Raw genomic sequence first — 54,783 nt, 5'->3', positions numbered from 1 at the left:
CTCGCGCTGGCCAGCCACGGCCATGCCGCGCCGCAGGCGGCGCTCGCCGCCTTCGCGGGTTTCCTCCCCGCCCCCTCCGACCGTCCGCCCGCCGCACGCTGCTGACACCCGAGGTGCGTCCATCGCACGCTCGCCGAAGTCCGTTCCAGGGTTGATCTTCCGGGTCGGCCCTTCCCGCGCCGACCGCGGCGCACCCCACGAACACTGAGGTTGTCATGCAATACGTCCGCATCCTGGCGGCGGCCTGCCTGTTGCTCGGGCCGGCCCTGGCGTTGGCGCAGTCCGGCGGCGCGCCCGCCGCAACGCCTGCCGGTCCGTCCGCCGGTCAATCCGCCAACAAGCCGGTCGATAGGTCCGCCAGTCCCGCCGCCACGCCCGGCGATCCGCTCGATCCCGGCGCCGCGGTGCCGCCGCTGCCGTCATCGGACGTGCTGGCCGGCTACCTGCCGTTCCAGGCGCAGCCGGTCGCGCCGTGGCGCCAGACCAATGCGCAGGTCACGCCCGGCGCGGCCGGGAACGCGGCGCCCGACACCGGCGCCATGCCGATGCCGGCCGCGCCGGGCAATGCCGGCGCGGCTGCCCCGGCGCCCGGCGGGCACACCCACCATCACTGAGGAAGCCGCATGTCTTTTCCATTTCCCGGGCGCCCGGCAGCATCCAGGGCGGGGCTGGCCGCGGCCGCCTGCGCGCTGCTGCTGGCCGGCTGCGCCAGCTTCACCGATGACGGCGGCTTCGGCACCGCCGCCGAGGCCGCGCGCCAGCGGCTCGGCCAGGACGCGCTCTGGGTGCGCTCCGACCAGGACCGCGCCGAGGCCTACCGCCGCACCCAGGCGCTGCTGGCCGAGCCGCTCGATGCCGACAGCGCGGTGAAGATCGCGCTGCTCAACAACGCCGGCCTGCAGGCCGCCTTCGCCGAGCTCGGCATCTCGGAAGCCGAATACGTGCAGGCCACGCGCCTGCCCAACCCCGGCTTCTCCTTCAGCCGCACGCGCCAGGGCGACGACCTCAAGATCGACCGCGCCATCGCCGTGGGCCTGGTCAACCTGCTGACGCTGCCGCTGGTGGCGCGCATCGAGCAGGACCGCTTCGCGCAGGCCCGGCTGGCGGTGGCCGATACGCTGCTGCGGCAGGCGTTCGCCACCCGCCGCGCTTTCGTCAACGCGGTCGCGGCGGAACAGGCGGCGCGCTACGCCGAGCAGGTCAGGCACGCCGCCGAGACCGGCGCGCTGTTCGCGCGCGACCTCGCGCGCGCCGGCAACGTCAGCGCGCTGGACCACGCGCGCGAGCAGGCCTTCTATGCCGATGCCGCCGCGCAGCTGGCACGCGCGCGCCAGCAGGCGCTGGCCGCGCGCGAGCAGCTCACGCGCCGCCTCGGCCTGTGGGGCACCGGCGCGCAATACCGCCTGCCCGAACGCCTGCCGGACCTGCCCAAGGCCCGCCCCGCGCTCACCGACCTGGAGGGTTATGCCATCGGCAACCGGCTCGATCTGCAGGCCGGACGCGTGCAGCTGGAAAGCCTGGCGCGCTCGCTCGGCCTCACGCGCGCCACGCGCTTCGTCAGCGTGATCGACGTGGCCTACCTGCGCAACTCGGAGACGGCCAAGCCCACCGAGAGCGGCTACGGCATCAATATCGAGATCCCGCTGTTCGACTGGGGCGGCGCGCGCGTGGCGCGGGCCGAGGCGGTCTACATGCAGGCCGCCGCGCGCCTGGCGGAAAGCGCGGTCGACGCGCGCTCGGAAGTGCGCGAGAACTATGCCGGCTACCAGGCGCGCTACGACATCGCGCGGCACTACCGCGACGAGGTGGTGCCGCTGCGCAAGCGCATCACCGACGAAGACCTGCTGCGCTACAACGGCATGCTGGTCAGCGTGTTCGAACTGCTGGCCGACGCGCGCGAGCAGGTCAACGCGGTCAACGGCTATCTCGACGCGCTGCGCGAATACTGGCTGGCCGAGACCGACCTGCAGGCCACGCTGGGCGGACGCCTGCCCGGCGCCGATGCGCCCCCGCCCTCCCCGCCGCCCGCCGGGTCCGCCCCGGCCGCCGCCCAGCCCAAAGGAAACTGAACATGGTCACCCGAAGACAATTCCTGCATGGCTCCGGCGCCGCCATGCTCGGCGCGGCGCTGGTGTCGCGCGCCGGCGCCGCCGCGCTGCCCGAAGCCGCGCTGCAATCGAGTCCCGCCACGCAGGCGCCGCTCCAGCCCGCCTCCGGCCGGCCCTACAACCCCGTGGTCACGCTCAACGGCTGGAGCCTGCCGTGGCGCATGCGGCAAGGCTGGAAGGAATTCCACTTGGTGGCCGAGCCGGTCGAGCGCGAGTTCGCGCCCGGCATGAAGGCGCACCTGTGGGGCTACAACGGCCAGAGCCCGGGCCCCACCATCGAATGCGTGGAAGGCGACAAGGTCCGCATCTTCGTCACCAACAAGCTGCCCGAGCACACCACCGTGCACTGGCACGGCGTCATCCTGCCGGCCGGCATGGACGGCGTGGGCGGCCTGTCGCAGCCGCATATCCCGCCGGGCAAAACCTTCGTCTACGAGTTCGAGATGAAGCACGCCGGCACCTTCATGTACCACCCGCATTCCGACGAGATGGTGCAGATGGCGATGGGCATGATGGGTTTCATCGTGGTGCATCCGAAAGACCCGGCGCAGATGCAGGTCGACCGCGACTTCGTCTTCCTGATCGCCGCCTACGACATCGATCCGGGCTCCTACACGCCGCGCGTGGCCGAGATGACCAACTTCAACATGTGGACCTGGAACAGCCGCGTGTTCCCCGGCATCGACAGCCTGCCCGCGCGGCTCGGCGACCGCGTGCGCATCCGCTTCGGCAACCTGACCATGACCAACCACCCGATCCACCTGCACGGCCACCGCTTCGAGGTGGCCGGCACCGACGGCGGCTGGGTGCCGCCGTCGGCGCGCTGGCCCGAAGTCACCGCCGACGTGGCCGTGGGCCAGATGCGCGCCATCGAGTTCGTGGCCGACAACCCGGGCGACTGGGCCTTCCACTGCCACAAGTCGCACCACACCATGAACGCGATGGGCCACCAGGTTCCCACCATGATCGGCGTCCGGCAAAAAGAGCTCACCAAACGCATGAGCGCGCTGGTGCCGGACTACATGTCGATGGGCGAGGCCGGCATGGCGGACATGGGCAGCATGGAGATGCCGCTGCCCGACAACACCCTGCCGATGATGAGCGGGCAAGGCCCGTTCGGGCCGATCGAGATGGGCGGCATGTTCAGCGTGCTCAAGGTGCGCGCCGGCCTGGGCCGCAACGATTACCGCGACCCAGGCTGGTACCGCCATCCCAAGGGCACGGTTGCCTTCGAATACACCGAGTCCGCCGGCAAGCCGGCGCGACGCCCCTGACCAGGAGACCCGACATGAACCGACCGAAATCCCGCGCGGCCCGCGCACTGCTGGCGCTGGCCGGCGCGCTCGCGCTGTCTTCTACGCTGTCTTCCGCGCTGGCCGCCGGCAACCATGCCGGCCACCATGACGATGCCGGCACCGCCGGCCAGCCCGGCGACGCCGCCCGGGTCACGCGCACCATCGCCATCGACATGGGCGACGACATGCGTTTCTCGCCGCCGCACGTCGAGGTCCGCGCCGGCGAAACGATCCGTTTCGTGGTGCGCAATGCCGGCCGGCTGCGCCATGAGATGGTGATCGCCGACGAGGCCGACCTCAAGGCCCATTACGCCGCCATGCTGAAGATGCCGGAGATGGAGCACGCCGATCCCGGCGCCGTCACGCTCGATGCCGGCCAGAGCGGCGAGCTGGTCTGGCGCTTCCCGCGGGGCGGCCGCGTGCCGTTCGCGTGCCTGCAGCCCGGCCACTACGACGCCGGCATGCGCGGCGAAGTGCGCGTGCGCTGAATCGGGCCGCGCCTGCTGAATATCAACACACAAGGAAAACACGACATGAAGACCAGTCGATACCTGATCGCCCTGCTGGCGCTGCTCGGCGCCGCCGCCGCGCTGCCCGCCGTCGCAGCCGGCAACACCGGCGCTGACGCCACCGCCGCCGCGCAGGCGCAAACCCCGCTGACCGAAGGCGAAATCCGCAAGGTGGATGCCGCGGCGGGCAAGCTGACCATCAGGCATGGCCCCATCGTCAACCTGGACATGCCGGCCATGACCATGATCTTCCGCGTGCGGGACCCCGCCATGATCGGGCGGGTCAAGGAAGGCGACCGCGTGAGATTCACCGTGGAGCGCGTCGACGGCGCGCTGACGGTCACGGCGCTGGAGGTGGCGCCGGCGCAATAGGCGCGCCTTGCCGCGCGCGAACCGGCGGCTGTCCGGCGATTGTCCGCCGATTATCTGGCGGCGCGTGGCTGCCGGCGGCTATTCGACCCGGAAGAACTCCACCGACTGGCCGGCGTTTACCGCGCGCTGCAGCCATTCCGGGCGCTCGCCGGTGCCATCCCAGCTCTGCCCGAGGGCGTTGCGGTAGAGGGGCTTGGCCGGCTTCGGCGCTGCCGGGAGCGTGGCCGCTTCCGCCGCGCCGGACGCCGGCGCACTCGGCGCATCGGGCTCGTCGCCCTCGTCCGGCTGCGCTTCGGCAAAACAGCCGGCTTCAACCAAATCGTCGAACGTGAGGCCGTGGCGATCCATCTGCTCACGGACCCACGCCGCCGCGGCTATTCTGGCTTCATCAGACTCTGACATGGACTTTCGTAATTGACCTTGCCGGCAAGGATGGGCCGGCAAAGCGAAGGAAGGGGGGTAATCCGGCGGGTCGTGCCGCCTGTCGCCCGAGATTTTACAGGGTCTTGCGCCAATGCTGGCAGAGACAATTCCTACGGATTATTTCACGACAGGTTCCGCGCCCGCATGGCCGGGCCGAAGCCGCGCCGGCGGCTGCACCACAATGGCGCCAGTTGCCCTTGATCCCCCTGATGCGGGCAGGGAATTTCTGCCCGAGACATCAGGCCGGCAAAATCCCGGCGGCGCCTCAGGGCACCCACCAGTAGCGCGTGATATGGAAGAACACCGGCGCGGCGAACACCACCGAGTCGAGCCGGTCGAGCATGCCGCCGTGGCCCTGGATCATGTGGCCCCAGTCCTTGATGCCGCGGTCGCGCTTGATGGCCGACATCACCAGCCCGCCGAGAAAACCCATCAGCGCGATCACCAGCGCGATCAGGCCAGCCTTCCACGGCGAGCCGTAGGGCGTGATCCACCACAGCGAGGCGCCCAGCGCGGTGGCGCTGGCCACGCCACCGACAAACCCTTCCACGGTCTTGGACGGCGACAGCAGCGGCGCGATCTTGCGCCGGCCGCACAGCTTGCCCCACACGTACTGGAGCACGTCGCTGCCCTGCACCACGATCACCAGGAAGGCGATCAGCAGCAGGTTGCGGTCCTCGAAGCCGGGAATCGGCAGCGTCAGCAGCGCGGGCACGTGCGAGACGCAGAACACGCACACCATCACCGCCCACTGCACGCCCGCGCAGCGCTCCAGGAAGCGCGTGGTTTCCTCGGAGAGCGCCGACAGGATCGGCAGGATCAGGAAGGCGTAGACCGGGATCAGGATCGAGAACAGCCCGTACCAGCCGATGTAGACCAGCACGTATTGCAGCGGCAGGAACACGAAGAACGCCGCCACGATGGCGCGGTGGTCGCCGCGCCGCGTGGTGGTGATGGTGACGAACTCGCGCAGCGCGAAGAACGACAGCAGGTAGAACAGCACGATGATGGCGGTGCGCCCCAGCACGAAGGCCACGCCCAGCACGCCGATCATCCACCACCACGCCGACACGCGCGCGCCGAGGTTGTCGATCACCGCGTGCGGGCGGCCGCCGGCGACGCGCCAGCGCAGCAGCGCCGTCACCGCGGAGGCCAGCACCAGCACGCCGAACACCGCCGCGAACAGCAGCCAGGTCTCGCGCAGCACAGCCGGATACGAATGCATCATGGTCCTTACTCCAGCGCCGGCGCCAGCGCCAGCAGGCCCGCGCGGCAACGCGCCAGGAAATCGTCCTTGGCTTCTTCCGCGCCGAGGGTCAGCGGCTTGCCGAACGTCACCGTGCACAGCAGCGGCACCGGCACCACCTCGCCCTTGGGCATCACGCGGTTGAGGTTGTCGATCCACACCGGCACGAACTCCACGTTGCCGCACACGCGCGCCAGGTGATAGATGCCGCTCTTGAACGGCAGCAGCCGCGCGTCGGTGGTGTTGCGCGTGCCCTCGGGAAACAGGATCAGCGAATCGCCCCGCAGCACCGCCGCCTTCATCAGCGCCACCGGGTCGGTGGCGCCGCCCTCGTGGCCGCCGCCGCTGCGGTCGATCAGCAGGGCGTTGAACACGTCCCCCCCGATGAAGCGGCGCACGGCCGACCGGTTCCAGTAGTCCGCGCCCGCCACCGGCCGCGTCAGCCGGCGCAGGTCCGGCGGCAGGCAGCCCCAGATCAGCACGAAGTCGCCGTGGCTGCTGTGGTTGGCAAAATAGACGCGCTGCACGGCCGCCGGCAGGCAGCCGTTCCAGCGGGCCTGCATGCCCGTGAGCAGGCGCGCGAACAGGATGATGGCGCGCGCCACCAGCTTGGAAAACCACATGGCTCGTTATCTCAGCAGAAGCAACAGCAGGGCCGCCAGCAATTGCAGCGCGGCGAGCGCCGCGGCCCACGGAAGGAAGCGCAGCGCGCCGCGGGCGCGCTGCGCGAGACTGCGGCCGGGCTCGCCCGGCGCGGCGCGCCGCAGCCAGCCCAGCTGCCGCAGCGCATGGTCCAGCGCCGCCAGCGGCGCGCCGGGCGCGGGGTCCGCCGCCAGCGCCGCGAACAAGGGCCGGTCGATGGTGACGCGCACCAGCAGCCACAGTTGCAGCGCGCCGGCCAGCGCGGCGACGATGCCCAGCGCCAGGTAGACCGTGCCCGCCGGCGACAGCGTGCCGGCCAGCAGCACGTTGATCAGCGCCAGCACCAGCCCGGCCCAGGTCAGCCGGGCCGCAGCGTCGAGGCCGCCCACCGCGGCCAGCGCGACCCAGCGCGCGGCCTCGGCGTCGCGCCGGCTGTCGTCGTCCTCGTCATCCAATGCGTCCGGCATCGCTTGCCTCTCCCGAAAACTGCGCGGCCTGCCTGCGGCCGATGAATGCCGCCAGCGCCGCCACGCTGTCCGCTCCCAGCACCACCTGCGGGCGGCGCTCGCGCAGCAGCGCCAGCGGCTCGCCCGTGGCGCGCGCGGCCAGCCACGCGGCGGCCACCAGCGCGCTGCGCGAATAACCGAGCGCGCAGCAGACCAGCACCTTGCGGCCCTGGCCGTGCCATGCCTCCAGTATGGCCACCGCTTCGTCCAGTTGCGCGGGCGGCGGCACGGTCAGGTCCAGCACCGGCACGCAGCGGTAGGCCACGGCGGCGGGCGCCAGCCGCGGCAGCTCCGCGGTCAGGTCGAGCACGGCGTCGGCGCCGAGCCGGCGCAGTTCCGCCGCGCCCGGAAAACGGCCCACCCACACGCCCGGCGCGATCTCGCTGGCCTGCGGCCGGCGGCGCGTCCACCAGCGCGAATTGGCGAAGGCGCCGAACTGGTACGGCGCCAGCACCCAGCGCGCGGCCATCGGCATGCTGCCGTCCGCCTGCTTCTGGAACAGCGCCGGCAGGCCCTGCCGGTAGATCGCCGCGACGCAGCCGAGCGCCAGCGCCAGCCAGCCCAGCAGCAGCGCCGCCGGCACCGAGCCCGGGACCGAGCCCGGCAGCGCCAGCCAGGCCAGCGCGGCGGCCGCCAGCGCGCCGGCGGCGTAGCGCAGCGCAAGCCGGCGCGTGCGCGCCGCAGGTTCGGCCGCGGCGCGGCGCGCGCCGAATGGAAACAGGAAGACACACAGCCAGCCCACCAGCCAGCCGGTCGGCACGTCGATGGCGTGATGCTGGTAGGTGGTCAGCACCGAGACGCCGATCAGCGCGAACCAGCCATGCAGCAGCCAGCGCCAGGCGCCGCGCGCGTGCATGGCATAGGCCACCCACAGGATCACCAGCAGGCTGATGTGCAGCGACGGCGCCTGGTTGAACGGCTTGTCGAAGCCGCCCAGCAGCGTGAACAGCTGCCCCGGCAGGCCGTCGGCGGCCGGGCGCTCGAAGGCGAAGCGCAGCGGGAACGCGATGAAGCACGCCACCGAGATCAACTGCGCCGCCAGCAGCCGCTTCGCGTGCGTGAGGAGCGCCGCGCGCGTGCGCCACAGGAAGAAGGACAGCCCGTAGAGCAGGTCGATGGACCAGTACGGCACGATGCTCCACGGCACGAACGGAATATGGCGCTCCCACGCGAAATGGAAGTACGGCACCGCCGCGCGCTGGCTCGCCAGCCAGTTGGCCAGCCCGTAGGACGAGAAGAACAGCGCGCCCATGCCGGCGAGCAGTACCAGCGCCAGCGCCCAGGGACGGCCCTCGGCGGCATCGGCCGGAGCGACGGCGCCAGCCGATGCCGCACTCGCTCCGCGCGCGCGGCCGCCTTCGGCTGCCTGCCGCATCACGCGACCCGGCGCGCCAGGCTGACCGTGAAGATGCCCCACGGATCGATGCGCTGCGCGATCTTCTCGAAGCCGGCCTGGCGCACCAGTTCGTCCATTTCCGCCTGCGGGCGCCGCCGCATGACCCAGGCCAAGCCCGCGCGGTGGCTGGTCAGCGCGCGCGCGATGAACTCCAGTTGCGGATGCCAGGGCTGCCCGGTATAGACCAGGTAGCCGCCCGGCGCCACCGCGCGCGCCAGCCCGCCCAGCGAGCGCGCCACCAGCGCGTTGTCGCCGAACAGCTCGTACAGGCCGGAGACGATGGCCAGCGTGGGCGCGGGGTCCAGCGCGGCGAGGCCGTCGCCGTCGAAGGCGTCGCCCTTCTCGAAGCGGGCGATGTCCGCCAGCCCCTTGGCGCGGATCAGCGCACGGCCCTGCGCGACGTTGATGTCGCTGTAGTCGCGCAGCAGGATGCTCTGCACGTGCTGCGCGGCCGAGCCGTTGAACGTCCGGGCGGCGAGTGCCTCCAGCACGTAGCGGCCGTGGCCCGCGGCGATGTCGACGATGCGCACCGGCACGCCCGCGCCATGCAGCGCGCCGATGGCCTGGCCGAGCAGTTCCTCGACATGCACCTTGCGCTGGCGGATGCCGCGCCAGCCAATGGCGTCCAGGTAGCCGCGGTCGACCAGCGCGCCGATGCCGAAGCGGCCCCGCGCCTGGTTGCAGTACACATAGTCCAGCGTGGAGCCGGAATCGAAGCCGGTCCGGTGGCCGAGCCGCACGCCCTCGGACAGCAGGCCGCCGAACTTCAGGCCGGCCCGCGTCAGCGCCCAGTACAGACCGGCGGGGCTGGCCACCGCCAGCGGCCGGGCCAGGCGCTCGGACTCCTCCTTGAACGCGCCGCGGCGGTCCGCGTCGAGCAGCGAGACCGGCGCCGTCGGCGAGGCGAACTCGCGCGCGATGAAGCGCCGCGCCGCCGCCACCGCCTGCGCGCGGTCGCGCTCGCCGAGGGTGTCGTGGTAGAAGCCGTCCAGCACGATGCGTTCCTTCACGGCCGAGCCGAGCCGCTCGAAGAAGGCGTCCTGCGGCGCGCGGTGCACCACCCAGTCGGCGCCCGAGATCAGCAGCTGCGTGGGCACCGTGATGGCGGCGGCATCGGCCACGATGCGCTCGGCGGTCTCGTACAGGTCCAGCAGCACGTTGACGGCGATCGGGCGCGTGATCAGCGGGTCCTGCTCGAAGCTGGCGATGCGCGCGGGATCGTGCGTGAGGAATTTCGCCTTGACGTAGCTGTTGACGAAGAACTTGCCGCGCAGCTTGTGCAGCAGCGTCAAACCCGGGCGCGCCAGCGGCACGTAGAGCTTGACCTTGAACGCCGGCGAGGCCAGCACCAGCGCGCGGATCGGCGGCGCGTAGTCATGCACCCAGGTGGCCGCGAGCACCGCGCCCACGCTCTGCGCCACCACCGCGATGCGGCTGGCCGGGATGCCGTGCACGGCGGCGATGTGGTCGACGAAGGTCTGGATGTCGCGCACCGAGGTGGCCAGTCCCGGGCTGTAGCCGCGCTCGCCCGGTGAGCGGCCGTGGCCGCGCGCGTCCCACGCGAAGAAGGCGTGGCCGGGCAGGTCGAGCTCGTCGACCAGATGGGCGATGCGGCCCGAATGCTCGTGTCCGCGGTGGAACAGCACCACGGCGCCCTGCGCCGCGCCGCCGCTGGCCGGCCAGTGGCGGTAGAACAGCGACTGGCCATCATGCGTCTCGAACTGCGCCTCGACGGCGGTGCGCCCGGTTTGACTATCCAGACTGTCCACGTAGCTTTACTCCACGGGTTGCGAAGACGGTTCCGCGGGCGGCGGCGTGGCGGCGCGGCGGGCCTGCCCGGCCTCCTCCACGCCGTGGCGCACCCGGTTGACGATGGTCGCGACGGACAGCAGCGAAAGCAGCCCCCACAGCCAGTGGGCCGCCGGCGCCACGCCCAGGCCCAGCCCGATCCACAGGCCGAGCGCGCCGAGCACCAGCGCGCGGTCGCTCTTGCCGAGAGGGCCGTCGTAGCGGCGGCTGGCGCCGGCCAGCGGCCCGATCAGCCCCGCGCATTCGACCACCACCGCCAGCAGCGCGAAGCCGACCACCTCGCCGGCGCCGAAGGGCGCCACGGCAGCGAACGGCAGGATCAGCGCCAGATCGGAAACGATGTCGCCGAGTTCGTTGAGATAGGCGCCGAGCACGCTTTGCTGGCCATGCTCGCGCGCCAGCATGCCGTCGATGGCATTGAGGCCCATGCGCAGGAACAGCCACAGCGGCATCAGCAGGAACACCGCCGGCAGCCACGCCAGCGCCGCCGTCAGCGCGCCCACCACCAGCGAGCCGCCGGCGGCCGCGAGCGTGACCTGGTTGGCGGTCACGCCGCGCGCGGCAAGGCGCTTCACCAGCGGCCGCAGCAGCGCCTGGAATTTAGGTTTGATCTGATAAAGCGTCATGTTCGGGGCCTTTCCGGCGTCCGCCGGGGCCTTATGGTTTTTGGTCTGTCCGTCACGATCACGGTCATGGTCCGGCTGCCGCCATGCCGGCGCCCTGCCTCCCGGGGCGCCTTGCGGGGGTGCGCAAAGCCCGACAATCGGCCAAGCATAGCCGGATTGTGCGTTTCCGCCAATCATTAAGAACTTACGAGATTTTTGGCACATTTTCGACACAGTTGCGCGGAAGGCCGGTCGCCTTGCCGCGCCCTTGAGCGAAGATGCCGGCCAGTACGCGAATCCGGAATGCCGGAAGACGGGCGTTGCGCGAAGCTGCGGGAAAAACGCGATGCGTATCGCGGGCGGCCATTGATGCATGACAGCATTGTCATGCCGGAGTCATGTTGTCGTGGGCGCGCCGTTCCTAGACTCGCTTCCGTGGTCGATCGATGGCGATCGGCAAATCCCAAGGAGAACAACGATGCGTACTCTCAAGCTCAGGCAAGCCCTTCTGCTCACCGCCACCGCCGCCACGCTGGCCGGCGCCGCCGGCCTCGCCAGCGCCGCGCCGCGCAGCGTGGACCCTTACCTCGACGGCGCCGCCACCGCGCAGCGTGCCGACATGGTCTCGCAGAGCGCCAACCCGCACGGCCCGCGCGACCCGTACACCGACGGCGGCGGCAACATCAGCCCGCGCGACGTCTACGTCGACGCTTCCCGCAACGGCCCGCGCGATCCGTTCACCGACGGCGCCTGAAGCCGGCGCCCACGCGGGGCGAGCGGCCCGGCTCAGCGGATCGCGCCGTAGAGGCCGCGCGCCTCGGCGGCCGAGGCCAGCGGGCGACCCAGCGCCCGCGCCCCTTCCGCGGCCTGCCGGACCAGCGCCGCGTTGCCCGACGCGATGCTGCCGTCGCGCAATTTCAGGTTGTTCTCGAAACCCACGCGCACATGCCCGCCGAACGCCGCCGCGGTAGTCACGCAGGCATGCTCCTCCTGCCCGAAGGCGCAGATCGCCCACGGCAGCGAGCCATCGAACACCTGCAGGAACGGCAGCAGGTCGCGCGGCGACGAGACCTGCCCGGCCGCGTACCGGCCCAGCACGAACAGCACCGACCACGCGCCCGGCGGCACCAGCCCCCGGGCGCGCAGCGCTTGCCAGCGCGCCACGTCAGCGGCGTCGTACAGGATGATCTGCGTCATCACGCGCTCGCGCGCGAGCCACGCCAGGAAGGCGGCCAGCTCGGCCTCGGGGATGTCCGGCACGGCGATCTCGCGCAGGCCGATGGACACCGCCTCGGGCCGCAGTTCGCGCACCATCGCGATCTGCTCGGCGGCGCGGTAGATGCCGGCGGCCTCGCTCGTCACCTGCACCAGCAACCGGTCTCCCACCGCCTGCTTCACCGCGGCGAGCGCCTCGCGGTAAAGCTGAGCGTCGAGCGAGTGGCGGCCATCGGGCTGGCGCACGTGCATGTGCATCATGGCGGCGCCCGCATCCAGGCAGGCGCGCGCCTCGGCCGCCAGGGCCGCGGCGGTCAGCGGCACGGCCGGGTGGTCGGCGGCGGTCTTGTAGGCGCCGTTGGGCGCGACGGTGATGATCAGCGGCGAATCCGCCAGCAGGGCTTGTCCGGTCATGTGGCTTCGGTAGGGATGGTGTGGGGAGCGTGGGGAACGTGGCTGCGGCTCAGGGTTCGATCTTCGGCAGTTCGGGCGCGATCAGGTCCAGCCCCGCGCGCAGCAGCCGGTCATAGCGCTGCCGCTCGGCCGCGATCGACTGCGGCGTCCACGGGTAGAAACCTTCGCCGGCCTTCATGCCGTGGCGGCCGTCCGCGGCGCGCTCGCTCAGGCAGCGCGCCGGCTCGGCGGCGTTGCAGAACGTGGGGTACATGGTGGCGCCCGCGGCGGCGTGCACGTCGATGCCGGCATGGTCGCGCTGCAGGACCGGGCCCGCGGCCAGGAAGCGGAAGCCGAAACCGAAGCGCACCGCCGCGTCCACGTCCTCGGGCGAGGCAATGCCGCGGTCGATCAGGTCGAAGGCCTCGCGCGACAGCGCGTGCTGGAGCCGGTTGGCCAGGAAGCCGGGCAGGTCCTTCCTGACCTTGACCGGCACCATGCCGCAGCGGCGCATGAAGGCGATCAACGCGTCGGCGCCGGCTTCGTCGCTGTCGTCGCCCATCACCACTTCCACCAGCGGCACCAGGTGCGCCGGCATGAAGAAATGCAGGCCGAACATGCGCTCGCGCGTGGCCAGTCCCTCACCGATGGCGCTGATCGGAAAGCTGGAGCTGTTGCTGGCCAGCACGGCGTCCGGGCGCGCCCGCCGCACGAGGTCGGCGAACAGCGCGCGCTTGAGGTCGAGGCGCTCGGGAATGCACTCGATCACCAGGTCCACCGCGCGCCAGTCGATGGCCTCGGGCGACGCCGCCACGGCCAGCCCGGCCATGCCGGCCTCGGCATGCGGCCCGATCGCGGCCAGGTTGGCGCCGACCCGGGCCGACACCGCCGCGGCGCGCCCGGCGTCGGGCTCCACCACGGTGACGCGGCAATGCGCGCGCGCCAGCACCACGGCCACGTCGGCACCCATCGTGCCGCCGCCGGCCACCACGGCGTGGGCCTTGCCGGGCGCGGCGAGCGGGGAAGTTGCGGGGGTGTCCGGCATGGGAGGGAATCCTTGTCTGTCGTGGCTGGCGTTTTGTGGCTGGCGGTATCCGCTGGGGTTGTCCGCCAGCGTTCCGAATCGGACCGCCAAGTGTAGACAAGGCGCTTTGATTGATGAATCAGTATTTACGGATAAACTGATCTACAAACGAGATCAATCGCATGAAAATCAACCTGTCGATGCGCGACATCGAGACCACGCTGGTGCTCGGCCGCACCCTCAACTTCCGCCAGGCCGCGGCCCAGTTGTACCTGTCGCAGTCGGCGCTGTCCACGCAGATCCTGCGCATCGAGGAAGCGCTCGGCGTGCGCCTGTTCGACCGCACCACCCGCACGGTGCGGCTCACCGCCGCGGGCGAGGTCTTCCAGCAGCAGGCCGCCGTGCTGCAGGCCGCTTTCCGCGATGCCATCGACGCGGTCGGCGGCATCGCCAGCGCCGAGCGCGGCCAGGTTGCCGTGGCGGCCCTGCCCTCGCTCGCGGCGCGCCTGCTGCCGCGCGTGCTGATGGCCTTCCGGCGCGGCCACCCGGCGGTGGCGCTCAAGGTCTGCGACACGCTGTCCGGCCCCGCCTTCGACCTGGTGCGCGCGGGCGAGGTGGACTTCGCGCTGACCGCCGCCGACCCGCAGCAGGCCGACCTGCACTACGAGCCGATGATGTCGGACCGCTTCGTGCTGCTGATCCCGGCCGGCCACGCGCTGGCGCAAGGCGCCGGGCCGCTGCGCTGGGCCGACACGCTCGACGCCGAGCATGTCTCGATGACCCATCCCAGCAGCGTGCGCCAGTACGCCGAGTGGGCCTTCCTGCAGAACCGCATCCGCTTCCAGCCCGGCTTCGAGGCCGAGCACCTGGCCACCATCGCGGCGATGGTCGAGTGCGGCTTCGGCGTGGCCGCGCTGCCGGAGATCGCCGCGGGCACGGTGCGCCAGCCCGGCATCGTCGAGCGGCTGCTGACCGAGCCCGTCACCGAGCGCTCGATCGGCCTGGTGACGCCGCGCAACCGCAGCCTGTCGCCGGCCGCGGCCGCGCTGGTGGCCGTGCTGCGCGAGCACCTGGCGCAGGCCGGCGGCGGCGTGCGCGAGGCGAACTGACGCGCGCCGGGGCCGCGCGGCGCTTGAATGTGCGCGGCAATTCGCGGTATGGTCTGAACCGGCAGCCGCCCGAGGAACCCGCAGTGACATCTCCAGCCACAATCCCCGCCGTACCCCTTGCCCGTGCCGCCGGCGCGGCCATGTCCGCCTCCATTGGCGCCGCGACACCCGCGCCGCGGGCGCGCTCGGCCGCCGCCGCGGTACGGAGGCGCGCTTGAACATCGTCGTCGACGTGCTGATCCTGGCCGGCGCGCTGCTGGCCATCGTGGCCGTGGTGCAGGTCGCCGCGGCCAGGCTGACGCTGCCGGAGTCCACGCTGCTCTCGGCCATCGGCATCGCCATCGGCGCGGGCTACGTGGCCATCGACGCCGCCGCGCCGCAGTTCGCCCAGCATTTCCTCCATCCGCTGATCGACCCGGCGCTGCCGCCCGAGGCCTACCTGTGGATCTTCCTGCCGCCGCTGCTGTTCCACGCCGCGCTGACGGCCGACGTGCGCAACATGCTGCCGGACGCCGCGCCCGTGCTGCTGCTGGCCATCGTCGCGGTGATCGTGGCCACCGGCGTGATCGGGCTGGTCACTTCGCTGGCCAGCGGCACCAGCCTGGTGGTGTGCCTGCTGCTCGGCGCGGTGGTCGCCACCACCGACCCGGCCGCGGTGATCGCCATCTTCCGCGACGTGGGCGCGCCGGCCCGGCTGATCCGGCTGGTCGAGGGCGAGAGCCTGCTCAACGACGCGGCCGCCATCGCCATCGCCGGCGTGCTGGTGGCCATGCTGACCGGCCACGGCACCGAGGCCACGCTCGCCGCCGGCCTGCGCCAGCTCGGCTGGTCCTTCGCCGGCGGCGTGCTGTGCGGCGCCGTGGCCGGGCGGCTGGTGGCCGACCTGCTGCCGCGCCTGGCCGGGCTGGCGATGGCCGAGGGCGCGCTCACGCTGGCGCTGCCCTACCCGCTCTACCTGCTGGCCGAGCAGATGCTGGGCGTGTCCGGCGTGGTGGCGGTGGTGTGCGCCGGCCTGATGGTCAGCGCGCTCGGGCCGACCCGCCTGAGCCCGCGCAACTGGGGCCACCTGCGCATGATCTGGGAGCAGTTCGCCGGCATCGCCGGGGCCATCGTCTTCCTGCTGGCGGCGGTGCGGGTGCCGTCGCTGCTGGCCGGCGTGACGCCGCACCACGGCCTGATGCTGGCCGTGCTGGTGCTGGCGGCGCTGGCCGCGCGCCTGCTGACGCTGTTCGGCCTGCTGCCGCTGCTGTCCTGGCTCAATCTCAGCACGCCCATCAACGGCGCCTACAAGCTGGCCATCGCCTGGGGCGGGCTGCGCGGCGCCGTCACGCTGGTGCTGGCGCTGGACATCGCCGAGAACGCGTCGCTGCCCTACGCATCGCGCCATTTCATCGCCATCCTGGCCACCGGCTTCGTGCTGGTCAGCCTGCTGCTCAACGGCACCACGCTGCGCTGGCTGATCCACCAGCTCGGCCTCGACCGGCTCTCGCCGCAGGACCTGGCGCTGCAGCGCCAGGCCATCCAGCTCTCCACCGAGGAGGTGGAGACCACGCTCAACCATATCGCCGAGACCTTCGTGCTGCCGCCCGCGGCGGCGCGCGAGGTGGCGCTGCACTACCGGCGCGAGATCGAGCTCGGCTCGGTGGAGTTCGACTTCGACACCGCGCTGTCCGAGCGCGACCGCCTCAGCATCGGCCTGGTCACGCTGGCCACGCGCGAGCGCGAGCTGATCCCCGAATACGGCGACGGCGTGATCTCGGTCGCCAACCTCGACGCGATGGTGCGCAACACCACGCGCATGATCGACGCCGCGCGCGAGCAGGGCCGCCTCGGCTACAACCGCGCCGCCCGCCATATCCTCGACTACCAGCTGGGCTACCGCATCGCGTTGTTCCTGCACCGCCGCCTGTCGGTCGACCGCCCGCTGGCGCGCGCGCTGGCCGACCGCTTCGAGCTGCTGGTATGCCGCCAGACCGTGCTCGAGCGCCTGCGCCAGTACAACCGCTCGTTGCTCACGCCGGTGTTCGGCGTGCGCCTGGCGACGGTGCTGGACGGCGTGCTGGCCGAACGGAACAAGGCGGTGCTGGCCGGCCTGGACGAGATGCGCACGCAGTTCGGCGGCTACACGCTGGCGCTGGAAAAACGCCTGCTGATGCTGTTCGCGCTGCGCAAGGGCGAGCGCTCGCTGGAAGCCATGCGCGAGGAGAACGTGATTTCCAAGGAGGCCTACAACCAGATCGCGCAGGTCATCCGGCGCGCCTGGCAGGCCAACCTGGCGCGCCCGCCGCTGCGCAGCGCGTGGGACGCCGCGCCCGCGGCGGCGCCGGCGGGCACCAGCGCGCCGCAGGCGCCGTCGCCGCGGCCCCAGCCGCAGCCCGTGCCGGAAACGCGCGAGCCTTACTAGCGCTGGCGCCGGCAACCTCCGCGGCACCGCCAGCCGTCCCGCCGGCGCCACCCCGTGTGACGGCCGCTGCGCGCGCGCCGGCGCGTTTCACGTCTTGACTCCGGGTCGAATCCGCCTATGCTGACTAGCAACGATGCTGCGGCGCAGCAGGCCACCATGCCGCCCCGGGAATCCTTCCGGGCGCCGCTTGTCGCATTCCCGGAGACATTCATGGCGCAACCCTCTCGCTCCGCTGCCGTCGAGGCGGAACTGTCGTACCGCGGCCCGCTGCTGGGCCTCTCGGACATGTGGGCGCAGGCGGCGGAGAAGATCGGCGCGCTGAACGCGCAGACGGCGGCGGCGCTGTTCGCCGAAGGCGCGGAGTACGCGGCCGAAACCGCGGCGCGGCCATTCTCGTTCGGTATGTTCCGGCCGGAGATGACCGACGTGATCGGGCAGCGCATTGCCGCCTATGTCACCAGCCTCAACGAGATCCTCCATGCGGCCCACCAGCAATGGGCGCAAGGCGTGCAGCAGCAGTTCGCCTTCATGACCGGCGGCGACCCCTTCCAGTTCTGCGTGATGGGCCGCGACTTCCTGCCCGAAGGCACCTCGCTGCCGGCCGTGGGCGAGGCGATGACGCAATGGGTCACCGCCTGCCTGCCCGGCGCCGCGCCGCTGCTGCCGGCCCCTGCCGGCGACGGCGCGGCGCCGGCCTGAGCGGCGCTGCCGAGAGGACGAGGCCGGTGTCGCTGCGCGGCGGGTGCCACCTGACTTGTACCGCCGGCGGTCGCGCGAAGCATGCTTCGTTCCCGATGGCGCTCAATGGCAGGCGGTCCCCGGCACCGGCTTGCCCGAGTTGGTCGCGCCCTGGCAGGCGCCGCCCACGGCGGTGTCGGCGGGCAGGCTGCCGTATGGCCGGAGCTTGCCGGCCACGGTGCAGCAGAACAGCGGATCGTCGGCGGCCGGCGGCGCGCTCCGGCTAGCGCGGGCCGAGGCGGGGGTCGCGGTGGCGGGTGGCACCTGGGCGGATCGGGACGCTGGCGGACGGGCCTGGTCCCCGTCCGTGTCGTCGTCGGGCGCGACGCACTGTCCCTGCTGACAGATCCGCTCGCCCTTGCACTGCATGTCATATTGACAACCCGCCGCGCCCGCGCGCAGCGGCAACGCCATCGCCACCGAGGTGGCCAACAGCAAGCCCAGCGTTCTCATACACCCTCCTGCACAACCGCCAGCGCGCAATGCCCGCGCCAGGCATCGGCATGCCGCCGCCGCGTCGGTGCGGGCGCGGCTTGCCGTACTACGCCTTAAGCATAGGCACCGGCGCCGCGCGCGGGAAACCTCGCCGCGCGGGCTTGTGAGCGCCGTCCCACCATCGGCATCGGCGCCGCGGCGGCATGCGCGCGCGCACGTTCATCGAGGCCGGCGCGGCGCCCCGCGAAGCCGGGCGGACCGTCAGCAGCACGCCTGCGCCGGCGCGGTTGACGTTGCAGTGCAAGAATGGCAGCATTCGCTGCTTCGGCGGGCTTGCCGCCCGGTTCTTCATGCGCGTGCCGGCCGCCACGGCCGCACCGCACCACGCGCAGGCGCGCAACGTCGGCCTGCCGGTCTCGGAGCTTTCCAGTCATGCGTGTTGCATTTATCGGCCTCGGCGTCATGGGCTATCACATGGCGGGCCATCTCGCCGCCAAGGGCCACCAGGTCACGGTCTACAACCGCACGGCCAGCAAGGCCGAGCGCTGGGTCGCCGAGTTCGGCGGAAAGTCGGCCGCGACCCCGGCGCTGGCCGCGCGCGATGCCGAAGTGGTCTGCGCCTGCGTGGGCAATGACGACGACCTGCGCGCGGTGATGACCGGCGCCGACGGCGCCTTCGCCGAAGCGCCGGCCGGCTGCGTGTTCGTCGACCACACCACCGCCAGCGCCAACGTGGCGCGCGAACTCGCCGCCGCCGCCGCGCAGCGCGGCCTGCATTTCGTCGACGCGCCGGTCTCCGGCGGCGAAGTGGGCGCGCAGAAGGGCATCCTCACCATCATGTGCGGCGCCGACCCGGCCGTGTACGAGCGCGTCGAACCCGTGCTGGGCGCCTACGCGCGCGCCGTCACCCGCATCGGCGACAGCGGCGCCGGCCAGTTGGCCAAGATGGTCAACCAGATCTGCATCGCCGGCCTGCTGCAGGGGCTGTCCGAAGCCATCGCCTTCGGCGAGCGCGCCGGGCTGGACATGAAGGTGGTGCTGGACGTCATCAGCAAGGGCGCCGCCGGCTCGTGGCAACTGGAAAACCGCGGCCCGACCATGATCGAGAACAAGTTCGATTTCGGCTTCGCGGTGGACTGGATGCGCAAGGACCTCGGCCTGTGCCTGGACGAGGCGCGCCGCAACGGCGCCAGCCTGCCGGTCACGGCCGTGATCGACCAGTTCTACGCCGACCTGCAGCAGGACGGCTGCGGCCGCGCCGACACCTCGTCGCTGATCAAGCGGCTGCGCTAAGCCCCCTCAGTCCCCTCCCTCCTTCGCGCGCCTCCCGCGCCGGCGGCGCCGCACCCGCGGCGTCGTCCGATTCCTACAGCCATATCAGCGCCCGCCCCGCAGGGCGCGGCGCCCTGCGGGGCTATCCTCGAAGCATGGCGGGTGCGTCCTGCGCGCCGCGCCCATCACCAGGAAGGCACCAACCAGGCATGTAGGAGACCACCATGTTGAGACTCGCAAGCGCGCTCGCCGCGGGCGCGGCCCTGCTGATCGGCCTGAACGGCTGCACCGCCACGGGCGCGGTGGCCGGCGGCGTGGCGGGGCACGAACTCTCCCACGGCAATACGGCGGCCACCATCGGCGGTGCCGTGGGCGGCGCCGTCATCGGCCACGAGCTGGGCAAGTAAGCCCGCCCGGCGCAGACATCCAACCGGAAAGGAGCCCATCATGGCCATCGGCACGATCCTGCTCATCATTCTCATCCTGCTGCTGATCGGCGCGCTGCCGGCGTGGCCGTACAGCACCGGCTGGGGCTATTACCCCAGCGGCGGTCTCGGCCTGGTCGTGCTGATCGTGGTGATCCTCGTGCTGATGGGCCGCCTGTAGCTTGCGGGACCTGGAACCCGACGCAGGGCACGACACGCAACGCGCCGCCGGCGACGGCGGCGCGTTTTTCATTATTTTCATCGCTGAAAGAATGGCGGCCCCGGAGACGGGATTGTGAGGCAACCGCTAAAGAGTCGCCCTGCCCGGCGCGGTCAGTACGACTTGGGCAGCCCCAGCACGCGCTCGGCGATATGGCACATGATCAGTTGGGCGCTGACCGGCGCGATGCGCGGAATATACGACTCGCGCAGGTAGCGCTCCACCTGATACTCGCGCGCGTAGCCCATGCCGCCCAGCGTGAGCACCGCGGTCTGGCAGGCCTGGTGCGCGGCTTCGGCGGCGAGGTACTTGGCGGTATTGGCCTCGGCGCCGCACGGCTTGCCCTGGTCGTATAGCCACGCGGCCTTCCACACCATCATGTCCGCCGCTTCCAGCGCCATCCACGCCTGCGCGAGCGGATGCTGGATGCCCTGGTTCTGCCCGATCGGGCGGCCGAACACGGTGCGCTCCTTCGCGTAGCGCGTGGCCGCCTCCAGCGCCGCGCGGCCCAGCCCGACGGCCTCGGCCGCGATCAGGATGCGCTCGGGATTGAGGCCGTGCAGGATGTACTCGAAGCCGCGCCCTTCCTCGCCGATGCGGTCTTCGACCGGCACCCGCAGCCCGTCGATGAACAGCATGTTGGAGTCCACCGCGGCGCGGCCCATCTTGTGGATCTCGCGCACTTCGACGTGCCGGCGGTCCAGCGCCGTGTAGAACAGGCTCAGGCCCTGCGTGGGCTTGGCCACCTGGTCCAGCGGCGTGGTGCGCGCCAGCAGCAGCATGCGGTCGGCCACCTGCGCGGTGGAGATCCAGATCTTGCGGCCGTCGACGCGGTAGTGCGTGCCGTCGGCCGACAGCACGGCCTGGGTCTTGAGGTGCGTGGTGTCGAGCCCGGCGTCCGGCTCGGTCACGGCGAAGCACGCCTTCTCGGCGCCGGCGATCAGCGGCGGCAAGGCGGCCTGCTGCTGGCGCGCGCTGCCGAACACCACCACCGGGTTGAGCCCGAACACGTTCATGTGGATGGCCGAGGCGCCCGAGAAACCGGCGCCCGACCGCGACACCGCCTGCATGATCAGCGCCGCCTCGGTGATGCCGAGTCCGGCGCCGCCATAGGCCTCCGGCATGGCGATGCCGAGCCAGCCGGCCCTGGCCATTGCCTGGTGGAAGGCCTCGGGAAACCGGCCCTGCTCGTCCAGCGCCGACCAGTAGTCGGCGCCGAAGTCGCCGCACAATTGCGTCACCGCCTCGACGATGGCGCGCTGCTCCGGGGTTCTTTCAAAGTTCATGCCTGCCTCATTCCGGCTGGATGCCGGCGTCCTTGACCAGCTTGGTCCACTTGACCAGCTCTCCCGCGACGAAGCCGGAGAACTGCTTGGGCGACTGCCCGAATGCCTCGAAGCCCAGCGCCTCGAAGCGCGGCGCCACCTCCTTGCTCGCGGCGATGCGCGACAGCGCCTGGTTGAGCTTGTCCACCACCTCGGCCGGCGCGTGCGCGGGCGCGAACACGCCGTTCCACGAGGTGATGTCGAATCCCTTGAGTTCTGGCGCGTCCGCCAGCGGCGGCAGGTCCGGCAACAGGCGGCTGCGCTGCGCGGTGGTCACCGCCAGCGCGCGCAGCTTGCCGGCCTTGACGTTGGCGATGCCGGCGGCCACGTCGACGAACATCATCGGCACCTGCCCGGCGATCACGTCGGTCATGGCCGGCGGCGTGCTCTTGTACGGCACGTGCAGCAGGTCCAGCCCGGTCAGCCGCGCGAAGGTGGCGCCCGAGACGATGCCGGTGCTGTTGCCGCTGGCGTAGGACATGCCCGGGTGCGTGCGCGCATAGGCGATCAGCTCCGGCACCGTCTTCACCGGCAGCTTCGGGTTGATGACCAGCATGAACGGCAGGTTGCCCATGCGCGCCACCGGCGTGAAGTCGCGGATCGGGTCGTACGGCAACTTCTTCATCAACGACGGATTGGCCGAATGCGTGGTGTTGGTGGTCATGAACAGCGTGTAGCCGTCCGGCGCCGCCTGCGCCACGATCTCGGCGGCGATCGCGCCGTTGGCGCCCGGGCGGTTGTCCACCACCACGTTCTGCCGGAGCGCGTCGCCGAGCTCCTTGGCGGTGATGCGCGCCACCGCGTCGGTGCCGCTGCCGGCCGCGAACGGCACCACCATCCGGATCGGCTTGCTGGGATAGGCATCCGCGGCGGTGGCGAGCGGCGCGGCCAGCGCCAGCGACGCCAGCACCAGCGATGGGAAGGAAAGCGCCGCGCGCCGCAGCGTGGTAAGCATTGCCATGTGTCTTGTCTCCTGTTGCCGCCGGCTGTCCTGGTCGCGCCGGCTGTTGATGATGGGCCGCCGCGCTCACGGCGCGGTCTTGTCCTTGTCGTTGGTGTCCTTGACCAAGCCGGCCTAGGTGCACCCTTGCGGCCATCAAGGCCGCGAGGGCGCGCCGGGGCTCACGCCGGACGGATCACGCGCTGCGGCGATTCCTCGTACGGCGGGGCATAGATCACCAGCAGCTTGACCGGCTCGTCGCTGATCACGGTGAACACGTGCATGGCGTCGGCCGGGAAGAAGCAGCAGTCGCCCGGGCCCAGCTCGCGCGACTGGCCGTTGACCTCGGCGCGCGCCCGCCCCTCCAGCACGTAGCAGACCTGCTCGATGCCCGGGTGCGCGTGCGGCAAGGCGCCCTTGCCGCGCTCGATGGTGCCGTGGATGACCTCCAGCTGCGTGGCGCCCACGTTCTCGCGGCCGATGATGCGGCGGTTCAGGGTGCCGACGTGGTTGGCGGGGTGATAGCCCGCGACCTCCTCGGTGCGGACGAAATAGGCGGGCGCCGGTGCTGCGGCCATCGATGGTCTCCTTGCCAGCCGGGCCGCTGCCGCGCGCTTGGCGGGCGGGCCGGGTCCGGCATGCTGTTTTTCATGTTTGTGAATTAAATTTTATCCCTATGAAAAATCTAGTCAACTACTAAAAACACCGATACCGCCGCCGGCACGCCCGAACCCAGTGCCGCCGCCGCGCCGGCGCCTCTTAATTCTTCCTTAAGCCGCCATGCCCTATCCTTGCGGCGTTGCCCGCCACCATCCTGGCCGCCCGCCGGCGGCGCGACCGCGCGCCACCCGCGCGCGGATGGCCCTACCGATGACAGACACCGACGCCGCTCCCACGCTGACGCCCATGCCCGCCCGCGCCCCGCTCGCCGGCCTCTCCGACCTCGCCGGCCCGGCCAGCCTGCGCGTGCGCGCCGTGAGCGGCGCGGGCCGCGGCCCGTTCAGCCTGTGCGTGGCGCCGGGCACGTGCGCGATCGTCTCCGGCGCCTCCGGCACGGGCAAGAGCCTGTTGTTGCGCATGATCGCCGACCTCGACCCCAGCCAGGGCCAGGTGAGCCTCGGCGACATGCCGCGCGAGCGCTTCGGCGGCCCGGCCTGGCGCCGCCAGGTCATGTACGTGGCGGCCGAGTCCGGCTGGTGGAGCGACCACGTGCTGGAACACATGGAGGACGTGCCCGCCGCCACGGCGATGCTGGCCCCGCTGCGGCTGCCGGCCGACATCCTGCGCGCGCCGGTCGGCCAGTTGTCCACCGGCGAGCGCCAGCGCCTGGCGCTGGTGCGCGCGCTGGTGCGCCGCCCGCGCTTCCTGCTGCTCGACGAGCCGACCTCGGCGCTGGACCGCGACAGCACGCTGGCGGTGGAGGCGCTGCTGCGCACGCGCCAGCAGCTGGGGCTCGGCCTGCTGGTGGTCTCGCACAACCCGGAGCAGGCCGCGCGCCTGGGCAACCGCCACTACCGCCTGGGCGCCGCCGGCCTGGAGGCGCTGCCCGCATGACGCCGATTCCGCTGTCGCTCTACGACCTCGCCATCGCCAGCCTGCTGGTGCTGGCCGGCGCCGGCGCCTCGCTGGCGCTCTCGCTCGGCGTGCACCGCGCGCTGCTGTGGACGGCCGCGCGCATGATCGTGCAACTGCTGCTGGTCGGCCTGGTGCTGCGCGCGGTGTTCGCATGGTCGTCGCCGCTCGTCACCGCGCTGGTGGTGGCCGCCATGATCGCGGCCGCCGCGCGCGAGGCCGGCAGCCGCCAGGAGCGGCGCCTGGCCGGCCCGTGGCAGGCGCTGATCGGCACCGCGGCGGTGAGCGTGCCCACCCTGGCGGTGACGGTGCTGGCGCTGACCACCGCGCTGCGCCCGTCGCCCTGGTACGATGCCCGCCACGCCATCCCGCTGGCCGGCATCGTGCTCGGCAACGCGATGAACGCGGCCAGCCTGGCGCTCGACGGCGCCTTCACCGCGGCCTGGCACCAGCGCGCCGCCATCGACGCGCGCCTGGCGCTGGGCGACGACCGCCGCGCCGCGCTGGGACCCATCGTGCGCCAGGCGGTGAAAAGCGGCCTGCTGCCCACCTTGAATACGATGGCCGCGGCCGGCATCATCACCATGCCCGGCATCATGACCGGGCAGATACTCGCCGGCATGGACCCGCTCGCCGCCGCGCGCTACCAGATCCTGCTGATGTTCCTGCTCGCCGGCGGCAGCATGCTGGGCGCGGTCCTGGCCGCCACGCTGGCGGCGCGGCGCCTGACCGACGAGCGGCACCGCCTGCGCCTGGACCGGCTGCGGCGGCGCTGATGCCCCAACCCGAGGAACCCGGACCATGCGCCTGCTGCTGGTGGAAGACGACCCGATGATCGGGGAAAGCGTGGAAGAAGGCCTGCGCGGCGAAGGCTACGCCGTCGACTGGGTCAACGACGGCCGCCTCGCCGCGGCCGCGCTCACGGCCAACGTGCCCGACACCTATGACGCCGTGCTGCTCGACCTGGGCCTGCCCGGCCGCTCGGGCGAGGACGTGCTGCGCCTGCTGCGCGGGCGCGGCATGGCGATGCCGGTGCTGATCCTGACCGCGCGCGACGCCACCGCCGACCGCGTGCGCGGCCTCGACGCCGGCGCCGACGACTATCTCGTCAAGCCGTTCGACCTCGACGAACTGTTCGCCCGCATCCGCGCGCTGATCCGGCGCAGCGCGGGCCGGGTCGGCACGGAACTGGCGCATGGCCGCGTGCGGCTCGATCCCGCCACGCGCGAAGTGCGCTGCGGCGGCGACATCGTGGCGCTGTCGATGCGCGAGTTCATGGTGCTGCAGGCGCTCATGGAGCAGCCCGGCCACGTGGTCACGCACGAGCGCCTGCGCGAGGCGGTCTACAACATGAACGAGGAAATCAGCAGCAACACCGTGGAAGTGCACATCCACGCGCTGCGCAAGAAGCTCGGCGCCGAGTTCATCCGCAATGTGCGCGGCATCGGCTACAAGCTCGGGAATGTAGCCGGGAACGCCGCATGAGGACCATCCGCGCCAAGCTGCTCGCCGGCCTGCTCGTCACCATGCTGGCGTGCGCGCTGGTCGCCGGCGCCGCGGCTTACTTCAAGGTGCGCCACGAAGCCAGCGAGGTCTTCGACGGCCAGCTGCAGCAGGCCGCGCGCATGCTGCCGCGCGAGATCGCGCCGCAGGCCACGCCGCCGCTGGGCAGCCACGAGCTCGACGAGGAGATCGTGGTGCAGTCCTGGGACGACAACGGCCGGCTGACCTTCGCCTCCCATCCGCTCACGCTGCCGCGCGCCAGGCTGGCCGGCTTTCACGACATGCGCGTGGCCGGGCACGAATGGCGCGTGTACGGGCTGCTGGAAGACGGGCGCTACGTGCAGGCGGCGCAGTCGGCGGCGTTCCGCAGCAAGCTGGCGGCTTCGCTGGCGCTGGGCGCGCTGCTGCCCGTGCTGGCGCTGGTGCCGGTGCTGGGGCTGCTGATCCACCTGGTGGTCAGGCGCTCGCTGCGCCCGGTCGACGACATCGCGCGCGCCATGAGCCAGCGCTCGGCCGAGGCCCTGGTGCCGCTGCCCGCGCACGGCTGGCCGCCCGAGCTGGTGCCGGTGGTGGCGGCGCTCAACGACCTGCTGGCGCGCCTGCGCCAGGCGATGGACACGCAGCGCGCCTTCGTCGCCGACGCCGCCCACGAACTGCGCACGCCGCTGGCCGCGCTCAAGCTGCAACTGCAGCTGGCGCTGCGCGCCGACAGCGAGGACAAGCAGCGCCAGGCGCTGGTCAAGCTCGGCGAGCGCCTCGACCGCACCACCCACCTGGTGGCCCAGTTGCTGACGCTGGCGCGCAGCGAGGACGGCACCCCGGCCGCCACCGCCGCCCTTGCCGACGTATCGCTGCGCGAGGTGGCGGTGCAGGTGGTGCGCGAACTGCTGCCGATGGCCGAGGCCAAGGGCGTGGACCTGGGCCTGGACGCGCGCGAGGCGGACTGCCGCGTGCGCGCGGTGGCGGCCGACCTGTTCATCCTGCTGCGCAACCTGGCCGACAACGCGGTGCGCTACACCGGCCCGGGCGGGCGCGTGGACCTGCGCATCGAGCGGCGCGACGGCGTGCCCACGCTGGGCGTGAGCGACACCGGCCCGGGCATCCCCCCGGCCGAGCGCGAGAACGTGTTCCGGCGCTTTCACCGCGGCGAGTCCGGCGACGCGCACGGCAGCGGGCTGGGCCTGGCCATCGTGCGCAACATCGCCGTGCGCCACGGCGCCACGGTGGTGCTGGAGGACGGCCCCGGCGGCCGCGGGCTGACCGTGTCGGTGCTGTTCGCGGGGCCGGCGGCCCAGGCTTCCGGCCCGGCATCCGGCCCGGGACTTCCCGCTTAAGACTTCCTGCTTAAGACTTCCTTAAGGCAGCGGCCCCTACACTGGCCGCCTTTGCCCGCCCACCGCGCGGCTCGCGCCGCCCAGCATCCGAATCATCACATGAAGCGAGTCCTGATTCTTGGCGTCAACGGCTTCATCGGCCACCACCTGACGCGCCGCATTCTCGAAACCACGCCGTGGGAGGTCTACGGCATGGACATGGCCAGCGACCGCCTCGGCGACCTGATCGACCACCCCCGCATGCACTTCTTCGAGGGTGACATCACCATCAACAAGGAGTGGATCGAGTACAACATCCGCAAGTGCGATGTCGTCCTCCCCCTCGTCGCCATCGCCACCCCGGCCACCTACGTGCGCCAGCCCCTGCGCGTGTTCGAGCTCGACTTCGAGGCCAACCTCCCCATCGTCCGCGCCGCCGTCAAGTACGGCAAGCACCTCGTCTTCCCCTCGACCTCCGAGGTCTACGGCATGTGCCACGACGACGAGTTCGACCCCGAGACCTCCGAACTGATCTGCGGCCCCATCAACAAGCCCCGCTGGATCTACGCCTGCTCCAAGCAGCTGATGGACCGCGTCATCCACGCCTACGGCATGGAGCAGGGCCTCAACTACACCCTGTTCCGCCCGTTCAACTGGATCGGCGCCGGCCTCGACTCCATCTTCGAGTCGAAGGAAGGCTCCTCCCGCGTCGTCACCCAGTTCCTCGGCCACATCGTGCGCGGCGAGCCGATCAAGCTGGTCGACGGCGGTGCCCAGAAGCGCGCCTTCGCCGACATCACCGACGGCATCAGCGCCCTCATGCGCATCATCGAGAACCCGCAAGGCATCGCCACCGGCAAGATCTACAACATCGGCAACCCCGCCAACATCCACTCGGTGCGCGAACTCGCCGAGATGATGCTCAAGATGGCCGCCGACTACCCGGAATACGCCGAACTCGCCCGCCAGACCCAGATCGTCGAGACGTCCTCCGGCGACTTCTACGGCAAGGGCTACCAGGACGTGCAGAACCGCGTGCCCAAGATCGACAACACCATCGAAGAGCTCGGCTGGAAGCCCGCCGTCAGCATGGAAGACGCGCTGCGCGCCATCTTCGAGGCCTACCGCGGCAAGGTCGTCGAGGCCCGCACCCTGGTCGACTCGGCCAACTGAGGCCCGCGCCGATGGCACGCAGGAGCACACCGTGAACGCATCCCCGACGCAGCCGGACGCGGCGGCCAGCAAGGTGCCGGCCGTCACGCTGGCCTTCTGGATCACCAAGATCGCCGCCACCACGCTGGGCGAGACCGGCGGCGACGCGCTGTCGATGTCGCTCGGCCTGGGCTACCTGCTGAGCACGGCGATCTTCGCCGGGCTGTTCCTGCTGGCCGTCTCGGCGCAGGTCTCGGCGCGGCGCTTCCATCCACTGCTGTACTGGACCACCATCATCGCCACCACCACGGTCGGCACCACGCTGGCGGATTTCGCCGACCGCTCGCTCGGCGTCGGCTACGCCGGCGGCACCACCATGCTGGCGCTGCTGCTGGCCACCTCGCTGGCGCTGTGGCACTGGCGGCTGGGCTCGGTCTCCGTGCACGCCGTGCAATCGCCGCATGCCGAGATGTACTACTGGGTGACCATCATGTTCTCGCAGACGCTGGGCACGGCGCTGGGCGACTGGACCGCGGACAGCGCCGGGCTGGGCTACCTGGGCGGCATGGCGGTGTTCGGCGCGCTGCTGGCGGCGCTGGCGGCGGCGTACTACCGGACCTCGGTCTCGCGCACCGCGCTGTTCTGGGCCGCCTTCATCCTGACCCGCCCGCTCGGCGCCGTGGTGGGCGATTTTCTCGACAAGCCGCTGCACGCGGGCGGCCTCGCGCTGAGCCGCTTCTCCGCCTCGGCCGCGCTGCTGGCCTTCATGGCCGCCTGCCTACTGCTGTTCCCGCAGCGCGCCGCCACGCGCCCGCACTAGCCGCCGGCCGGCCTAGCGCCCGCCCGGCCCGAAGCGCTCGCGGTAGTCGCGCGGCGTGATGCCCATCTGCCGCAGGAACGCGCGCCGCAGCCCCTCGTCCGAGCCGAAGCCGGTGCGCGCGGCGATCGCCTTGAGCGGCAGGTCGCCCTGCTCCAGCAGGCGGCGCGCGCCTTCGATGCGGGCCGACTCGATGAACGCCATCGGGCTCGCGCCCGTCTCCTTCGCGAATACGCGCCGGAAATTGCGCTCGCTCATGGCCACGCGCGCCGCCATCTCGGCCAGCGTGAAATCGCGCGCGAGGTCGGACAGGATCCAGTCCTGCAGCCCGCGGATGCCGGCGTGGCTGGTGGCCTGGCTGGCCAGGTGCAGGCTGTATTGCGACTGCCCGCCCGGGCGCTTGAGATAGACCACCAGCTCGCGCGCCAGGTCCAGCGCCAGCTCGCGGCCCAGGTCTTCCTCCACCACCGCCAGCGCCAGGTCGATGCCCGCCGTCACGCCGGCCGAGGTCCACAGGTTGCCCTGGCGGATGAAGATGGCGTCGGCGTCGACCTCCACCGCCGGGAAGCGCTGGCGCAGCAGCGCCGCCACGCTCCAGTGCGTGGTGGCGCGGCGCCCGTCGAGCAGGCCCGCCGCGGCCAGGAAGAAAGTGCCCGAGCACAGCGCGATCAGCCGGCCGATGCGCGGCGCCACCGCGCGCGCCCACGGCACGATGCCGTGCGCCTCGCCCATCGCGCGCTCGATGTCGCGCGCGCCCACGATCAGCGCGATGTCCGGCAGCAGCACGGTGTCGAGCCGGGCGGTGGCCTCCAGCGTCATCAGCGTGTCCGAGCGCACCGGGCCGGTCTCCAGCGCCACCACGCGCGTGGCGTAGGCCGGCGGCTGGCCGCGCTGGGCCAGCCGCACGTTGGCGTAGTCGAACACGGTCATCGGGCCGACCGCCTCCATCGCCTTGAATCCCGGGTACACCACGATGTCCACCCGCCGCGGGGCGGTGTTCGGCTGCGCTTGCATCGGCCTCGTCCGCAATCAAAGCGCCGATCTTAACCCGGCGCGCACCCGCCTTCGAAGGTTATGCGCCCACCGCCTAAAGCGCTGCGCGTGCAAGCTTGCGCCAACAAATTCGTTCTGTTGCGCTGAACCATTTCTTAGCATGGTGCATGCCGTCGCGGTCCGGCCACCGGTTTGACCACCGATCTGGCCACCCGACTTCCGCCATCCGTCCCCATTCCGCCGCCCGCGCGACCACGCCAGCGGGCAGCCCAACCGAGGAGCGCCATGCATCACCAGCCCGAGCAGCCGTCCGCCATCAACCGTCCCGCCGCGACATCACCGGGCGGCGGCACCCTGAGCCGCCGCGGCTGGCTGAAAGCCGCCGGCACGCTGGCCGTGGCCGGCGGCGTGGCGCCCTTCGTCTGGGCGCCGCGCGCCCGCGCTGCCGGGCCGCTCAAGCCGATCAAGCTGGCCTGGAACGCCAGCTCGGTGTGCTTCGCGCCGGTGGCCGCGGCGATCAAGGAAGACATCTTCCGCAACCACGGCCTCGACGTGGAGCTGATCAACTTCGGCGGCTCCACCGACCAGTTGCTCGAAGCCATCGCCACGCGCAAGGCCGATGCCGGCGTGGGCATGGCGCTGCGCTGGCTCAAGCCGCTCGAGCAGGGCTTCGACGTCAAGCTCACGGCCGCCACGCACGGCGGCTGCATGCGCCTGCTGACCACGCGCAACTCCGGCGTGACCGACCTCAAGAGCCTCAAGGGCAAGACCGTGGCGGTCAGCGACATGGCCAGCCCGGCCAAGAACTTCTTCTCCATCCTGCTGGCCAAGCGCGGCATCGACCCGGTGCGCGACGTGGAATGGCGCCAGTACCCGGCCGACCTGCTCGGTATCGCGCTGGAGAAAGGCGAGGCCCAGGCCGCCGCCGACGGCGACCCGCGCACCTACCTGCTGCGCAAGGAGCGCAGCCTGATCGAGGTGGCCACCAACCTGTCCGACGAATACGCCAACCGCGCCTGCTGCGTGCTGGGCATCCGCGGCAGCCTGATCCGCGAGGACAAGGCCACCGCGGCCGCGCTCACGCATTCGGTGCTGCAGGCGCAGGAATGGACCGTGGCGCACCCCGAGGAAACCGCGCGCCACTTCGCCGAGTTCGCCAAGGTGCCGCAGGCCGACGTGGTGGCCATGCTCAAGAGCCACACCCACGGCCACCACCCCACCGGCGGCGACCTTAAAAAGGAACTGGCGCAATACACGGACGAGCTCAAGCTGGTGTCGGTGATCCGCCCCGGCACCGATTCCACCAAGTTCGCGGACCGCATCTATGCCAACGTACTCAGCTGACGGGCAGCAAGGCACGCCGGAGGCGTTCGACGCCCACGACGACTTCCTCGCCCTGCCCGCGCCGGCGGTGCCACGCGTGTGGCTGGGCGGCGCGCTGGCCGCGGCCGGCTGGCTGGCGGTGGCCGCCACCGTCAGGTTCTGGCCCGAGGCCGAGGACTGGCCGCTCACGCAGGAGACCGCGCAACTGTTCGCCGCGTTCGCCGGGCTGCTGCTGGTGCTGGCCTTCGTGCAGCACCGCCTGGGCCGCGCCGGCGCCGCGCTGCGCCGCGCCGGGCCGTGGCTGGTGGTGCTGGCGCTGCTGACCTTCGTGTGGGAGGTGGTGACCGCCAAGCTCGGCCTGCTGCCAAGGCCTTTCTTCGCGCCGCCGCAGGCGCTGCTCGAAGTGTTCCTGGACGACTACGCCAAGCTGGCCGACGCCGTGGCGCACTCGCTGCGCCTGCTGGCCACCGGCTACCTGCTCGGCGCGCTGGCGGGCTTTCTCACCGGCGTGGCGATCGGCTGGTCCAGCCGCGCCGGCTACTGGGTCCACCCGGTGCTGCGCCTGCTCGGGCCGCTGCCGGCCACGGCCTGGCTGCCGATCGTGTTCTTCGCCTTTCCCAGCAGCGCCAGCGCGGCCACCTTCCTGGTGGCGCTGGCCACGTGGTTCCCGGTCACGGTGCTGACGTGGTCCGGCGTGGCCGCGGTGGACCCGGCCTACTACGACGTGGCGCGCACGCTCGGCGCCCGCGAGCGCTTCCTGGTGCTCAAGGTGGCCGTGCCGGCCGCGCTGCCGAGCGTGTTCGTGGGCCTGTTCATGGGCCTGGGCGCCTCGTTCTCGGTGCTGGTGGTGGCCGAGATGCTGGGCGTCAAGTCGGGCCTGGGCTGGTATCTGCAATGGGCGCAGGGCTGGGCCGCCTACGCCAGCATGTACGGTGCGCTGCTGGTCATGGCGATCCTGTTCTCGGGCCTCATCACGCTGCTGTTCCGCTCGCGCGACCGCCTGCTGGCGTGGCAGAAAGGAGTCGTCAAATGGTAAGCGCCGCCGCTCCCGCCATCGTCACCGAACCGGCCGCCGCCAGCAATGGCGTGCGCCTGACCATCGATCAGGTCAGCCATCATTTCAGCCTGCGCGACCAGGTCCTGCCGGTGCTCAACCGCGTCAGCCTGACCGCCGAGCCGGGCGAGTTCGTGGCCCTGCTCGGCCCCAGCGGCTGCGGCAAGTCCACGCTGCTGCGGCTGGTGGCCGGGCTGGAGCCGCCGCGGCGCGGCACGCTGGCCGTGGACGGCGTGCCGATCACCGGCCCCGACCCGAGCCGCGTGGTGGTGTTCCAGGACCCCACGCTGTACCCGTGGCGCACCGTGTGGGACAACGCCGCGCTCGGGCTGGAAGCGCGCGGCCTGCTCTCCACCCAGCGCCAGCGCGTGGACGACGCGCTCGCGCGCGTGGGCCTGAGCGATTTCGCGCGCGCCTATCCGCGCCAGCTCTCCGGCGGCATGGCGCAGCGCGCCGCGCTGGCGCGCGCGCTGGTCAACGAGCCGCGCCTGCTGATCCTGGACGAGCCGCTCGGCAAGCTCGATTCGCTCACGCGCCTGAGCATGCAGGGCGAGCTGGTCTCGCTGTGGCAGCGTTCGGGCTTCACCGCGCTGCTGGTCACGCACGACGTGGAAGAAGCGCTGCTGCTGGCCACGCGCGTGATCGTGTTCAGCGAGCGCCCCGCGCGCATCACCGCCGAACTCAAGATCGACCGCGCCTACCCGCGCCACCGCGACGACCCCGAACTGATCCGCCTGCGCCGCGAGATCCTCGGCCTGCTCGGGCTGGGCGAAGGATGGTAGGCGCGCCCACGCGACTGCTGCCGGCAAGCGCGCGGAGCCGCCATGCCGGATGAGCTCTGGCACCTGCACGGCGCCTGGTGGCTGGGCGCGGACGTGCTGCCGGGGCGCGCCGCGGCGGCACGTCCGGCAAGCGCCGCGCTCCGGCTTGCCGGCTTCGCCCTCCTCTTCCTCGTGCCGCTGTGGTGGCTGCTGGCCGGCCTGCCGTGGCGCGGCCAGCCGGCGCCCGGCCCGCTGCTGCAACAGGCGCAGGCCCGCGGCGAGCTGGTGGTCGGCGTGCACGCTTATCCGCGCGCCACGCCGCCGGGCCGGCCGCTGGTGCCCGAACCCGATCCCGCCGAGGCCGCGCTCGCCGCCGGACTCGGCCGCGCGCTGGGCGTGCCGGTCAGGCTGCGCCACCTGCCAGCCGACGGCAACGGCGCGCCGCCGGCTGGCCTCGACCTCGCCTTCGGCAACGGCGGTTTTACGCAACCACGCACGCATCCGCACACGCAACCGCGCGCGGCCCAGGTCCGCGCGCCCGCCATCGCGCCCGGCACGCTGCTGACGCTGCGCTTCACGCCGGTGGACCGGCTCGGCGCGCTGGCCGGCAAGACCGCCTGCGTCAGCCAGGACAGCCCCTACCAGGCCGCGCTGGCCCGCGCCGGCGCCACGCTGCGGCGCTATCCGTCGCCATTGCAGACGCTGCTGGCCTTCCGCCGCGGCGATTGCGCGGCGGTGGCGGAAGACGCCGCGCTGGCCGCGCGCGTCATGCGCCTGCCCGAATGGCGCTTCTTCGTCGCCGCGCCGCTGCTGGTGGACGGCGCCGGGGCGCTGCTCGCGCTGCCCCGCGCCGACGCGCAGTCCGCGCGCTGGCTCGAACAATGGCTGGCCGGCCGGCGGCGCGACGGCCTGCTGGCGCGCTGGCGCGACGCCGCCGCCGGCGACGCGGCCTTCAACATGATGCTGGTCGAAAGCGGGCTGATCTGCCACTGAACCGCGCCGGCGCACACACGACACACATGCAGCACCACACCATCCAGGAGCAACAATGAGTTTGTCATCGAGCGGCGCCAGCAGCCGCCAGCGGATCTCCGAGTGGCATCGCGCCAGCGGCTTCGCCGCCGCCGGCCCCGAAGCGGATGCCGCCGCCACGCCGCGCCCCCTGCCCACCGACGACACCCTGCGCCCCCTGCCCACCGACGACACCCTGCGCGCGCTGTCCGCCCGCTTCGCCGCGCGCGCCGCCGCGCACGACCGCGACGCCAGCTTCGCCCACGAGAACATCGCCGAGCTGCACGCGCTCGGCCTGCTCGCGCTCACCGTGCCGCGCGCGCTGGGCGGCGCCGGCGCCGGGCTGGCCGAGGCGCGCCGCGTGATCCACCACGTGGCCATCGGCGATCCGTCCACCGCGCTGGTGCTGGTCATGCAGACGCTCACCCACCGCAGCCTGGCCAACGACACGCAATGGCCGCAGGCCGTGCGCGAGGCCGTGCAGCACAGCGCCGTGGCGCAAGGCGCGCTGATCAACTCGCTGCGCGTGGAGCCGGAGCTGGGCTCGCCCGCGCGCGGCGGCCTGCCGGGCACGGTGGCGCGCCGCCACGGCGACGGCTGGGCGCTGTCCGGCCACAAGATCTACGCCACCGGCATCCCCGCGCTGGGCTGGCTGGCGGTGTGGGGCCGCACCGACGAGCCCAGCCCGCGCACCGGCGTGTTCCTGGTGCCGCGCGACGCGCCCGGCATCACCGTGCTGCCCACCTGGGACCATCTCGGCATGCGCGCCACCAGCAGCCACGAGGTGATCTTCGACAACACCCCGCTGCCGGCCGACCACGCCGTGGACCTGCGCCTGCCCGCCGCCTGGGCCGACCGCGTCGACCCGGCCTGGGCCGCGTGGTCCTCGACGCTGCTCGGCACGCTCTACGACGCCGTGGCGCGCGCCGCGCGCGACTGGTTCGCCGGCTGGCTCAACCTGCGCGCGCCGGGCAGCCTGGGCGCGCCGCTGGCCACGCTGCCGCGCTTCCAGGAAGCGGTAGGCCGCATCGACGCCTGGCTGCTGGCCAACCGCGTGCTGCTCGACCGCTTCAGCGCCGACGCCGACGCGGGCACGCCGGCCAGCGTCACCGACAGCAACCTGCTCAAGCTCAACGTCACCGACAACGCCATCGCCGCGGTGGAACTGGCGCTCAAGCTGGCCGGCAACCCGGCGCTGTCGCGCGGCAACCCGCTCGAGCGCCACTACCGCAACGTGCTGTGCAGCCGCATCCACACCCCGCAGAACGACGCCATCCTGGCGGGCGCGGGCGCGCAGGCCCTGCGGGCCGCCGCCGAGACGCCCGCCGCAGCCTGAGACCACCATGACCCGATTCCGCCCCGCCACCGAACCCGGGCCGCGCCGCATCGCCATCGTCGGCGGCGGCATGGCCGGCACCCTGACCGCCATCCGCCTGCTGCGCGACACCAGCGCGCCGCTGGCCATCCAGCTTTTCGAGCCGCGCGCCGAGGTCGGCCGCGGGCTGGCCTACAGCACGCCCGACCCGGCCCACTACCTGAACGGCCCCGCGCTCAACTTCAGCCTGTTCCCGGAAGCGCTGGACGACTTCACGCACTGGCTGGCGCGCCACGGCCTCGCCGCCGATGCCGGCAATACCTTCGCGCCGCGCCGCGTCTACGGCGACTACCTGCAGGACACGCTGGCGCGCGCGCTGGCCGGCGCCGCCGGGCGCGCCACGCTGGAACACATCCGCACCGAGATCACCGACCTGACCATCGGCGTGCCGCACCGCGTGCGCGGCGCCGACGGCCGCGCGTGGGAGGCCGACCACATCGTGCTGGCCACCGGCGTGCAGTCGGCCCGCCCGGCGCTGGCGCAGGACCCGGCACTGGAAGCCGAGGGCCGCTACGTACCCGATCCGTGGCAGCCCGAGGCGCTGGCCGCGCTGGCCGGCGCGCGCGCCGTCGCGCTGGCCGGCACCAGCCTGACCATGCTCGACGTGGTGGCCACGCTGGAGCGGCTCGGCTTCACCGGCACCTACCATGCGTTCTCGCGGCGCGCGCTGCTGCCGTGGCTGCGCCACGGCGTGGGCCCGTGCGACGACTTCCTCGGCGCCGCCGGGCCGGCGCTGGCCAGCCCCACCGCGCGCGGCGTGGTGCGCCGCGTGCGCGACCAGTGCCGCGCGCTGAGCGCGCAGGGGCTGGACTGGCAGAGCGTGCCGCCCGCGCTACGCGAGCACATCGGCCCGCTGTGGGCCGCCGCCAGCGTGCCGGAGCGCCAGCGCTTCCTGCGCCACGCGCGCCCGTTCTGGGACAACCTGCTGCACCGCGCGGCGCCGCCCACCCATGCCGTGCTCGCCGCGGTGCGTGCGCAGGGCCGGCTGCAGGTCCATGCGGCGCGGGTGACGGGGGTGGAGGACACGGGCGTGGAAAACGCCGGCGGCCGGCTGGCGCTGCGCCTGTCGCGCGCGCTGCCGGCGGTGCCCGCGGTCGACGCGCTGGTCAACTGCACCGGCGCGGAATACGGCTGGCACGCCGGCAACGCGCGGCCGCTGGTGCGCAACCTGCTCGCGCGCGGCATCGTGCGCCCCGCCGCGGCCGGCTCCGGCCTCGATGGCGACGCGCGCGGCACGGTGTTCGACCGCGGCGGGCGCGCCGTGCCCGGCCTGAGCGCCCTGGGCGCGCCGCTGCGCGGCGCGCTGTGGGAGTCCGGCACCATCATCGACGTGCGCAACCAGGCCGCGGCGGTGTCGGCGCGGCTGGCGCAGGAACTCGGGCTGGCGGCCCGGCCCGAGGCCCAGGCCGCCTAGCCGGCGGTGGTGGCGGGGCCATGCGCCGACCCGCCATCGCCCCTATCCGGCGCCCGCGTCCGGGCCGCATCCCATCCAATATCCCGCCTCCACGCGCCACCGGCGACCCCACACCCCACCTGCGTGGGTGAAATGGGGTGCCCGGCATGCGGTATTCTCCGTGGCTTCGCCTGCCCGCCGCGCCCGCGGCCGGCGCGCCCACGCCACCCCGGAGGAACCCGGCCGATGTCCGACCCGATCGCCCTGCTGGCCGTCACGACGCTGCTCAGCGTCATGATGCTGGGCATCGTCTGGTCGCTGCGCCGCTGCGGCCAGCCGGGAGTGACGCTGTGGCTGTACAGCAACCTGACCGCGATGGGCGCGCTGATGCTGTTTACGCTGCGCGGCACCATCCCCGACGTGCTCGGGATCGTGGTGGCCAACGGCGCCCTCGCCTGGGCGCTGGCGCTGTTCTACGCCGGCACGCTGCGCTTTTGCGGGCGCGCGCCGCCGTGGCGGCTGCTGGCGGCCTGCACGCTGGCCGTGGTGGCCGGCATCGTGACGTGGCGCTACGTGTTCCCCGACTTCAACACGCGCGTGGTGATCGTGTCGGCCTTCCATGCGTGGTTCTGCGCCGCCACCGGCGTGGCGCTGGTGCGCGGGCGCCCGCGCGCGCATGCCGCCAGCCACCACCTGGCCACCGCCGGCTTCGCCTTCTTCCTGGCGGCGGCGCACGTGCTGCGCGGCATCCTGTCCGCGCTGTCGGTGATGGACGATCCCGCCACGCTGGTGTCGCCGGGGCTCAACGCGATCTTCCTGGTGCTGGGCGCGATCGCCTGCCCGGCGCTCACGATGGGCGCGGTGCTGATGATCCACGACGCGATGGTGCGCCGGCTGGAAGCCATCGCCAACACCGACTTCCTGACCGGCGTGCTGTCGCGCAAGGCCTTCGAGGACGAAGCCGCGCGCGAACTGGCGCGCGCCGCGCGCGGGGACGGCCCGCCGGTGCTGCTGATCGTCGACATCGACCACTTCAAGCTGGTCAACGACACCTTCGGCCACGCCACCGGCGACGCCGTGCTGGCCGGCTTCGCGCGGCTGGCGGCGGCATCGCTGCGCGCCACCGACCGCATCGGCCGCATCGGCGGCGAGGAGTTCGTGGTGCTGCTGCCGGGCAGCTCGCTGGACGAGGCCGGCCACGCCGCCGAGCGCATCCGCGCGCAGGCCGAGGCCAGCCGCGTGGGCCACGCCGGCGGGCAGGCCGGCGTGGTGCGCTATACCGTGAGCGGCGGCTACGCGGCGTGGCAGCCCGGCGAAACGCTGGCGCAGCTGACCGCGCGCGCCGACACCGCGCTCTACATGGCCAAGCTGTCCGGGCGCAACCGCATGCTGCCGTACACGGCCGGCCACCGCGCGCAGATGGCCGCGGGCGGGCGCAACGGGCGCGACGGGCGCAGCCGCGCGGCGGCGGGCTAGCGCCGCCCGCCGGCTACTCGTCGAAGTCCCACATGCGGTGCAGGTCCAGCCGCAGCCGGCTGTCGGCCTCGAGCGCGTCGACCAGCGCCGTGCGCTCGGCCAGCGTGGTGTCGGCCAGCGTGCGCCGGACCATCAGCAGCTCGCCCAGGCCCGACTCGCCCGCCTTGTACGCGCGCCCGGTGCGCTCGGCAGCGCTGCGCTGCAGCGCCAGCGCCTGCGCCAGCGCCACGGCGGCGGCGCGCTTGCCGGCCAGACCCTGGTACAGCGCATCGAACTCGGCGCCGATGCGGCGCTCCGCCACCAGCCGGCGCTGCGCCGCGGCCTGCGCGTCCGCCGCCGCGGCCAGCGCCGCCGAGCGCCGGTGCGCGGAGCCCAGCGGCATGCTCACGCTCACCCCGGCGATGCGCTCGGCGCCGCCGCGCTCGACCGCGACGAACACGCCCACGGTCGGATCGGGCTTGCGCTCCAGGTCGGCGCGGTACGCCTGCCGCTGGGCCTGCGCTTCCTCGGACAGGGCCAGCCGGAACTCATGGCTGTCCTCCACGTAGTGCGTGCGCAGCGCCTCGGCCGGTTCATCCGGCAAGCCTTGCGGGCCGATGCCGGCCGGCAGGCCGCCGGGCACGCCCAGCCCCGGAAAGCGCGCGCGCAGCGCCGCCTGCGCCACCGCTTCCGCCGCGCGGGCGCTGGCCAGCATGGCGGCAGTGCGGGCGCGCTCGGCCAGCGAGAGCTCGTGGTCCATGCGCGCGGCGTCGCCGGCCTGCACGCGCCGCGCGGTCACGGCGGCCAGTTCCGCGGCGAGGTCGTCGTTGCCCTGGGCCACCAGCCTGGCCTGCTGCGCACGCAGCGCGCCGAACCACAGCGCCAGGATCTGCCGCGAGACCTCGTGGCGCGCATCCATGAGCGCGAGCTGGCCGCTCTGCACGGTGGCGTCCGCCAGCGCGCCGTCGGCCTCGGACTTGCCCCACAGCCGCAGCGGCCGCTCCAGCGTCAGTTGCCCCTCGGCATGCCGCTCGGACGGCGCGCGCGCCTGCCGGCCCTGCCCGGTGGCGCGCACCACGGCCTCGGCGGTGCCGGCGCGGATGCCGGCGGCGCGCGCCTGCGCCGCATCGCGGCCGGCCTCGGCCATGCGCACCTCGGGCGACTGGCCCACCGTGTCGCGCACCGCCGCCTCGGCGGGCAGCACGCCCGCCTCCGCCTGCGGCACGGCCTGCGCCCTCGCGGCGCCGATCATGCCGGCCACGGCGGCGGCCAGCGCCGCGCTCATGGCCCTCTTGCCTGCGCGGTTCATTGCGCCTCTCCTTGTGTCATGGGGTCATGCCGCCCGCGGCGCTGGCGCGTCACGCCAAAGCGCTTGAACAGCAGCGGCAGCAACAGCAGCGTCAATGCCGTGGAACTGACCAGCCCGCCCGAGACCACGATGGCCAGCGGGCGCTGGATCTCCGAGCCGGGGCCGCTGGCCAGCAGCAGCGGGATCATCCCCAGCGCGGTGATGCAGGCGGTCATCAGCACCGGCCGCAGGCGGTCGCGCACGCCGGTGCGCACGGCCTCGTCCACGGGATGCCCGGCTTCGAGCAGCGTGTTGAAATGCGAGACCAGCACCACGCCGTTGAGCACGGCGATGCCGAGCAGCGCGATGAAGCCGACCGAGGCCGGCACCGAGAGGTACTCGCCCGCCGCCCGCAGCGCGGCGATGCCGCCCACCAGCGCGAACGGGATGTTGACGATCACCAGCGCCGCCTGGCGCACCGAGCGGAAGGTCAGCATCAGCAGCAGGAAGATCGCGCCGAGCGCGAGCGGCACCACCACCGCGAGCCGCGCGGCGGCGCGCTGCTGGTTCTCGAACTGCCCGCCCCACACCACCCGCAGCCCTTTGGACATGCCTTGCAGAGCGGGCAGGCCGGCCACCGCGGCGCGCGCCTCCTGCACGAAGCCGGTCAGGTCGCGCCCTTCCACGCTGACCTGGATCACGGCGAAGCGGCCGCCGTCCTCGTGGTTGATGCGCACCGGCCCGTCCACCCGCCGCACCCGCGCCAGCGAGGTGAGCGGCCAGGGCTTGCCGTCCGGCGCCGTCACCTGCAGGGCGGTGAAGCGCTCGGGCGTCTGCCGCAGGCTCTCGCCGCCGCGCAGGATCAGCGGCGTGCGGATGGTGCCCTCGGGCACGATGCCGACGCGCTCGCCCTCCACCTGCGCGCGCAGCAGCGCCTGCAGCGCATCGCCCGAGAACCCGGCGCGGCCCACGGCGGCGCGGTCCAGCGCCAGCGTGAGGTACTGCACGCCCTCGTTGCCCGGCGCGATCACCTCGGCGGCGCCGGGGATCTTGCGCACGCGCGCGGCGATCGCCTGCGCGGCGGCGTCGATCGCGCCGAGCTCGTTGCCGAAGACCTTGATCGCCACATCGCCGCGCGTGCCGGTCAGCATCTCCGAGACGCGCATCTCGATGGGCTGGGTGAAGCCATAGACCACGCCCGGAAAGCGCGCCATCACGGCGCGGATGGCGGCGGCGATGTCGTCCTTGCTGCCGCGCCACTCGCTCTTGGGCCGCAGCACGAGGAAGGTGTCGGTCTCGTTGAGCCCCATCGGGTCGAGGCCCAGGTCGTCGGAGCCGGAGCGCGCGACGATCGAGCGGATCTCCGGCACCTCGGCCAGCAGCGCCCGCTGCACGCGCAGGTCCAGGTCCACCGCGGCGGCCAGCGAGACCGACGGCGCCTTCTGCAGCTGCACGATCAGGTCGCCCTCGTCCATCGTCGGCATGAAGGTCTTGCCCACCGACACATAGAGCGCGGCGGCCAGCGCCAGCGCCACGCCGGCCGCGGCGAACACCGCGCGCGGATGGCGCGCGCTGCCGTCCTGCAGGCGCGCGAAGCCGGCCGCCACCTTGCGCATCAGGTACGGCATCGTGCCCGCGTGCGGGCGCAGCAGCAGCGAGGCCAGCGCCGGCACCACCGTGAAGGCGATCACCACCGAGGACGCCAGCGCCAGCACGATGGTCAGCGCCACCGGCCCGAACAGCTTGCCCTCCAGCCCCTGCAGCGACAGCAGCGGCAGGAACACGATGGCGATGATCGACACCCCGGCCAGCACCGGCGCCGCCACGCTGGCCACGGCGTGGCGGATCACCGCGCCGCGCAGCGCGGGATCGCTCTTGTGGTCGTGCGAGCGCGCCAGCGCCGACTCGATGTTCTCCACCACCACCACCGCCGCGTCCACCAGCATGCCCAGCGCGATCGCCAGGCCGCCCAGGCTCATCAGGTTGGCGGTCAGGCCGACGTAGCGCATCAGCAGGAAGGTCGCCAGCATCGACAGCGGCAGCGTGACCGCCACCACCAGCGCCGCGCGCAGGCCGCCGAGAAACAGGTACAGCGTCACCACCACCAGCAGGCTGGCCTCGACCAGCGCGCGCACCACGGTGCCGGCCGCGCGCGTGACCAGCTCGCCGCGGTTGTAGAACACGCGGGTCGACATGCCCTTCGGCAATTGCGGCGCCAGCTCGTCGAGCCGGGCCTGCACGGCGGCGACCAGCCGGCGCGCGTCGGCGCCGCGCAGGGCCAGCACCAGCCCTTCCACCACCTCGCCGCGGCCGTCCTTGCTGACCGCGCCGTTGCGCGTGGCCACGCCGAGCTGCACGGTGGCCACGTCGCCCACGGTCACGAGCGGCATGCCGCCGCCGGCGTCGCCGCCGCCCGGCGCGGCCACCACGATCTGCCGCAGGTCCGCCACGCCGCGCGCGCCGCCCTCCACGCGCACTACCCAGTTCTCGTCGCCCTGCTCCACGCGGCCCGCGCCGTCGTTGCGGTTGTTGGCGTCGAGCGCCTGGCGCAACTGGTCCAGCGTGACCGCGCGGGCGCGCAGGCGCGCCGGATCGGGAATCACTTCGTAGCTGCGCACCTCGCCGCCGAGCGCGTTGACGTCGGCCACGCCGGGCACCGTGCGCAGGGCCGGGCGGATCACCCAGTCCAGCACGCGGCGGCGCTCGGCCAGCGAGAAGGCGTCGCCCTCCACCGTGAACATGAACATCTCGCCCAGCGGCGTGGTGATCGGCGCCAGCCCGCCGATGGCGCTGGGCGGCAGGTCGCGCGCCAGGCCGGCGAGCCGCTCCGAGACCTGCTGGCGCGCCCAGTAGCTGTCCACGCCTTCCTCGAAGTCGACCGTCACGTCGCTGATGCCGTACTTCGACACCGAGCGCACGATGGTCTTGTGCGGAATGCCCAGCAGTTCCTGCTCGACCGGCGTGGAGACGCGCTGCTCGACCTCCTCCGGCGTCATGCCGGGGATCTTCAGGATGACCTTGACCTGGGTCGGCGAAATGTCCGGGAACGCATCGATCGGCAACTGCAGGTAGGCCCATGCCCCGGCGGCGGCCAGCGCGCACGCGGCAATCAGCACCAGCACCCGCTGGCGCAGGGAAAATTCGATCAGGCCGGCCAGCATCATTCGCCTCCCGCCAGCATGCCCTTGAGCGCGGCCACGCCGGCGACCGCCACCCGGGCGCCGGCCGGCAGCGCGCCGCGCACGGTGGCCGTGGTGTCGTCGGCGGCCTCGACCGCCACGCGCTGGTAGCGCACGCCGGCCGCGGTCGCCACGAACACGCCGGGCGCGCCGCGCCAGTAGGTCAGCGCGCCGGCCGGCACGCGCACGCGGGCGTCGCCGCCGGGCGCGCCGCGCAGGTACACGACCACGTTCACGCTCTCGCCGGCCTGCAGGCTGCCGCGCCGGTCGAGCACGGCCCGCACGCGCACCGCGGCGGTGCCGTCGGCGACCGGCACCACCCCGGCCACGCGCCCGGCCGCGCCGCGCTCGCGCACCTCCACGCGCTCGCCGCCGACCGGCGCCGGCAGGTCGCGGCCGACCAGCAGGTCCAGTTCCAGCGCGGCCGGATCGACGATGCGGAATAGCGGCGCCGCGCCGTCCACGCGCTGGCCCGGCACGGCATTCACCTCGGCGATCAGCCCGGCGCGGCCGGCCACCAGCTGCGGCTCGCCCGCGCCGCCCGCGAACACGATGCCCGCGGCGGCCATCTCGGCCTCGCGCGCGCGCACCGTGGCGGCGGCCTCACCGGCGCGCGCCTGCGTGGCCTGCCAGCGGCTGCCCGCGATGATGCCGTCGTCGTGCAGGCCGCGGTCGCGCGCCAGCGCCTGCCGCGCCAGGCTGGCCTGCGAGCGCGCCTCGGCCAGCGCGCGCCCGGCCTCGAACAGTTGCGGGCTGGCGAAGGCCGCCAGCGGCTGGCCGGCGCGCACCGGCTGGCCGATCGCGACCAGCACGCGTGAGACCATGCCCGCATAGGGCGCGGCCACCACGTACTGCGCGTCGGGCCGCAGCACCACGCGCCCGCTGGCGCCGAGCTCGATCTCGGCCGCGCCGGCGACCGGGGCGAAGCGCACGCCGAGCGACTGCGCCTGGGAGGCCGACAAGGCCAGCGCCTGCGCGCGCGCCATGCCGACGGGAAGCAGCGCCGAGGCGATCAGCGCGCCGGCGCAAAGGAAACGATGGGAAAACATGCCTGACTCCGAAGCAGGATAAGACGCCCCGGCGCGCGGCCGGGCTCGGCCGCGCGCACGGGGACATGCTCCGCCGGCGTGGCCGGCGGGGAATCAGTTGGCGAAGGGAGGGGCGTGCGCGGGCGGCGGCCGGCTGTCGCCGCCGCGCCAGCGCTGCGGCGCGCGTTCGCGCCACCGCATGCGCCGCGGTGCCTGCCGTGGCGGCGCGGCGCACAGCAGGAACGCGAAGACCATGCCGACGATCATGTCGGCGGCCTGCACGTGGAGGGAAAAGGCAACCGGCCCGATGGCGGTCTGGACGTCGACCTCGAGCGGCTCGACCGCGCTCAGCGCGCCGTCGGCATGCGCGCCGGACGGCCCGGCGGCGGGATGAGAATCGGAGGGAGAATAAGAACCAACCTCACCTTGCAGCGCTGTGTGTACGTGCAGGCCGTGGAGCTTGGGGGTTCCGACGTGGCCATGCAGCAGCGGGGCGAGCAGTTGCAGTGCGAAAAGCAGCAGCAGCAGCGCTCCCCGGAAGAAGGATGGGCGTTCTGCGCGAAGCATGGCGCGATTGTAGCCGACTTCGCCCGCCGGCATGCGCGCGGCTACGCGCGCGCGCCGGCGTGGCTGGTGGCGCTGGTGGCGCTGGTGGCGCGGTAAGCGCCGGGGCGCAGCCCGGTCCAGCGCCGGAACGCGCGGTGGAACGCGCCCGGCTCGGCAAAGCCGAGCCCGGCCGCGATCTCCGCCAGCGAGCGGCTGGAATGGCTGAGCGCCTCGATGGCGAGGTCGCGCCGCATCTCGTCCTTGATCTGCTGGTAGGTGCCGCCCTCCTCCATCAGCCGCCGCCGCAGCGACGACGCCGACATGTGCAGCCCCTGCGCGAGCTGCTCGAAGGTCGGCCAGCGCTCCGGCGGCTGGGCCCGCAGCTGGCGCCGCACGCGCGCCATGACGCTGGCGCGGTCGCTGTACTTGACCACCACGTTGTGCGGCGCCTCGCGCAGGAAGGCCTTGAGGCTGCGCTCGTCCTGGTGCACCGGCTGCGCCAGCCAGCGCGCGTCGAACACCAGTGCCGTGGCGGGCTGGCCGAACGCGAGGTGGCGCGAGTACATGCGGCGGTACTCGGCCGCGTAGGGCGGCTCGGCATAGCTGAACGCGGCCAGCAGCACCGGCACGCGGCGGCGCAGCAGCCAGCTCATCAGGCCATGCAGCATGATGAGCATGGTCTCCTGCGCGAACACGCCCGGCGCGCGGCCCGAGGGCGCCGTCAGCACCAGCGCCGCGCGTTCCTGCCCACGCTCGTGCCCGCGTTCGTGCTCACGCTCATGCCCGTCCCGCGGCGCGGCCAGCGCGGCGCCGGCCGCCTCGCCCTCGCGCACCAGGCGCACGCCGATGTCGTCGAGCAGCAGCCCGAAATAGCGCGCCACCCGCTCCAGCCCCTGCGCCAGCGTCTTGCTGCCCGCCACCGCGTGGCACAGCATGGCGAAGCTGCCGCGCTTCATGCGGCGCGAATCCTGGCCGAAGAATTCATCGTCGAGCGCGGCCGCCACCTCCATCCACAGGACGCTGTAGCAGGCCGCCGACACGCGCGCCTGCGGCACCGACAGCAGCGCCGGCGCGATGCCGGCGGCCTGCAGCACCGGCTCCGGCGCGATGCCGCGCGCGCGCAGCCCGCCGATGGCGTGATGGACGAAGCAGATGGCGACGCTGTGTTTTTCCATTGGCATGACGGGCGTGGACGGGCCAGGAGACTGGCAAACGAGTTCAGCAAATCTGGCGGATTCTGGCATACCGCCGCCCCGGGCGTCTTCCTACACTGCTGCCAACGCCCCTTGCCGGCACGCCCCTCCCCGCCGCCGGCGCCACGCCATCCTCACCGCGATCCGCCCATGCAACACGAATTCACCGAACAGCAAGCCATGATCCGCGACGCCGCGCGCGCCTTCGCCAGCGAGCGCCTCGCGCCGCGCGCGGCGGCCTGGGACCGCGCCGGCCACCTGCCGCCCGAGGTGGTGGCGGAGATGGGCGCGCTCGGCCTGCTCGGCATGATCGTGCCGGAGGAATGGGGCGGCACCTATACCGACTACGTGGCCTACGCGCTGGCCATCGAGGAGATCGCCGCGGGCTGCGCGGCCTGCGCCACGCTGATGAGCGTGCACAACTCGGTCGGCTGCGGGCCGATCCTGCACTACGGCAGCGAGGCGCAGAAGACGCGCTACCTGCCCGCGCTGGCCGCCGGCGAGATCATCGGCGCGTTCTGCCTGACCGAGCCGCAGGCCGGCTCCGAGGCGCACAACCTGCGCACCCGCGCGCGCGAGACCGAGGACGGCTGGGTGCTCGACGGCAGCAAGCAGTTCGTCACCAACGGCCAGCGCGCCGGCGTGGCCATCGTGTTCGCCGTCACCGAGCCGGCGCAGGGCAAGCGCGGGCTGTCGGCCTTCGTGGTGCCCACCGACACGCCCGGCTTCATCGTGCACGCGCCCGAGCGCAAGCTTGGCATCCGCGCCTCGGACACCTGCGCCATCACGCTGGAAGACTGCCGCGTGCCGCGCGATGCCCTGCTCGGCGAGCCCGGCGAGGGCCTGCGCATCGCGCTGTCCAACCTGGAGGGCGGGCGCATCGGCATCGCCGCGCAGGCGCTCGGCATCGCGCGCTCGGCCTTCGAGGCGGCCTGCCGCTACGCCGCCGAGCGCGTGCAGTTCGGCCGCGCGCTGCGCGAGCATCCGCCCATCGCCAACATGCTAGCCGACATGGCCACCGAGCTCAACGCCGCGCGCCTGCTGGTGCACCGCGCCGCGCGCATGCGCACCGCCGGCCTGCCGTGCCTGTCCGAGGCCTCGCAGGCCAAGCTCTATGCCTCCGAGCTGGCCGAGCGCGTGTGCTCCAAGGCGCTGCAGATCCACGGCGGCTACGGCTACCTGGAAGACTACCCGGTCGAGCGCCACTACCGCGACGCGCGCATCACCCAGATCTACGAAGGCACCAGCGAGATCCAGCGCATGCTGATCGCGCGCAGCCTTTGAGCCGCGCAGTACCCGCATCCCACATTCAGAAACCAGAAACCAGAACCGACGGAGACAAGATGAGTGCCCAATCCGCAAACACGGCCGCCGCAGCGCCCGCCGTCAAGCTGCTGATCAACGGCGAGTGGGTGGAGTCCGCCGCCACCGAGTTCCGCACCGTGGTCAACCCGGCCACGCAGGCGGTGCTGGCGCGCGTGCCGCTGGCCACGCCGGCCGAGGTCGATGCCGCGGTCGGCGCCGCGCAGCGCGCCTTCGCCACCTGGCGCCACACGCCGCTGGGCGCGCGCCTGCGCATCATGCTGCGCTACCAGGCGCTGATCCGCGAGCACAGCAAGCGCATCGCCGCCATCCTCACCGCCGAGCAGGGCAAGACCCTGGCCGACGCCGAGGGCGACATCTTCCGCGGCCTCGAAGTGGTGGAGCACGCCTGCTCGATCGGCACGCTGCAGCAAGGCGGCTTCGCCGAGAACGTGGCTGCCACGGTCGACACCTACACGCTGCAGCAGCCCATCGGCGTATGCGCCGGCATCACGCCGTTCAACTTCCCGGCCATGATCCCGCTGTGGATGTTCCCGATGGCCATCGTGTGCGGCAACACCTTCGTGCTCAAGCCGTCCGAGCAGGACCCGCTGTCCACCGTGGAGCTGGTCAAGCTGGCGCTGGAAGCCGGCGTGCCGGCGGGCGTGCTGAACCTGGTGCACGGCGCGCGCGAGGTGGTCGACGCCCTGTGCACGCACCCGGACGTCAAGGCGGTCTCGTTCGTCGGCTCCACCGCGGTCGGCACCCACGTGTACGAGCTGGCCGGCGCGCACGGCAAGCGCGTGCAGTCGATGATGGGCGCCAAGAACCACGCCGTGGTGCTGCCCGACGCGCACCGCGAGCATACCCTCAACGCGCTGGCCGGCGCCGCCTTCGGCGCGGCCGGGCAGCGCTGCATGGCGACCTCGGTGGCGGTGCTGGTCGGCGCGGCGCGCGACTGGCTGCCCGAACTGGTGGCCAAGGCCGCCACGCTCAAGGTCGGCGCCGGCCACGAGCCCGGCACCGACGTCTGCCCGGTGGTCTCGGTGGCGGCGAAGCAGCGCGTGACCGGCCTGATCGACGCCGGCGTGCGCGAAGGCGCCACCCTGCTGCTGGACGGGCGCGGCGTGCAGGTGCCGGGCTATCCCGACGGCAACTTCGTCGGCCCGACCGTGTTCGCCGACGTGACCACGGAGATGTCGATCTACACGCAGGAAATCTTCGGCCCGGTGCTGGTGGTGATCGGCGTGGACACGCTCGACGAAGCCATCGCGCTGGTCAACCGCAACCCGTTCGGCAACGGCACCGGCGTGTTCACGCAGAGCGGCGCCGCGGCGCGCAAGTTCCAGAGCGAGATCGACGTGGGCCAGGTCGGCATCAACATCCCGATTCCGGTGCCGGTGCCTTATTTCAGCTTCACCGGCTCGCGCGGCTCCAAGCTCGGCGACCTCGGCCCCTACGGCAAGCAGGTGGTGCAGTTCTACACCCAGACCAAGACCGTCACGGCGCGCTGGTTCGACGACGCGACGGTAAACGACGGGGTGAATACCACCATCAGCCTGCGCTGAACGGCGCCACCACCAAGGAGCACACATGCATATCGCCTTCATCGGCCTCGGCAACATGGGCGCGCCGATGGCCCGCAACCTGCTCAAGGCGGGCCACGGCCTGACCGTGTTCGACCTCAACCCCACCGCGCTCGCCTCGCTGCGGGCCGATGGCGCAACGGTGGCGCAGTCGGCGCGCGAGGCCGCCGCCACGGCGGACTTCGTCATCACCATGCTGCCCGCCGCGGCCCACGTGCGCGCGGCCTACCTGGACCAGGACGGCGTGCTGGCCGGCGTGCGGCCGGGCGTGCCGCTGGTGGATTCGAGCACCATCGACCCGGCCACCATCCGGGCGCTGGCGGTGGAAGCCGGCAAGCGCGGCAACCCGATGGCCGACGCGCCGGTCTCGGGCGGCACCGGCGGCGCACAGGCCGGCACGCTGACCTTCATGGTGGGCGCGCCGCCCGACCTGTTCGAGCGCATCCGGCCGGTGCTGGCCGGCATGGGCCGCAACGTGGTGAGCTGCGGCGACACCGGCACCGGGCAGGTCGCCAAGATCTGCAACAACCTGATCCTCGGCATCTCGATGATCGGCGTGTCGGAGGCGATGGCGCTGGGCGTGCGGCTGGGCATCGACGCCAACGTGCTGGCGGGCATCGTCAACACCTCCACCGGGCGCTGCTGGGCGGCCGATACCTGCAATCCGTACCCGGGCGTGATCGAGACCGCGCCGGCCTCGCGCGGTTATACCGGCGGCTTCGGCGCGGACCTGATGCTCAAGGACCTCGGCCTGGCCGCCGACGCGGCGCGCGGCGTGCGCCAGCCGCTGTTCCTCGGCGCGCTGGCGCAGCAGGTCTACCAGGCCATGAGCCAGGCCGGCGACGGCCAGCTCGACTTCTCCGGCGTGATCCGCCGCTACCTGGACACGGAGCGCGCGGCATGATCGAGCACGTCATCGACGGGCACGTGGCCCGCCTCACCCTCAAGCGCCCGCCCGCCAACGCCTTCACCGCCGAGGGGCTGGAACAGCTGCGCGCGCTGGTCGGCGCGCTCGATGCCGACGCGCGCGTGCGCGCCATCGTCATCACCGGCGACGGCGGCAAGTTCTTCAGCGCCGGCGCCGACCTCAACGGCTTCGCCGAGGGCGACCGCGCCCATGCGCGCATGATGGCGCAGCGCTTCGGCGCCGCCTTCGGGGCGCTGCAGAACGCGCGGGCGCTGGTGATCGCCGCCATCAACGGCTATGCGATGGGCGGCGGGCTGGAATGCGCGCTGGCGTGCGACGTGCGCATCGCCGAGGAGCAGGCGCAGATGGCGCTGCCCGAAGCCGGCGTGGGCCTGCTGCCGTGCGGCTGCGGCACGCAGACGCTGCCGTGGCTGGTCGGCGAAGGCTGGGCCAAGCGCATGATCCTCGCCGGCGAGCGCGTCGATGCCGCCACCGCGCTGCGCATCGGCCTGGTCGAGGAAGTGGTGCCCGCCGGGCAGGCGCTCGACGCGGCGCTCAGGCTGGCCGGGCGCGCCTGCAACGTCAGCCCGCGCGCGGCCGCCTACAGCAAGCAGCTGGTCCACCTGGCGCGCCAGGGCGTGCCGCGCGGCCCCGCGCTGGCGCTGGAGCGCGAGCGCTTCGTCGACCTGTTCGACGGCGAGGACCAGCGCGAGGGCGTCAACGCCTTCCTGCAAAAACGCGCGCCGCAATGGCGCAATGCCTGAGGAACACGCCATGCGCCTGAACCCGGACGACGCCGGCAGCGCCGCGCAAGCGGCGGCCGAAGTGCGCTTCGAAGAGATCAACGGCGTGGGCGTGGCCACGCTGGACCGCCCGCGCCAGCTCAACGCCCTGTCCTACCCCATGATCGGCGCGCTCGACGCGCGGCTGGCGGCCTGGGCCACGCAGCCGGACATCCGCGCGGTGCTGCTGCGCGGCGCCGGCGGCAAGGCCTTCTGCGCCGGCGGCGACATCCGCGCGCTGTACGACAGTTTCCACGCCGGCACGCCGCTGCACCGCCAGTTCTTCGTCGACGAATACCGGCTGGACTACCGCCTGCACCGCTATCCCAAGCCGGTGGTGGCGCTGATGGACGGCATCGTGATGGGCGGCGGCATGGGCCTGGCGCAGGCCGCGCGCCTGCGCGTGGTCACGGAGCGCGCGCGCGTGGCCATGCCCGAGACCGGCATCGGCCTGGTGCCGGACGTGGGGGCGAGCTTCTTCCTCGGCCGGCTGCCGCTGGCGCTGTCGCTCTACGTGGGGCTGACCGGCGTGACGCTGGGCGCGGCCGACGCGCTGCTGTGCGGACTGGCCGATATTGCCGTGCCGGCCGCGCGCCTGGACGACCTGGACCAGACCCTGGCCGCCATCCGCTGGAGCGGCGACCCGCTGGCCGACCTGCGCGCGGCCTTGCAGCCGCCCGCCGACGCCGCGGCGGCCACGGCCGGGCAGGCGCCGTTGCAGCCGGTGCTGCCCGCCGTGCGTAGGCACTTCCATGCCGACGCCGGCGTGGCCGGCCTGTTCGCCTCGCTGGCGGCGGAAACCGATCCGCGCTACGCGCAGTGGGCCGCCGACACGCTCGGCATCCTGCGCAAGCGCTCGCCGCTGATGACGGCGGTCACGCGCGCGCTGCTGCTGCGCGGCCGGGAGCTCGACCTGGCAAGCTGCTTCCGCATGGAGCTCGGCGTGGTCTCGCGCGCGTTCACGCAGGGCGATTTCATCGAGGGCGTGCGCGCGCTGATCGTGGACAAGGACAACGCGCCGCGCTGGCGCGTGCAGGCGCCGGAGGCGGTCGGCGAGGCCTCGGTGCAGTCCTTCTTCGACAGCCCGTGGCCACCCGCTGCCCATCCGCTGGCGGCGCTGGGGTAAAGCCCCCCGCCGCCTACGCGCCGCCGGCTTTGCCGCGGCGGCGCAACTGCCGGACCGCGCTGCTGGAGCCGATCGCGCGCGCGGCGGCGACCACCTGCGGCCCCAGCCCGGCGCACGCTTCCTCGAACGACCAGCGGCTCGACGGCGCCGACACGTTCACCGCGCCGAGCGGCTGCCCGCTCGGCCCGAGGATGGCCGCGCTGACCGTGATGTCGCCGGTGTAGTACTCGCCGTTGGTCGAGGCGAAGCCGTCCTCGCGCGCCTGCGCGACCGCGCTGCGGATCTCGGCGATGCGCGTCAGCGTGGTGGGCGTGTAGGCCACCCGCTCGCTCTGCTCCAGGATCTCGGTCACTTCCTTCGGGTCCAGGTGCGACATGATGGCGCGCCCGCCGGCGGTGCAGTACATGGGGATGCGCATGCCGAGCGGCATGTTGACGAACATCTCCTTGTGCGTGGGAAAGCGCGAGATGTACGTCATGTGCAGGCCGTCGCGCTCGGACAGCGTGGTGGTTTCCTCGCAGGTGCGCACCAGCGCGTGGAGATACGGCGTGGCCGAGTTCAGCAGCGCGCTGGTCTGCAGGTAGCGCAGCCCCACTTCGAGCGTGCGCGGCGCCAGCGCGTATTCCTTGGTGAGCGGGTCCTTCTTGAGGTAGCCGACCGCCAGCAGCGTATGCGTGAAGCGCTGGATCGCGCTCTTGGTCATGCCGGTGGCGTCGGCCAGCTCCGCCAGGTTCATCGACGGCTTGCCTTCCCAGAAGGCGGTCAGCACGTTCAGGCCGCGGGCGAGCGAGGTGACGAACAGGCGCGATGCCTCGGGCGACTCGTCCGGGCTGTTTGGGTCTGTCATGGCAGGCTTGGCTGACAAGGAAAACTCCGCATGTTAATGGATACGCCGCCGGCGGACTGCTAGCCGTGCAGGATCTGGCCGAGGAATTCGCGCGCGCGCGCCGTGGCGGGCGCGCGGAAGAAGTCCTCCGGCGCCGCCGATTCGACCACGCGCCCCTTGTCCATGAAGATCACGCGGTCGCCGACCTGCCGCGCGAAACCCATCTCGTGCGTGACGCAGATCATGGTCATGCCGTCGTCGGCCAGCGAGATCATGGTGTCCAGCACTTCCTTGACCATCTCCGGGTCGAGCGCCGACGTGGGCTCGTCGAACAGCATGATCCGCGGTTCCATGCACAGGCTGCGCGCGATCGCCACGCGCTGCTTTTGCCCGCCGGACAACTGGCCCGGATACTTGGCCGCGTGCTGCGGAATCTTGACGCGCTCCAGGTAGCGCATCGCGCGCGCCTCGGCCTCGCGCCGGGGCACCTTCCTCACCATCATCGGCGCGAGCGTGCAGTTCTCCAGCACGCTCAGGTGCGGGAACAGGTTGAAATGCTGGAACACCATGCCGACCTCGGCGCGGATGCGCTCGATGTTGCCCATGCCCGCGCTCATGGCCATGCCGTCGACCACGATCTCGCCTTCCTGGTGTTCCTCCAGCCGGTTGATCAGGCGGATGGTGGTGGACTTGCCCGAGCCCGACGGCCCGCACAGGATCACCTTCTCGCCGGCGCGCACCTGCAGCGACACGTCGTCGAGCACCTTGAAGTCGCCGTACCACTTGGAGACGTTGGTCATGCGGATGATCTCGTTGCCGGCATCCGCGCCGGCCTGCGTCGTGTTCATGTCGGTTCGCCTCATGCCTTGGACAGATGATCGTGGCCGGCCGCGCCGTCCCAGTAGCCGGGCACCGCAAGGCGCCGCTCGCCCCAGCGGAACGCGCCGGACACCACGCTGCACAGCAGGAAATAGACCGCGCCCACGAGGCTGTACACCAGCAGCGACTTGAAGGTCGCGCCGGCCAGCATCTCGCCCGCGCGCATCAGCTCGTAGACGCTGATCACGGCCACCAGCGAGCTTTCCTTGACCAGCACCAGCGCATAGTTGCCCAGCGCCGGGAAGATCATGCGGCCGGCCTGCGGCAGGATCACCGCGCGCAGCCGCTGCAGCCGGGTCAGGCCGAGCGCGCGCGCCGCCTCGTATTGGCCCGCGTCGACGGACTGGATGCCGCCGCGGAACAGTTCCGCCAGGTAGGCGGACAGATTGATGGTCAGCCCGATCACGCCGGCCACGAAGCCGGGCAGCACGATGCCGATCTCGGGCATGCCGTAGTAGATGAAGAACAGTTGCACCAGCAGCGGCGTGCCGCGGATGATTTCGATGTAGCCCTTGGCCACGCCGCGCACCAGCCCGTTGGAGGACATGCGGCAGAAACACACGACGAGGCCCAGCGCCACCGCGAGGAAAGCGGTGGGGAAAAACAGGGCGATCGTCGCGCTCGCACCCTCGGCGAGCGGGAACAGGTACATCTTCAGGGTGGCCAGGTCCACGGTCGAACTCCAGTCGATTCAAAAAACCCGGGACGGCCCGCGCGCGGGCGCCCCGGCATGCCTGCTACTTGGCGGCGACGTTGCCGGACAGCCCGCCGATGCCCCAGCGGCCGAGAATGGCTTCGATCTCGCCGCTCTTTTCCATGTCCTGCAGCGCGGCGTTGACCGCGGCCAGCAGCGCGGCGTTGTCCTTCTGCACCGCCATGCCGACCAGCCAGCGCTTGACCGGCTTGTAGCTGTCGTCGAGACGCACGCCGGGGATGCCCTTGGACTTGATCTGGTACGCGATGCTGGGCGGATCGACGATGCCCAGGTCGACGCGGCCGACGCGCACGTCGGTCAGCAGCGTGGGGTAGTCCTGGTAGGTCGAGACCTGCGTGCCCGGCAGGTCCTTCATCATGGCGAACTGCACGCTGTCGACCAGCGCGCCGACCTTGGCGCCCTTGAGGTCGTCGAAGCGGGTGTACTTCCTGGCGGCCTTGTCGCTGACCACCACGCCCTCGCCCCAGCCGTAGATCGGCGTGGAGAACGACACCGCCTTGGCGCGTTCCTCGGTGATGAACAGCGGCGCGGACATCAGGTCGGCGCGGCCCGAGGTCAGCGTGGGAATCAGGCCGGCGAACGGCACGTCGCTAAGCTTGACTTCCACGCCCAGGCGCTTGCCCACGCCCTGCGCGACCTCGACCATCACGCCCTTGAGCGTGCCGCTGGCGGGGTCCATGAAGCCGTGCGGCGGGCTGGCCGCGGTGGTGACGATGTTGATGGTCTTGCTGGCCTTGATCTCGTCCAGCGTGCGGGCCTGCGCGAGGCCCGACCAGGCGGCGGCGCACAGCGCGACGGCGGTGATGGCTGCGGTCAGTTTCATGTCGTTTCTCCGGGTGGTGCGATGGGGGATGGCGGAACAGATCGGCAAAAATCAGCGGCAAAAAATCAGCGCATCAGGTGCGCGAAGCGCTGCGGAAACACGCGCACCGTCTCCGCGGCGAGGCAGAGGAACTCCTGCATCACGGTGGCGGCGAGGAAGGCCGTCATGCCGCCCACGTCGTGCGGCGGCGAGACGGTGTTGACGTCGAAGGCGACGAAGTTCAGCCCGCGCAGCGCGCGCAGCAGGCTCAGCCCCTCGCGCGCGGTCAGGCCGCCCCACTCGGGCGTGCACACGCCGGGCGCGCAGGACGGGTCGAACAGGTCCATGTCGAAGCACAGGTAGACCGGGCGGTCGCCCACCTGCTCGCGGATGCGCACCAGCACCTCTTCCTGGCGCGGCGCGAACTCGCCGAACGGCACCACGTTGTAGCCCACCGAGCGGCCGAACGGGATCACGCCCGGCATGAAGGT

55 protein-coding genes (2 of these 55 running past the window's edge) are annotated in these 54,783 nt (G+C 72.4%); 31 read left to right on the top strand and 24 right to left on the bottom strand.

All coding sequences use genetic code 11. The annotated features are described in order from the left end of the window. The 6 genes from AC3WXD_RS02445 to AC3WXD_RS02420 form a co-directional block, all read left to right on the top strand. Positions 1–105: the 3' end of a hypothetical protein gene (locus AC3WXD_RS02445; RefSeq protein WP_492322952.1), read on the top strand. It extends 435 nt beyond the left edge of the window; 105 of the gene's 540 nt are visible here — the last part of the coding sequence; its start codon lies off the left edge, out of view; the stop codon is at positions 103–105. Positions 106–215: 110 nt separating this feature from the next. After that, positions 216–614 carry a hypothetical protein gene (locus AC3WXD_RS02440; protein WP_492322951.1) on the top strand — a complete coding sequence of 133 codons (399 nt, stop codon included), beginning with the start codon at positions 216–218 and terminating at the stop codon, positions 612–614. Between the two features lie 9 nt (positions 615–623). Beyond that, positions 624–2,069, top strand: a complete 1,446-nt coding sequence (locus tag AC3WXD_RS02435) for a TolC family protein (protein ID WP_492322950.1) — start codon at positions 624–626, stop codon at positions 2,067–2,069. A gap of 2 nt (positions 2,070–2,071) precedes the next feature. Continuing rightward, positions 2,072–3,382, top strand: a complete 1,311-nt coding sequence (locus tag AC3WXD_RS02430) for a multicopper oxidase family protein (RefSeq protein WP_020204859.1) — start codon at positions 2,072–2,074, stop codon at positions 3,380–3,382. 14 nt (positions 3,383–3,396) lie between these two features. Further along, the gene (locus AC3WXD_RS02425) at positions 3,397–3,891 is read left to right on the top strand and encodes a cupredoxin domain-containing protein (RefSeq protein ID WP_059411788.1); all 495 of its coding nucleotides are present in this window, start codon (positions 3,397–3,399) and stop codon (positions 3,889–3,891) included. A 45-nt stretch (positions 3,892–3,936) separates the two neighbouring features. Continuing rightward, positions 3,937–4,284 carry a copper-binding protein gene (locus AC3WXD_RS02420; RefSeq protein ID WP_020204857.1) on the top strand — a complete coding sequence of 116 codons (348 nt, stop codon included), beginning with the start codon at positions 3,937–3,939 and terminating at the stop codon, positions 4,282–4,284. A 78-nt stretch (positions 4,285–4,362) separates the two neighbouring features. Here AC3WXD_RS02420 and AC3WXD_RS02415 read toward each other — a convergent pair whose 3' ends face one another. The 7 genes from AC3WXD_RS02415 to AC3WXD_RS02385 form a co-directional block, all read right to left on the bottom strand. Then, positions 4,363–4,686: an H-NS family nucleoid-associated regulatory protein gene (locus AC3WXD_RS02415; protein ID WP_492322949.1), complete on the bottom strand. Its 324-nt coding sequence runs from the start codon at positions 4,684–4,686 to the stop codon at positions 4,363–4,365. A gap of 286 nt (positions 4,687–4,972) precedes the next feature. Beyond that, on the bottom strand, positions 4,973–5,935 hold the full coding sequence (locus AC3WXD_RS02410) for a phosphatidate cytidylyltransferase (RefSeq protein ID WP_020204855.1): 963 nt from the start codon (positions 5,933–5,935) through the stop codon (positions 4,973–4,975). A gap of 5 nt (positions 5,936–5,940) precedes the next feature. Continuing rightward, the gene (locus tag AC3WXD_RS02405; protein ID WP_492322948.1) at positions 5,941–6,576 is read right to left on the bottom strand and encodes a lysophospholipid acyltransferase family protein; all 636 of its coding nucleotides are present in this window, start codon (positions 6,574–6,576) and stop codon (positions 5,941–5,943) included. Between the two features lie 6 nt (positions 6,577–6,582). Next, complete coding sequence (locus AC3WXD_RS02400; RefSeq protein ID WP_020204853.1) at positions 6,583–7,062, bottom strand: hypothetical protein; 480 nt, start codon at positions 7,060–7,062, stop codon at positions 6,583–6,585. Beyond that, positions 7,043–8,476 carry a phosphatase PAP2/dual specificity phosphatase family protein gene (locus AC3WXD_RS02395; RefSeq protein WP_492322947.1) on the bottom strand — a complete coding sequence of 478 codons (1,434 nt, stop codon included), beginning with the start codon at positions 8,474–8,476 and terminating at the stop codon, positions 7,043–7,045. The genes AC3WXD_RS02400 and AC3WXD_RS02395 overlap by 20 nt, the downstream gene beginning before the upstream one ends. After that, positions 8,476–10,266, bottom strand: a complete 1,791-nt coding sequence (locus AC3WXD_RS02390; RefSeq protein ID WP_492322946.1) for a bifunctional alpha/beta hydrolase/class I SAM-dependent methyltransferase — start codon at positions 10,264–10,266, stop codon at positions 8,476–8,478. The genes AC3WXD_RS02395 and AC3WXD_RS02390 overlap by 1 nt, the downstream gene beginning before the upstream one ends. 6 nt (positions 10,267–10,272) lie before the next feature. Beyond that, on the bottom strand, positions 10,273–10,932 hold the full coding sequence (locus tag AC3WXD_RS02385; RefSeq protein ID WP_059411792.1) for a CDP-alcohol phosphatidyltransferase family protein: 660 nt from the start codon (positions 10,930–10,932) through the stop codon (positions 10,273–10,275). Positions 10,933–11,389: 457 nt separating this feature from the next. Here AC3WXD_RS02385 and AC3WXD_RS02380 point away from each other — a divergent pair, with 457 nt between their 5' ends. Next, positions 11,390–11,665 (top strand): hypothetical protein, encoded by a 276-nt coding sequence (locus AC3WXD_RS02380; protein WP_059411793.1) that lies wholly within the window; start codon positions 11,390–11,392, stop codon positions 11,663–11,665. Between the two features lie 32 nt (positions 11,666–11,697). Here AC3WXD_RS02380 and AC3WXD_RS02375 read toward each other — a convergent pair whose 3' ends face one another. Together AC3WXD_RS02375 and AC3WXD_RS02370 are read right to left on the bottom strand one after the other, a co-directional pair. Then, positions 11,698–12,540 carry a beta-keto acid cleavage family enzyme gene (locus tag AC3WXD_RS02375; RefSeq protein ID WP_454733174.1) on the bottom strand — a complete coding sequence of 281 codons (843 nt, stop codon included), beginning with the start codon at positions 12,538–12,540 and terminating at the stop codon, positions 11,698–11,700. Positions 12,541–12,589: 49 nt separating this feature from the next. Beyond that, on the bottom strand, positions 12,590–13,564 hold the full coding sequence (locus AC3WXD_RS02370) for a 3-hydroxyacyl-CoA dehydrogenase family protein (RefSeq protein WP_454733173.1): 975 nt from the start codon (positions 13,562–13,564) through the stop codon (positions 12,590–12,592). Positions 13,565–13,725: 161 nt separating this feature from the next. Between AC3WXD_RS02370 and AC3WXD_RS02365 the strand changes: the two genes are divergently transcribed. The 3 genes from AC3WXD_RS02365 (at position 13,726) to AC3WXD_RS02355 (ending at position 17,755) form a co-directional block, all read left to right on the top strand. Next, a complete protein-coding gene (locus tag AC3WXD_RS02365) occupies positions 13,726–14,652 on the top strand; it encodes a LysR family transcriptional regulator (RefSeq protein WP_020204846.1) in 927 nt (308 codons plus the stop codon). A 214-nt stretch (positions 14,653–14,866) separates the two neighbouring features. Beyond that, positions 14,867–17,056 carry a cation:proton antiporter gene (locus AC3WXD_RS02360; RefSeq protein WP_020204845.1) on the top strand — a complete coding sequence of 730 codons (2,190 nt, stop codon included), beginning with the start codon at positions 14,867–14,869 and terminating at the stop codon, positions 17,054–17,056. 210 nt (positions 17,057–17,266) lie between these two features. Continuing rightward, positions 17,267–17,755, top strand: coding sequence for a hypothetical protein (locus AC3WXD_RS02355; protein WP_020204844.1), 489 nt, complete (start codon positions 17,267–17,269; stop codon positions 17,753–17,755). 102 nt (positions 17,756–17,857) lie between these two features. Here the strand turns inward: AC3WXD_RS02355 and AC3WXD_RS02350 are convergent, their stop codons facing one another. After that, a complete protein-coding gene (locus tag AC3WXD_RS02350) occupies positions 17,858–18,247 on the bottom strand; it encodes a hypothetical protein (protein ID WP_020204843.1) in 390 nt (129 codons plus the stop codon). 414 nt (positions 18,248–18,661) lie between these two features. Here AC3WXD_RS02350 and AC3WXD_RS02345 point away from each other — a divergent pair, with 414 nt between their 5' ends. From AC3WXD_RS02345 to AC3WXD_RS02335, 3 genes are all read left to right on the top strand, one after another. Continuing rightward, entirely contained in the window at positions 18,662–19,522 is an 861-nt protein-coding gene (locus AC3WXD_RS02345; protein ID WP_492322945.1) for an NAD(P)-dependent oxidoreductase, read from the top strand. A gap of 203 nt (positions 19,523–19,725) precedes the next feature. Next, the gene (locus tag AC3WXD_RS02340; protein ID WP_020204841.1) at positions 19,726–19,908 is read left to right on the top strand and encodes a glycine zipper 2TM domain-containing protein; all 183 of its coding nucleotides are present in this window, start codon (positions 19,726–19,728) and stop codon (positions 19,906–19,908) included. Between the two features lie 40 nt (positions 19,909–19,948). Beyond that, entirely contained in the window at positions 19,949–20,107 is a 159-nt protein-coding gene (locus AC3WXD_RS02335) for a DUF3309 family protein (protein ID WP_020204840.1), read from the top strand. A 152-nt stretch (positions 20,108–20,259) separates the two neighbouring features. On the opposite strand, the gene AC3WXD_RS02330 is transcribed toward AC3WXD_RS02335, so the two are convergent. The 3 genes from AC3WXD_RS02330 to AC3WXD_RS02320 all read right to left on the bottom strand — a co-directional run bounded on the left by AC3WXD_RS02330 (position 20,260) and on the right by AC3WXD_RS02320 (position 22,989). Beyond that, entirely contained in the window at positions 20,260–21,432 is a 1,173-nt protein-coding gene (locus tag AC3WXD_RS02330; RefSeq protein WP_059411799.1) for an acyl-CoA dehydrogenase family protein, read from the bottom strand. Between the two features lie 7 nt (positions 21,433–21,439). After that, on the bottom strand, positions 21,440–22,432 hold the full coding sequence (locus tag AC3WXD_RS02325; RefSeq protein WP_492322944.1) for a tripartite tricarboxylate transporter substrate binding protein: 993 nt from the start codon (positions 22,430–22,432) through the stop codon (positions 21,440–21,442). A gap of 161 nt (positions 22,433–22,593) precedes the next feature. Then, the gene (locus tag AC3WXD_RS02320) at positions 22,594–22,989 is read right to left on the bottom strand and encodes a cupin domain-containing protein (RefSeq protein WP_020204836.1); all 396 of its coding nucleotides are present in this window, start codon (positions 22,987–22,989) and stop codon (positions 22,594–22,596) included. Between the two features lie 292 nt (positions 22,990–23,281). On the opposite strand from AC3WXD_RS02320, the gene AC3WXD_RS02315 reads away from it, so the two are divergent. The 6 genes from AC3WXD_RS02315 to AC3WXD_RS02290 all read left to right on the top strand — a co-directional run bounded on the left by AC3WXD_RS02315 (position 23,282) and on the right by AC3WXD_RS02290 (position 28,771). Further along, positions 23,282–23,965: an ABC transporter ATP-binding protein gene (locus AC3WXD_RS02315; protein WP_492322943.1), complete on the top strand. Its 684-nt coding sequence runs from the start codon at positions 23,282–23,284 to the stop codon at positions 23,963–23,965. After that, positions 23,962–24,759 (top strand): ABC transporter permease, encoded by a 798-nt coding sequence (locus AC3WXD_RS02310; RefSeq protein ID WP_020204834.1) that lies wholly within the window; start codon positions 23,962–23,964, stop codon positions 24,757–24,759. The genes AC3WXD_RS02315 and AC3WXD_RS02310 overlap by 4 nt, the downstream gene beginning before the upstream one ends. Positions 24,760–24,784: 25 nt before the next feature. Next, positions 24,785–25,468 (top strand): response regulator, encoded by a 684-nt coding sequence (locus tag AC3WXD_RS02305; protein WP_020204833.1) that lies wholly within the window; start codon positions 24,785–24,787, stop codon positions 25,466–25,468. Next, entirely contained in the window at positions 25,465–26,820 is a 1,356-nt protein-coding gene (locus tag AC3WXD_RS02300) for an ATP-binding protein (RefSeq protein ID WP_059411802.1), read from the top strand. Before AC3WXD_RS02305 ends, AC3WXD_RS02300 begins: the two co-directional genes overlap by 4 nt. Before the next feature lie 99 nt (positions 26,821–26,919). Continuing rightward, positions 26,920–27,972, top strand: coding sequence for a bifunctional UDP-4-keto-pentose/UDP-xylose synthase (locus AC3WXD_RS02295; protein WP_492322942.1), 1,053 nt, complete (start codon positions 26,920–26,922; stop codon positions 27,970–27,972). A 31-nt stretch (positions 27,973–28,003) separates the two neighbouring features. Next, positions 28,004–28,771: a COG4705 family protein gene (locus tag AC3WXD_RS02290; protein ID WP_029044015.1), complete on the top strand. Its 768-nt coding sequence runs from the start codon at positions 28,004–28,006 to the stop codon at positions 28,769–28,771. A 12-nt stretch (positions 28,772–28,783) separates the two neighbouring features. On the opposite strand, the gene AC3WXD_RS02285 is transcribed toward AC3WXD_RS02290, so the two are convergent. Continuing rightward, positions 28,784–29,782: a GlxA family transcriptional regulator gene (locus AC3WXD_RS02285; protein ID WP_020204937.1), complete on the bottom strand. Its 999-nt coding sequence runs from the start codon at positions 29,780–29,782 to the stop codon at positions 28,784–28,786. 264 nt (positions 29,783–30,046) lie between these two features. Here AC3WXD_RS02285 and AC3WXD_RS02280 point away from each other — a divergent pair, with 264 nt between their 5' ends. From AC3WXD_RS02280 to AC3WXD_RS02250, 7 genes are all read left to right on the top strand, one after another. Further along, positions 30,047–31,105 carry an ABC transporter substrate-binding protein gene (locus AC3WXD_RS02280; RefSeq protein ID WP_492322941.1) on the top strand — a complete coding sequence of 353 codons (1,059 nt, stop codon included), beginning with the start codon at positions 30,047–30,049 and terminating at the stop codon, positions 31,103–31,105. Then, positions 31,086–32,120, top strand: coding sequence for an ABC transporter permease (locus AC3WXD_RS02275; RefSeq protein ID WP_063922991.1), 1,035 nt, complete (start codon positions 31,086–31,088; stop codon positions 32,118–32,120). Before AC3WXD_RS02280 ends, AC3WXD_RS02275 begins: the two co-directional genes overlap by 20 nt. Continuing rightward, a complete protein-coding gene (locus tag AC3WXD_RS02270) occupies positions 32,114–32,920 on the top strand; it encodes an ABC transporter ATP-binding protein (protein ID WP_020204940.1) in 807 nt (268 codons plus the stop codon). The genes AC3WXD_RS02275 and AC3WXD_RS02270 overlap by 7 nt, the downstream gene beginning before the upstream one ends. A gap of 42 nt (positions 32,921–32,962) precedes the next feature. Beyond that, entirely contained in the window at positions 32,963–33,892 is a 930-nt protein-coding gene (locus AC3WXD_RS02265; RefSeq protein ID WP_492322940.1) for an ABC transporter substrate-binding protein, read from the top strand. Positions 33,893–33,947: 55 nt separating this feature from the next. Next, positions 33,948–35,246 (top strand): acyl-CoA dehydrogenase family protein, encoded by a 1,299-nt coding sequence (locus AC3WXD_RS02260; RefSeq protein ID WP_492322939.1) that lies wholly within the window; start codon positions 33,948–33,950, stop codon positions 35,244–35,246. Positions 35,247–35,253: 7 nt separating this feature from the next. Continuing rightward, on the top strand, positions 35,254–36,699 hold the full coding sequence (locus AC3WXD_RS02255) for an FAD/NAD(P)-binding protein (RefSeq protein ID WP_492322938.1): 1,446 nt from the start codon (positions 35,254–35,256) through the stop codon (positions 36,697–36,699). A gap of 225 nt (positions 36,700–36,924) precedes the next feature. Continuing rightward, a complete protein-coding gene (locus tag AC3WXD_RS02250; RefSeq protein ID WP_020204944.1) occupies positions 36,925–38,154 on the top strand; it encodes a GGDEF domain-containing protein in 1,230 nt (409 codons plus the stop codon). A gap of 13 nt (positions 38,155–38,167) precedes the next feature. On the opposite strand, the gene AC3WXD_RS02245 is transcribed toward AC3WXD_RS02250, so the two are convergent. The 5 genes from AC3WXD_RS02245 to AC3WXD_RS02225 all read right to left on the bottom strand — a co-directional run bounded on the left by AC3WXD_RS02245 (position 38,168) and on the right by AC3WXD_RS02225 (position 45,349). After that, complete coding sequence (locus AC3WXD_RS02245) at positions 38,168–39,442, bottom strand: TolC family protein (RefSeq protein WP_020204945.1); 1,275 nt, start codon at positions 39,440–39,442, stop codon at positions 38,168–38,170. Beyond that, positions 39,439–42,582, bottom strand: a complete 3,144-nt coding sequence (locus AC3WXD_RS02240; RefSeq protein WP_492323350.1) for an efflux RND transporter permease subunit — start codon at positions 42,580–42,582, stop codon at positions 39,439–39,441. The genes AC3WXD_RS02245 and AC3WXD_RS02240 overlap by 4 nt, the downstream gene beginning before the upstream one ends. Further along, a complete protein-coding gene (locus AC3WXD_RS02235; RefSeq protein WP_020204947.1) occupies positions 42,582–43,649 on the bottom strand; it encodes an efflux RND transporter periplasmic adaptor subunit in 1,068 nt (355 codons plus the stop codon). The genes AC3WXD_RS02240 and AC3WXD_RS02235 overlap by 1 nt, the downstream gene beginning before the upstream one ends. Positions 43,650–43,742: 93 nt before the next feature. Next, complete coding sequence (locus AC3WXD_RS02230; protein WP_052165978.1) at positions 43,743–44,228, bottom strand: hypothetical protein; 486 nt, start codon at positions 44,226–44,228, stop codon at positions 43,743–43,745. Between the two features lie 8 nt (positions 44,229–44,236). Further along, positions 44,237–45,349, bottom strand: coding sequence for an AraC family transcriptional regulator (locus tag AC3WXD_RS02225; RefSeq protein ID WP_492322937.1), 1,113 nt, complete (start codon positions 45,347–45,349; stop codon positions 44,237–44,239). A 168-nt stretch (positions 45,350–45,517) separates the two neighbouring features. On the opposite strand from AC3WXD_RS02225, the gene AC3WXD_RS02220 reads away from it, so the two are divergent. From AC3WXD_RS02220 to AC3WXD_RS02200, 5 genes are read left to right on the top strand one after another with little or no spacing between them, the layout of a single operon-like run. After that, positions 45,518–46,651: an acyl-CoA dehydrogenase family protein gene (locus AC3WXD_RS02220; protein WP_492322936.1), complete on the top strand. Its 1,134-nt coding sequence runs from the start codon at positions 45,518–45,520 to the stop codon at positions 46,649–46,651. 59 nt (positions 46,652–46,710) lie between these two features. Then, positions 46,711–48,237, top strand: coding sequence for a CoA-acylating methylmalonate-semialdehyde dehydrogenase (locus tag AC3WXD_RS02215; protein ID WP_059411813.1), 1,527 nt, complete (start codon positions 46,711–46,713; stop codon positions 48,235–48,237). 25 nt (positions 48,238–48,262) lie between these two features. Continuing rightward, positions 48,263–49,159 (top strand): 3-hydroxyisobutyrate dehydrogenase, encoded by an 897-nt coding sequence (mmsB, locus tag AC3WXD_RS02210; protein ID WP_492322935.1) that lies wholly within the window; start codon positions 48,263–48,265, stop codon positions 49,157–49,159. Next, positions 49,156–49,926 (top strand): enoyl-CoA hydratase, encoded by a 771-nt coding sequence (locus AC3WXD_RS02205; RefSeq protein WP_492322934.1) that lies wholly within the window; start codon positions 49,156–49,158, stop codon positions 49,924–49,926. The genes mmsB and AC3WXD_RS02205 overlap by 4 nt, the downstream gene beginning before the upstream one ends. A 10-nt stretch (positions 49,927–49,936) precedes the next feature. Then, positions 49,937–51,070, top strand: a complete 1,134-nt coding sequence (locus AC3WXD_RS02200) for an enoyl-CoA hydratase/isomerase family protein (protein ID WP_492323349.1) — start codon at positions 49,937–49,939, stop codon at positions 51,068–51,070. Between the two features lie 13 nt (positions 51,071–51,083). Here the strand turns inward: AC3WXD_RS02200 and AC3WXD_RS02195 are convergent, their stop codons facing one another. The 5 genes from AC3WXD_RS02195 to AC3WXD_RS02175 form a co-directional block, all read right to left on the bottom strand. Next, positions 51,084–51,917, bottom strand: a complete 834-nt coding sequence (locus AC3WXD_RS02195; RefSeq protein ID WP_059411815.1) for an IclR family transcriptional regulator — start codon at positions 51,915–51,917, stop codon at positions 51,084–51,086. A gap of 59 nt (positions 51,918–51,976) precedes the next feature. Further along, positions 51,977–52,744, bottom strand: coding sequence for an amino acid ABC transporter ATP-binding protein (locus AC3WXD_RS02190; protein WP_197090342.1), 768 nt, complete (start codon positions 52,742–52,744; stop codon positions 51,977–51,979). An 11-nt stretch (positions 52,745–52,755) separates the two neighbouring features. After that, a complete protein-coding gene (locus tag AC3WXD_RS02185) occupies positions 52,756–53,448 on the bottom strand; it encodes an amino acid ABC transporter permease (protein WP_020204958.1) in 693 nt (230 codons plus the stop codon). Positions 53,449–53,512: 64 nt separating this feature from the next. Next, entirely contained in the window at positions 53,513–54,313 is an 801-nt protein-coding gene (locus AC3WXD_RS02180; protein WP_020204959.1) for an ABC transporter substrate-binding protein, read from the bottom strand. A gap of 65 nt (positions 54,314–54,378) precedes the next feature. Next, positions 54,379–54,783, bottom strand: partial view of an arginase family protein gene (locus AC3WXD_RS02175; protein WP_492323348.1) — the end only. The gene runs 513 nt beyond the window's last position; the window shows 405 of its 918 coding nt (coding positions 514–918); its start codon lies beyond the right edge, outside the window; the stop codon is at positions 54,379–54,381.

Source organism: Cupriavidus sp. FW216-B1, assembly GCF_058789195.1.
Note: the sequence above shows the minus strand (reverse complement) of the source record. Positions and strands in the feature narration are given on the sequence as shown.

Excerpts from the sequence above, each read along its gene's own strand:
- AC3WXD_RS02280 (WP_492322941.1), top strand. The coding sequence starts at position 30,047 with ATGCATCACCAGCCCGAGCAGCCGTCCGCCATCAACCGTCCCGCCGCG.
- AC3WXD_RS02200 (WP_492323349.1), top strand. The coding sequence starts at position 49,937 with ATGCGCCTGAACCCGGACGACGCCGGCAGCGCCGCGCAAGCGGCGGCC.
- AC3WXD_RS02330 (WP_059411799.1), bottom strand. The coding sequence starts at position 21,432 with ATGAACTTTGAAAGAACCCCGGAGCAGCGCGCCATCGTCGAGGCGGTG.
- AC3WXD_RS02265 (WP_492322940.1), top strand. The coding sequence starts at position 32,963 with ATGCCGGATGAGCTCTGGCACCTGCACGGCGCCTGGTGGCTGGGCGCG.
- AC3WXD_RS02400 (WP_020204853.1), bottom strand. The coding sequence starts at position 7,062 with ATGCCGGACGCATTGGATGACGAGGACGACGACAGCCGGCGCGACGCC.
- AC3WXD_RS02415 (WP_492322949.1), bottom strand. The coding sequence starts at position 4,686 with ATGTCAGAGTCTGATGAAGCCAGAATAGCCGCGGCGGCGTGGGTCCGT.
- AC3WXD_RS02285 (WP_020204937.1), bottom strand. The coding sequence starts at position 29,782 with ATGCAAGCGCAGCCGAACACCGCCCCGCGGCGGGTGGACATCGTGGTG.
- AC3WXD_RS02365 (WP_020204846.1), top strand. The coding sequence starts at position 13,726 with ATGAAAATCAACCTGTCGATGCGCGACATCGAGACCACGCTGGTGCTC.
- AC3WXD_RS02370 (WP_454733173.1), bottom strand. The coding sequence starts at position 13,564 with ATGCCGGACACCCCCGCAACTTCCCCGCTCGCCGCGCCCGGCAAGGCC.
- AC3WXD_RS02395 (WP_492322947.1), bottom strand. The coding sequence starts at position 8,476 with ATGCGGCAGGCAGCCGAAGGCGGCCGCGCGCGCGGAGCGAGTGCGGCA.
- AC3WXD_RS02275 (WP_063922991.1), top strand. The coding sequence starts at position 31,086 with ATGCCAACGTACTCAGCTGACGGGCAGCAAGGCACGCCGGAGGCGTTC.
- mmsB (WP_492322935.1), top strand. The coding sequence starts at position 48,263 with ATGCATATCGCCTTCATCGGCCTCGGCAACATGGGCGCGCCGATGGCC.
- AC3WXD_RS02385 (WP_059411792.1), bottom strand. The coding sequence starts at position 10,932 with ATGACGCTTTATCAGATCAAACCTAAATTCCAGGCGCTGCTGCGGCCG.
- AC3WXD_RS02295 (WP_492322942.1), top strand. The coding sequence starts at position 26,920 with ATGAAGCGAGTCCTGATTCTTGGCGTCAACGGCTTCATCGGCCACCAC.
- AC3WXD_RS02335 (WP_020204840.1), top strand. The coding sequence starts at position 19,949 with ATGGCCATCGGCACGATCCTGCTCATCATTCTCATCCTGCTGCTGATC.
- AC3WXD_RS02180 (WP_020204959.1), bottom strand. The coding sequence starts at position 54,313 with ATGAAACTGACCGCAGCCATCACCGCCGTCGCGCTGTGCGCCGCCGCC.
- AC3WXD_RS02375 (WP_454733174.1), bottom strand. The coding sequence starts at position 12,540 with ATGACCGGACAAGCCCTGCTGGCGGATTCGCCGCTGATCATCACCGTC.
- AC3WXD_RS02420 (WP_020204857.1), top strand. The coding sequence starts at position 3,937 with ATGAAGACCAGTCGATACCTGATCGCCCTGCTGGCGCTGCTCGGCGCC.
- AC3WXD_RS02380 (WP_059411793.1), top strand. The coding sequence starts at position 11,390 with ATGCGTACTCTCAAGCTCAGGCAAGCCCTTCTGCTCACCGCCACCGCC.
- AC3WXD_RS02325 (WP_492322944.1), bottom strand. The coding sequence starts at position 22,432 with ATGGCAATGCTTACCACGCTGCGGCGCGCGGCGCTTTCCTTCCCATCG.
- AC3WXD_RS02205 (WP_492322934.1), top strand. The coding sequence starts at position 49,156 with ATGATCGAGCACGTCATCGACGGGCACGTGGCCCGCCTCACCCTCAAG.
- AC3WXD_RS02315 (WP_492322943.1), top strand. The coding sequence starts at position 23,282 with ATGACAGACACCGACGCCGCTCCCACGCTGACGCCCATGCCCGCCCGC.
- AC3WXD_RS02355 (WP_020204844.1), top strand. The coding sequence starts at position 17,267 with ATGGCGCAACCCTCTCGCTCCGCTGCCGTCGAGGCGGAACTGTCGTAC.
- AC3WXD_RS02345 (WP_492322945.1), top strand. The coding sequence starts at position 18,662 with ATGCGTGTTGCATTTATCGGCCTCGGCGTCATGGGCTATCACATGGCG.
- AC3WXD_RS02250 (WP_020204944.1), top strand. The coding sequence starts at position 36,925 with ATGTCCGACCCGATCGCCCTGCTGGCCGTCACGACGCTGCTCAGCGTC.
- AC3WXD_RS02220 (WP_492322936.1), top strand. The coding sequence starts at position 45,518 with ATGCAACACGAATTCACCGAACAGCAAGCCATGATCCGCGACGCCGCG.
- AC3WXD_RS02440 (WP_492322951.1), top strand. The coding sequence starts at position 216 with ATGCAATACGTCCGCATCCTGGCGGCGGCCTGCCTGTTGCTCGGGCCG.
- AC3WXD_RS02215 (WP_059411813.1), top strand. The coding sequence starts at position 46,711 with ATGAGTGCCCAATCCGCAAACACGGCCGCCGCAGCGCCCGCCGTCAAG.
- AC3WXD_RS02410 (WP_020204855.1), bottom strand. The coding sequence starts at position 5,935 with ATGATGCATTCGTATCCGGCTGTGCTGCGCGAGACCTGGCTGCTGTTC.
- AC3WXD_RS02425 (WP_059411788.1), top strand. The coding sequence starts at position 3,397 with ATGAACCGACCGAAATCCCGCGCGGCCCGCGCACTGCTGGCGCTGGCC.
- AC3WXD_RS02435 (WP_492322950.1), top strand. The coding sequence starts at position 624 with ATGTCTTTTCCATTTCCCGGGCGCCCGGCAGCATCCAGGGCGGGGCTG.
- AC3WXD_RS02430 (WP_020204859.1), top strand. The coding sequence starts at position 2,072 with ATGGTCACCCGAAGACAATTCCTGCATGGCTCCGGCGCCGCCATGCTC.
- AC3WXD_RS02300 (WP_059411802.1), top strand. The coding sequence starts at position 25,465 with ATGAGGACCATCCGCGCCAAGCTGCTCGCCGGCCTGCTCGTCACCATG.
- AC3WXD_RS02230 (WP_052165978.1), bottom strand. The coding sequence starts at position 44,228 with ATGCCGGCGGGCGAAGTCGGCTACAATCGCGCCATGCTTCGCGCAGAA.
- AC3WXD_RS02405 (WP_492322948.1), bottom strand. The coding sequence starts at position 6,576 with ATGTGGTTTTCCAAGCTGGTGGCGCGCGCCATCATCCTGTTCGCGCGC.
- AC3WXD_RS02305 (WP_020204833.1), top strand. The coding sequence starts at position 24,785 with ATGCGCCTGCTGCTGGTGGAAGACGACCCGATGATCGGGGAAAGCGTG.
- AC3WXD_RS02255 (WP_492322938.1), top strand. The coding sequence starts at position 35,254 with ATGACCCGATTCCGCCCCGCCACCGAACCCGGGCCGCGCCGCATCGCC.
- AC3WXD_RS02245 (WP_020204945.1), bottom strand. The coding sequence starts at position 39,442 with ATGAACCGCGCAGGCAAGAGGGCCATGAGCGCGGCGCTGGCCGCCGCC.
- AC3WXD_RS02310 (WP_020204834.1), top strand. The coding sequence starts at position 23,962 with ATGACGCCGATTCCGCTGTCGCTCTACGACCTCGCCATCGCCAGCCTG.
- AC3WXD_RS02260 (WP_492322939.1), top strand. The coding sequence starts at position 33,948 with ATGAGTTTGTCATCGAGCGGCGCCAGCAGCCGCCAGCGGATCTCCGAG.
- AC3WXD_RS02190 (WP_197090342.1), bottom strand. The coding sequence starts at position 52,744 with ATGAACACGACGCAGGCCGGCGCGGATGCCGGCAACGAGATCATCCGC.
- AC3WXD_RS02240 (WP_492323350.1), bottom strand. The coding sequence starts at position 42,582 with ATGCTGGCCGGCCTGATCGAATTTTCCCTGCGCCAGCGGGTGCTGGTG.
- AC3WXD_RS02225 (WP_492322937.1), bottom strand. The coding sequence starts at position 45,349 with ATGGAAAAACACAGCGTCGCCATCTGCTTCGTCCATCACGCCATCGGC.
- AC3WXD_RS02320 (WP_020204836.1), bottom strand. The coding sequence starts at position 22,989 with ATGGCCGCAGCACCGGCGCCCGCCTATTTCGTCCGCACCGAGGAGGTC.
- AC3WXD_RS02235 (WP_020204947.1), bottom strand. The coding sequence starts at position 43,649 with ATGTTTTCCCATCGTTTCCTTTGCGCCGGCGCGCTGATCGCCTCGGCG.
- AC3WXD_RS02350 (WP_020204843.1), bottom strand. The coding sequence starts at position 18,247 with ATGAGAACGCTGGGCTTGCTGTTGGCCACCTCGGTGGCGATGGCGTTG.
- AC3WXD_RS02270 (WP_020204940.1), top strand. The coding sequence starts at position 32,114 with ATGGTAAGCGCCGCCGCTCCCGCCATCGTCACCGAACCGGCCGCCGCC.
- AC3WXD_RS02340 (WP_020204841.1), top strand. The coding sequence starts at position 19,726 with ATGTTGAGACTCGCAAGCGCGCTCGCCGCGGGCGCGGCCCTGCTGATC.
- AC3WXD_RS02195 (WP_059411815.1), bottom strand. The coding sequence starts at position 51,917 with ATGACAGACCCAAACAGCCCGGACGAGTCGCCCGAGGCATCGCGCCTG.